Below are 57,671 nucleotides of genomic sequence, written 5' to 3'. Positions count from 1 at the left end.
AGACATCGGGCAACGTTCCGGACTGGTGCGTGATGCCCGTGTGCTATGGCGACGCCCTGTCTGGCGTATGGGCGGGTTTCAAGGAGCTGTTTGACGCCGGCAGCATTGACCGTCTCCCAAAAATGGTCGCGGCGGAGGTCCATGGTTCGCTGTCGGCCGCGCTCAGCGAAGGAACCGACTGCATTGCTGAACAGGAGCTCTCGTTTACTTCCCTTGCCGTGTCGATAGGCACGGCACGCAGCACCTACCAGGCCCTCAGGGTTCTTCGGGAATCGTCGGGTCATGCAATCACGGTAACCAATGACGGGCTGGTCGAGATGCAGTCCAGCCTCGCCAGGACCGAAGGGATTTTTGCCGAACTTGCTTCGGTCACGCCGCTCATGGCGATCAAAATCCTTTCTGAGCGGGGTCTTGTATCCGCCGGCGATACAGTGGTTGCAGTCGTCACTGCTGGTGGCCTGAAGGATCTGGATCGATCGACCGACCCCGAAACACGTTATGAGACTTATGGGACGACCGAGGATGCCTGGCAGTGGCTGTTGAGCCGGCGGTGACTGATATCTCTCGTAAGCTTGCGGGAGATGCTGCCCCTTCAGCGTTCCGTCGGCTGCAGGCGCATCACCTCATCAAGACTGCGGCGTCGCCAGTCAAAGCGTGTCCAGGCGGCCTCTGATCGAGGCTCAATCCTGGAGAGCCGCGTGGGGGCGTTTGATGCCGGCGTCCTCCAGCCGGGCAGGCTGGCAAGCCAGGTGTCACTGTAAAGCGTATCGGCGTGTCGATGCCCTTCGTCGGGCATGATGACAGCCACCCGTGCATCGGGCTTGGTTTTGGCAACCCACTGTCCGACAAGTGCGGCAGCACCACTGGTCGGGCCCATGAAAATGCCGTGCTGCCGGAACAGACGATGCGCGGCGTGGAATGCCGGAAATGCGCCTACCCAGTGAATTTCGTCTATCAGCTCGTGGCGGACATTTGCAGGCAGAACGCTGTTTCCAAGGCCCCGAAGCGTTCGTTTGCCAAGCGGTTGTCCAAACAGGATGCTGCGATGTGTGTCGACCGCGACGATCTGGAGATGAGGGAAGACCGATCGCAAAAACGTGCCGGTACCGCAAAGTGATCCGCCTGTCCCGACGCATCCGACCAGGCAGTCTATCTGCCCCATTTTTCTCACGAACAGATCGGCCAGACGCGCATAAGCGAGCCAGTTTCCATCGCTGTCGTACTGACGCGTCCAGAAGGCTTCCGGCTCCAGACGCAGGATGGCGTTGAGGCTATCGAGGCGGCCTGTCTGGTTGCCGTCGCCGCGGGCATCGTCGAGCGCAATGACGTTGGCGCCCAGGCGCTGAAGACGCGTCTGGTACTTTGGATCCATCAGACTGGATGCGGTCACAAGCGTGAGGCGATAGTCACGCGCTGCAGCGAGAAGTGCTACCGCCATGCCAAACGTTCCGGATGTCGTTTCGACGATGCGGACCCCCGTCTTGAGTTCGCCTTTCGCTTGAGCCCGGTCGAGAATGAAGCGGGCGGGCATCAGCTTCATCAGCGGAAAGGCCGCGGCGACGAGGTTATCTGCCAGCCGCGCCATGCGGGGCGTCTCGAGCGCTTCGAAATAGTCTGCATCAAATCTCAACTGTGCCTCCTCCCTGAATGGATCGGCAGCACAACCACGTCTTTGAAACCGGCTGCAGCCACCGCTACGGCAATGGCGCGCGCCGCATCTGCGATGCCGCTCGCCGTTGCGTCCAGGAGGATGCCAATGAGGGATCCGCTATGAGCGACCTGAACTCCGCAGGCGCCAAACTCGTTGGCGATGCCAAGGGCAGTCGAGAATTGGGCTTTGGCGAGATGCCGCTGGCTGATCTTTGCGCTGAGTGTCGCAGCCTGCCCCAACAGCTGTGGGTCCTGGTATCGTATTGCGCGGGCAGCCAGTCCTCTCAGCATCGCAAAAGTCTGGATTTCTTCCCCGGAATAGCGGGCGGGCGGCAAGGCGAGCGTATCGACCAACTGTCCGTCATTTGCCTTGAAGCCTACGACCCAGATAGGCGGCAGTGCATCGCCGAAGTGTTCGATCACCATTCCTTCACGCTGGGCGAACAAAACGGCCTGATCCTCGAAAGCTATTGCGTCACTGGCTAGCTCGGCTTCGACCGCCAGGCGAGAGATGACTGACGGCCGAAGCCCCATCTCGAATGCATCGGCAACGGCTCGTATGGTAGCAACGACATCGGCCGTTGAAGAGCCGTAGCCATGGCCGACGGGAATCGTGCTTTCAACGGTAAGGACACCGCCCCGGGATCGCTCCTCGATGTGTCCCAATGTTAGGAGAGCTGCTTTTGCAGCCTTTGTCTTTTCCGGAGGAATTACGCTTATCCCGTCGCTATCGACTATCCGAAACGTCGCAACGGAACTCATATGGTTGAGGGGCAGTGTAAGCAGCCCACGATGGAGCCGTTTCTTTCCATCCTGGAAGACGCCCTGGAGCAGTTCGCCATGATGGGCGCCGGCGCGCCCCGTTCCCCGGCGTTCAACCAGGCGCGCTTTGCATGGTGGAACGGATCTATGTAGAGAAACCTCAGGCTCTGTCACCGATCTTCTCCGTCCAGGTACATGCTGGACGAGGAAAGTGATAGATCAACGTGTGTCTGTCATTCGCCACATTTGGCTATTGACGATTACCCGTAAGTCGCTTGTTCTGGCTGAGAACAGCAGCCCGCTCACTCACTGACATTGCCTGCGGGGACCGCCGTCGTAGGGTTGATAAGTGTTGTCTTCGGGTCGATATGAACGATATCTGCTGAAGCAATATTGCGTGTGATCCGTGCTGACGTAGCGTTCAGTGGCCGCATAGATCAGATCGACTCGACCCTCAAAGGGTCGATATTCAGTTTCGTCGGGATCGTACGCCTGCGCGGTATCGCTCGCACCGAAATATGGCGAGACGCATTCGCGTCGTCCTCCGCTGTACGGCGTATAGCTGTTGTCAGAGGAGCGATAGGAACGGTATCGGTCTGAACACCACGCTACATGAGCTGCAATCGTTTCGGCCTGCATATCAGGCTGAATCTGGCTATCGGCCTCACCTTCGCGAGCTTTTTCTGAAATGGTGACTTCAGCTGGAGAACCGGATGCGACGGTTCGTGACGCTTGTTTTGGGGTCGGTCGCGCCGCCAGACGGTCAAACTCTTGTGCTGTCGGATTTACCTTTACGGGATGATCGGTCCAGACGCCGGTTGTATCAGTGGCCAAAGAGAGTTGCCGTTCGGGCTCGGCCTTGAAGAACGCTGTAGCCGCAATCAGGCCACTGACGAACATTATTACCGCGAAGCCAAGGCCACTCATGGCAATCAGCAGAGGTCTCATGTCGCGCTCCTAATGCTGTCTCCTGGCACAAATGCGCGACGTCGATGGTGGTTCCGAAGGAACAATGGGCGTCTGAAACGGAAAGGCTTCGCTCAATGTGGCTTGATGCACAATTGGCTGTGGCATACCGGGAGCAGAAAAAGAGACTTTGTCTTCGTGCAAACAGGGTCCCCGGCGGACGCCAGGGAGCGATGAAGCTGGCTCGGTTTCTGGCGGCGGCAACGGCCGTCGACGCTGTTGTTCGGCAAATGTTATCGTTCTGTGTCTGCGATGTGTATCATCGTTGGACAGCCTCTCGGAAAAGCCAAGCTCCACCCTCAAAGCGTCGCCAGACGGGCATTGGAAATCGTCATTCCATAGGCTTGGCGGAGCGCCAGCTTTTCTTCCAGCGCATCGATGACAGTTGCGGCAAAATCGGCCTTGTACATGGCGGCGAGCCTTGTCAGCCCGCCTGGTGTGAAAACGTTGATCTCAAGGAGCTTGTCGCCAACAATGTCGAGCCCGACAAGGAACATGCCGTCATTCGCCAGTTTCGGACGGACAATCTCGGCGAGCGCCAGCATCTTGTCCGTTACCTTGACCTTCCGGGCGGTCCCGGCCGCATGGATGTTTGATCGAACATCGCCTTTGGCTGGCACCCTGCGGAATGCCGCGTAGCTGCCATCCCGCTTCAGCGGCCGGCCGTTCAGCAAGAACAGGCGCACGTCACCTGCTTTGGCCTCGGGAATGTAGGCCTGCGCGATCAGATAGCCGTCGCCGCTTGCCGCCTCGAAAATCTGGTTCAGATTGAAATCGTCCGGCGTCGCAATATGGAAGACGTTCTTGCCGCCTGATCCCTGGAGCGGCTTGACGATGCAGCCCTTGGGCTGGTTGTCGATGAAGGCGCGGATCTCGGTGATGCTGCGCGAAATGAGTGTTTCGGGCCTGATTGTCTCGGGGAAGGCCTGGAGATAGAGCTTGTTCTGTGCCTGGGCGAGCCCGTCCGGATCATTGACCACCATCATTCCGCGCTCCGCGGCAAGCCGCCCAAACATGATGCCGGCATTGGCGGCCCATGGTCGGTCGGTAGCGTCCAGCGAGGGGTCGTTGCGCAGAAACAATAGGTCGATATCGCTTGCGGCGAAGGTTTTCTTCTGGAAATTGGCCTCCTGTAAGGCGTTGGACAGCTTTTCAGTGGTCTTGTAGGGGCCAGCCGGCAGAACCACACCGCTGACGGCAAGGCTGTCATCCGGCCGGAGGATAAAGTCGCCTGGTTCGACATAGACAACCGAATGGCCGCGCTGTGCCGCTGTCAGGGCAAGCGTGGTCGTGGTGTAGCCTGCAGTTTCTTTCTCAACGGAATTGACAAAGAGGGCAATGCGCATCGGGACTCCGTTCATGTTTCAATCATGTCGACCGGATCCATGCCGGCCATCGCCTTCTTGAGACGCGGTCGCGCCACTTCGGACGACAGGAACGCAGGTTCGAGCTGCGGGGCGCGTAGCAGGCCGCGCGCGCTCAGTTCCTGGATGATGCCGAAATGGTGCGCGGAGATCTTGCCGATCCAGAACGGTGTAAGGCTGCCGCCGTTCTTCAGATGTTCCAGCACTTGCACCACGCCGCGCAAATAGATGGCGTCCTTGGCAAATCCGCCGCCTCGGAAGACACGCAACACCACGTTGAAGGCGCTACGGCGGTCGAGACCGAAATCGATGTGCACGACGCGGAAAGTGTCCTCGAACGTCGCGCCATCAAGCATTGCCTGGCATGCAAGGACCCTTGCCGCAATCAGCCGCAACCGTGCCTCAGTCATGCCGCCGACGAGATACTCCGCCAATACCGCCAGACCTTCTTGCATTCCCTCATAGCCGGCAAGGCCACTGCGCAGGATTGTGAGCCCCTGCATGTCACCGTTGAAGTAGGTCAGCAGGTGAACACCGATCTCGTGACTGAGCAGCGCCAAAAGACGCTCCGGTGCGAGTTTGGTATCACGCGAGATGAGCAGCCGGTTTCTCGATACCAGCAGGCCGGCCGGCAAATCCGAGCGGATTTCCACAGAGGCCTCGAAGTCGGGATATGCAGCGCGATATCGAGCGATCATTTCTCTCGCCGCGGCAGCAACGGCATCCGCGCCGAGGCACTTCTGCCTGGCCTTGGGTTCAACGTCTGTTGCCTTGTCGAGAATGCCGCGTGCCCTTGAGGCGAGCTCCGGCTCGACGCCTCCATAAAGGGCACGCCCGAGTTCGGCGAAGCGAGGCGTTTCGCGCGCCGCCAGCATCGACAGCTGGAGATCAAGTTCCTGCTGCTTTTCGGAAAGCAAGCCCGCAAGGAGCGGATCTTCAAGATGATCGAGCGCGACGGAATAGAGCTTCCGCTTCTGATCAGTGACCTCGAATTCGTGCGGCCGATAGAGCAGCAGCGGCGCCCGCTCGAAGCCACCTGCCTCGAACTCCAGCCAGGCTTGCTCTGCGTTGATAGGCGTAACCGCCAGCAGGAAGTCGAAAGTCGATGCAATCTTGTCCATGTCCCGATCGGCGCGTGCGACTGCGTCAATGAAGACACGGCGCCCCAGTGAACGATGGGTTGCCGGCGATTCGAGTCGCGATGCCTTGAGGAAAGCGCTGACTGCCTGCAATGCAGAGTCGACCATGTTGGCCACGACAAGGTCGCGTAACGCGGGGTATGTGCCCTTGCCGCCAGGTATCCGATAGATCGGCGCAAAACGTACGGTCAGGCATCGGATGTCGCCGAGAATATCCGAAAGCTGTGGCTCTTCGCGTGCAGCAGGATTGAGGTCGCCGACGCGTGCAGTGCGATACTTTGCATCTCGTCTGGAGGCAGCCGTCGCAAATCGCTTGAGGGCAGCCTTTTCTTCCCTCGTGTCGCCGCTCGCCAGTGCGATCTCGAAAGGTGGCAGGAAAGGCGCATCGTCGGTCAGGAAGCGGTCTTCGGCCAGTTCGCCGATGTCGATGACCAAAAACGCGCCGCAGCGATCATGCATCGTTGTTGCCACGAGCCGGGCTATTTCGCCGGCGAGTTCGGAACCGGTTGCGATCAGGTAAGAGGCATTGGCGGAGACGGCATCGAATGCCGCGCCCTGGGCGGGACCCACGTAGATGCAGAGAAAGGGCAGCGGCCGGTCTATGTGCAATCGGCTGCCATCGGCGAAATCGTAGCGTATGGGCTTGCCCTCTTTCAGCAGCGCATCCAGTCCTGCTTCGATTGGGGCTAGCAGAGACAACGCTTCAACGAGCTTAGGCTTCATCCCATGCCTCGCAGCGCAGCCTCCAGTACGGGCACCGTGGACGCCAGCATGCTACGCAACCTGTCGATCGTGGCTCGATCGGGTTCACCGCTCCATTCGTCCATGAAAACCTTCTTGAATTCGACAGCAATAGCACACCCACTGCCGGGAAAGTTGGCATGGACGAAGCGTGTTTGTTCACCCTTTCCCTGGAAAGACACATTCTCGCGTATGTCGATCGGCTCGCCGTCGAGAGTGTGGCCGCGCAGCGTCTCAATGAAGCTGTCGACGATGGGTGCCCAGCGCTTCCGGTCCATCGAGAATGTCCCGATGTTGATGTCGGGCGCTTCCTCCTGCGCTGCTGGTACTGCCTCCGGCCCGGCGCGCCGGTGATTGTAGCTGTGGACATCAATCAGTACGAACCTGCCATGTCGGTTCTCGATTGCCGAAAGCACACGCTTCAGCTCGGCGTAGTAGGCATCATGGAAAGCGAGAGCCTCCGTCACAACGTCTTCGGAGGGGGGCTGGCCCCAGACCTTGAGGCCCCAGGACTGTTCTGGCGACAGATAGATCGCGGCTTCACGCGCGCGGTTCAGGTCAACTTGAAAACGCGAGCGATGAACGATGATCTGGGTCGGGAAATCCGCAATGAAGTGCTCGGTAAAAGGGTCTTCTTCGCGCAGGCGTTCCGGGTCGGGGAGACACATCAGCGATCGGCAGGCAGCGCTCACGTCCGTACCATTGTGGATCGCAGTGCCAACAACTGGTGAATCTCCCAGCTTGATGGTCCAGCCTGCCGGTGATCCATCCGGATCTTTCGTTGAAACTGGCTTGTTCACGTCATCGAAATGCGCGGAGGGGTTAGACGGTTCCCCGTCGTCGCGAAGCAAAGGGTGTTGTAGCGGCTGGGCCTGGCTCCAAAGAGGCGATTTCGGAAACCGGCTGTCCAAATCGGTCCTCGGCATCGCGGTGAGGTTGGGCCCTCTCCTCGTGTTCGCATGCGACCGGTACTGCCTGGTCACCGTTTGCGAGAACTTCTCGGCACCAGCAGTCGAGCTGCCAGCATTCCTGCGCCAACTGCTATCGCCATCAGTGACATGGTTAGTAGATCTATCGATTGGGCGCGGGCAGGAATGCCGTGTCCGCGTATGGACGACGATGAAGCCAAGTCTGCATCGATCACCGGCTCAAGGTCGAACCTTGTGCCATGCCTTACCGAGTAAGCCCGGGTCAGCTCCGCTCCGAAGAGAAATATCTGCGAGGAGTAGAAAACCCATAGCAGGATGACCAGAAGACCGCCTGCCGCTCCATATGAGGATGCTGTAGCGCTGGTACCAATGTACCAGCCTATGAGCGATTTTCCCGCGGTGAAGAGCGCTGCCGTCACGAGAGCGCCCGTCATCACGTCGCGCCAACCGAGCCTGCGATCCGGCAGCACCTTGTAGATAGCGGCGAACATGGCGGTGATAAGCGCGAGCGAGACAAGGGTATTGATCACTCCAAGGATCAAGGTTCCAAAGGGAAGATTTGCGTTGATGATGTCGCTCATGGCTGTGATCGCCGTGCTGGCGACAAGGGAAACGAGAAGCAGGAACCCCAGTGCTGCGACAAGGCCCAGGCTCGCGGCACGTGCCCGCACCAGTCGGGAGACCGAGCTGCCGGCGGGTTCGACTTTCCAGATCGTGTTCAGCGCCGTTTGCATTTCGCCAAACACGCCCGAGGCACCTACGACCAGGGTTACCAGTCCGATCGACGCGGCCCATGCCCCAGCTGTTCTTGCCGAGGCACTTTCGAGCGCCACCTGCAGCAGATCGGCACTTTGCGGCCCCATCAATCCGGATATCTGGGCCGACAGCGCCAGTTGTGCGGCCTCGTGGCCAAACGCAATTCCGGCAATGGCCACAACGATGAGAAGGATTGGCGCCAGCGAGGTCGCTGCATAAAATGCCATCGCCGCGCCGTGGCTGAAGGCATTGTCATTGATGAAAGCAAACGCGCTTTCCTTGATCAAAGCCCACGCATCCACAATTCGCATCAGGCACCTCCCTTGCTCATGACATAGGTCCGTGTCTACAAGGGTCGAGAAAAAGAAGGGCAGCGTGGATGGAATTGTGAAGTGATCGCCGTGTAAGGTTGGTGACGCAAGAGGCCTGCTTCAACGTACCCCTCGTCGATGATCTTCCAATAGGAATCTTTACGGATCACCTTGCCGGCGCGGGATGTGCAAAAGTCGCACCCTTGCACCTCCACGCTTTTCCCCTCGCGCGTGGTGCCCGTCAGTGTCCATTTTGAGATCCCGGTGTCGGCAGCCCAGTCCTCAAAAAAGCTCCGCATTGCCATAGGGGACGTCAGGCAGCCCCTCAAAACGTGTGCTCAGCGCTTTTCGCACATTCGGTTTGCCCTCGCACCGCGAGCCCCATTGCTCTTTTACCCTTGCATTTCCAAGACGCAGTCATCGCAAAAGAACTCCATGATGCGATCAAGATCGTGCACGTTGAAGGCATCGCACAGGCCGGTCAATGTCGACAGGATGTCCACTCGGAAAAGCGTGGCCCCCATCGCAACCGTGCAGGTCGAAACGATGATGCTCCGTTCCTGACGCCTAGCTGAGAGCAAATCGCTCAAGCATTTGCTCGAGCCGCATGTTCTGATCACGGAGGTGTTCGACCAATAGTAGCTTGAGCCGCTTGTTTTCTGCGTCGAGCGCGGCGATCTCGTCGAGACCTGGTTCAGTGTAAACCGCCGCAGGAGCCGTTTGCGCAAGGGTTCCGGGCGACGTCGAGCGCTGCCTGCGTCCGCTGCGTTTGATAGCAGCGAGCTTCGATATCGTTTGTGGCTCTGGTATGCCGAGAGGCTCTGGTGTGTCGAGAGGCGCTTGTATGTTGAGAGCCTCGGCTGCGACTACTTCAGGGTCTACGTCGGTATGTTCAGAGCTCCTGCGAGGCAGCTCATCAGTTTTCAGATCGTCGCCTGAAAGCTGCTCAATTTGAGCGGCGTCGACAAGGCCGGCTGTTTCGGCCACAGAGCCCATGTCGACCGGCGGCAGATCGACCGTATTTGTACCGAGCACAATTTCTGTCTTGGGGGAATAGGCCAAATCGGAGGCCTGCCCTTCAACTTCCCGAGCCAACGCCTTGAGGTCGGTGTCCCCCCAGATCGAGTTCGTCCGCGCCTTTTGCTGGCGGCGCGGCGATTTGAACTCAACGACGAATTTCCGCTGTGGCGTCTTCATGGTCAATTCCAGGCAATTCTTGAACGTGGCAAGCGCGTGTCAGCGTCACTTCGCCTGAGATGCGCATACAGCACGCAGCTGTCCGCGACAACGGACAGCGCAATTGTGGTCAGCATTACTACTCCGGGCAGTCAGGAGCGATGCATAAAATTGGGCTAATTCAGCCCCAGTCTCTTGCGCAGCTCGAGGTTTTCTGCCCGCAATTTTTCCGCCAGCAGGCTGCGAAGTCGATTGTTTTCCGCTTCGAGTTGAACGAGCTCTGCCAACTCATTGCCGCCAGTGGCGACCCTTTCGACCTTCCGGGCGGCCGGCGCAACATTCTTCTTGGCGGCCGGCTTTTCGTTACGCTTCCACTGATAGTAGGTCTGCACCGATATCCCAGTGCTCTTGACCACTTCCTGCAGTGGGGTCTTGCCCTCGGCAACTTTCTTGGCGATCAGCTTGAGCTTTTCGGCTTTCTCACTTTCGCTGTATGTCTTGCGTTTGGCACCAGGCATTTCTACAGGCGCAGGTTCTGACGCATTGCTAGCGGTTATCGCTGCTGCCTTCTTGCGCTTCGGCGATTTCTGCTTCTTGGCGGTAATTCCTTCACCCGATTCGCCGGTTACAACCGATGCGTTGTTTTCGTCATCCATATGTGTCGCCCTCGTTTGATAAACGCCATTACTCGAACGAGTAGCAAACAGAGTCAACACGTCAGGAAATCGCCCATTGAAGCAGTGGCCACTAATGTAACGCTGCGCCCTTGGTGCAGTGGCCAGCACCATCGATCCCGTATCTGCTTTTCAACCCATGCGGTTCAGCGCGTTGGTATGCAGCGTAGATAGCATAGGTGAATACATTCAGACGCATGTTACATTTCGTCAGATAATTCCTTTGTCTTTTGCGATCGAAACGGCCTCCACCAAATTGGTCGCGTCAAGTTTCTTGCGGGCGTTGTCCAGATAGAACTGGACGGTTCGGTACTGAAGATTTGTAATGAGCGAGATCTCACGCATGTACTTTCCCTTCGCCGCCCATTTCAAACATACGGCCTCTTGAGACGACAGTGTAAGCGAGCAATTCATGAGTTCGGAATCTGCGATAGCCCGCAGTCGATGATGTATGTAGAGGACGGCCTGTTCTGCGCGTGCCACACTGCCAAGCGTCGGATTTGTCGTCTGGGCAGATGTCAGCGACAGCATCAGTAAGCTGCCATAGCTGCCATGCACCGGAATAGAGACCCCGGAGCAGAGGCCGTATTGCTTGGCCATGGAGCGAAACCGCTTTTCTTCACTCGAGAGATGGCGGCTTGGCCAATCCTTGGCAGTCCAGGTGAACATCTGCATGAGACGCTTTGCCATCGTAATGACCGGGTCGATACGCGCAAACTGGCTTCGCAGATAGTCATGCTGCCACTCGAGTGGAAAGCTGTTGATCGTTGAAATCTCTTTCGACGTCATCTCGAAATAGGCAAAGCGTTCGAAGCCGCAGGCAAGCGAGAATGATTTCAACGCATTGCGGATCGATCGTTGGTCGTTCGATGTGTCCAGAGCATCAATGAGTGACGTTATCTGTCCGTCCAAGGTCTGCCTCCGGTCTCAGAAATTGTTGTAAAGACTTCACAATGTCTGAGGTATCGAACGGGCAATGACACGCAATCGCATAATTTGGCGATTGACAGCTCCAATCATTCATGAAGGCGCCGGACGCGGCAGGCGATGTGCATGAGCCTGCCCGGTCGCCGGCCTAAATCGCGATAGGGCTTTCTGGACGCCAGCTTTTTCGTGATCGAGACGTGCTGAAGCGCCCCTGCGAAGCAAGCTATATGATTTCCGCAATTTTCTTATAGCCAACGGGCTCGTAGCAAAAATGTTGGATGACCGCGCCTGTCGGCAATTGCGGCGAACCTTTGGAGGAGTTCGGGGCTGAACAGCGATGACCGTGTCCGCCAGTAAAGCCTGATCGCGCCATACTCCAAGGTGGCTGCGAGGCTGAGGCCAAGATGGGGACCATCTTGACCTCAGCCCATAGCCTTAACCTCGATAAGCACTCGGAAAGATAATGTCCTGGTCGACGAGAACGTTAAACTTGTAGCCGGGTCGGATTTCGAGGGTCGGTTGGACGTCGAGGTTCTTGCTGATGGTACGCTCTGCCACGCGCCCGAAGGTCTCAGCGAAGTTCCGCCGGGCAGCGTCTGACGCGCTGTCGTGGTTAGCGCGCGTGGACGATTTCGGGACGGCCATGTCGATGCCTGTCCCAATGATCGCGAGCAGGATCGCCGAGCCGAATGTCTTGAAGTAGTGGTTGTCTACCTTGTCCATGAAGCCGCCATTGCCTTGCGCGTCGGTGCCAGCCATGCCGTCGATCTGCAAAGTCGCCCCATTCGGAAAGACGATATCGGTCCAGACCACCAGTACGCGCGATTGGCCGAATGAAACCTCGGCATCGTAACGGCCAAAGAGCTTGGTGCCCTGCGGAATGAGCAGACGATGACCGGTGGCGCTGTCATAGACGTTCTGACTGACCTGGGCGGTGATGCGGCCGGGCAAGTCCGAATTGATGCCGGTGATCAGCGTCGCCGGTATTACCGAACCGCGTTTCAGTTCATAGGGCGATTGCTGCGGCACGAGCTTGTTTGGCAGGTAGCCAAGTTCCCTCATGTCGGCGTTGAAAAAGTCTGCCTTGGCGCGCTGGCCATTCGGATCGTGGTTCTGCCCCCCGATGCCTGCACTAAGTGCGGCAGCATAGAAATTGGCAGTCGAGGGAGCGGTCGCGGATGCTGCGGATGCATTTGCGGGACCGCTTGGCTGCTCTTCCTCCGTGGGTTGTTCCAGCTTGTTAAGGCTGATGGTGAGCGGCGAGTCGTAGGCGGCATCGTTGGCCTGCATGCGCGCCATCTTCTGGCGATGGCGCTCGCGAATGTACTGTTCGCGCTGCTCGCGTTCGAGACGGGCCTTCCAGACCGTCTCGGCTTCGCCCTGCTCAACAGATTGCTCTTCGCCTTGTGGTCGGTGTACGAAAGGATCGTCGGCCACTTTCTGCGTCTCCGCTGGTCCAGCCGGCACAGGTTGGAGCACGACTGCTTCTATCGGCTCACCGATGATGCCGTCCGACACGCCCCGTTTCAGCTGGTCGGCATATGTCGACGCCGAATTGCTCGAGGCTGGGTCAATGCCCTCGTTGCCCCGAAAGAACAGGCCGCGCGATGTCAGGCCAAAGATGATCAGGGCGAGGACCAGCATCACGAGCACGGCTGCGATGACGACCGGCAAGCGGTTGATGCGGCGGATACTGCTCTCCTCGTTTGGCGCACCGCCAAGCTTCAAGGATTGAACCATGCTTCCCCTCCCCTATCCGCGGCGCATGACCGAGAGCGGACTTGCAGGAGATGCACCCGACATTGTCGTTCGGTATGCACGTCCGAGTTCAACCGTGCTGGTCGACATGCGCACCAGTACCTGCCCCTCGTGGCTGTCGACGACATAGGCAAGCGCGATCTCTTTCTGGCCATCCGTTTTCTGGTCCGTGGCGACAGCATAACCCCAACTTTTCAATGATGCTTCAAGCGCCTGGCCGAAGGGCGAGCTGTCAGGTTTCATGATGATGGTGCCGTTGGCCGGGCCGATCTGCTCGGCAAGCTTGGTCACCATGTCGCCCGCAATGGCGCTGGCAGCGGATCCTGAAATCTCAGGCGGCGCTGAACTGGCCACCAAGCCGTTGCCGGTGGACGTCTGACAACCGGCAACTGCGCACGTGAGAAGCAGAACGGTAAAGGTGCGGCGCATCCTAACGCCCTCGCCTGATGGTGATCTTCTCCTGTTTCCAGCCGACGCCTGAGACAAGGACGGCGCGCTCCACATGATAGTCAACCACCATCATGTCGGCTTTCATCCGATAGTTGACGACGCGGTTCTCACCCCCTGAGACAACGAACAGTACCGGTGCATCCTGACCGGAGACTGATCGCGGAAACTGGATGTAGGTCTTGGTTCCGTCGGAATAGACCCGCGTCGGGCGCCAGCGCGCATTGCCGGAGATTGAGTAGGCAAAGTTCAACTGCTCGGCTGGAACACCGGCGCCCGGAATGAGGCTTGCCTCGAGCCGTGCGTTCATGTCGGCAAGTTTCGCACTCACATCTTCCGGATACTCAAACCCGACACGCGCCATATAATGGTGCTCATGCGACTTCAGCTGGATGTGGTAGGTTCGCCGCGAGGTCGTCACCACCATCGACGTAACAAGATCCGGTTCGGAGGGCTTGACGATCAGGTGGATCGCCTGCCCGCCGATGGCGCCGGAGGTCGCTGGCTCTACCTTCCAGCGCACCGTATCGCCGACCAATACGTCACGCACCGCTTCGCCTGCCTGAAGCTCGATGTCGCAAACCTGCAACGGCGAACAGACGACAGAGGGCTGGATCTCACCATAGAGGAAGACCACCTTGCCGTCTGCGCCCTTGGTGACGAGGCCTTTCTTTCCGCGCCATTGCGCGGAAATTCCGGTCCCCCTTTGCTCGTTGGCACTCATGCCCTCGGCATAGGCTTTCGGAAGGAAGACTGGAGCGGCGGCGGCGAGTGCGGCGACAAACGTGGTCACGAGGGGGAGAGTTGCACCGACGGGTCTGGTGGCAATGATCATGAGTTGGGCTATGCCTTTCATAGCTGCGCGGTCCAGTCGAAGTCGCGGAGGTAGAGACCGATAGGGTTGAGCCGGATGACGCCCTCATCCTGTGGTGGGGTCAGTGTGACGGTCGCGATGCCGCGGAAGCGGCGCACGGCCGTCTCTTTGCCCTTGCGGTCGCGTTCGAACTCGGTCCAGTCGAGCTGGAACGACTGCTGTGACAGAGCAACGATGTTGTTGACCTCGATGGCAACGGTTGCGGTCCTGGCCTTGTCGAAGGGCGAACTTGAGCGGAACCACGCATTGACCTTTTCGGTCGCGGGGTCTGACGTCCTCAAGAGCGCGTACGTACGGTCGATGTACTGTTTCTGCACGACCGCATCAGGGGTCACGCTACGGAAATTGGAGACGAAGCTGCCCAGGGCGGCGCGGACGACACGTGTGTCGGCATATTCGATCTGCTGCGGGTAGCCCGCATGTGCCGAGGTTCCAAGCTTGTCGACTTCAACGATGTAGGGGATCAGTTTGACTTGAGTGCTCTGGAACAGCGCATAGGCGAACCCGATCACCGCCATGAACATTCCCGTGATGCCGACGATACGCCAGCCGGCGGCCGCCTTCACATATGAGCCATAGCGCTCGTTCCATTCCTGGCGTGCTGCGAGATAGGGATTTTCGGGCGGTTTGCGCTCGGCCATGAGGGGTTCTTTCCGGGCTAGTTCTTCTCATCGAGCGGCTGTGGTGCAGGGATGGTCCTGCCGGACGGCCGGCTCTGGTCGAGTTTGGCGTTGGCGAGCCCGAGCAGAGACCCGGCATGGGCTCCCGGTGCTGCAATTGCTTTTTCCTTGGCCGCCGATGCCGCAGCCCATCCGGCACTACCGATCCCGGATGCCATGCCGCGCATGGCTGCTCCGGCCATGGAAGCGCCGCCCGCCCGGGCCGCACTTGCCGCCGTAGCGCCGCTCGCAACGGCACCTGCGCCAAGAAAGGCACCGCCGGCGGTGAAAGTCGCTGCGTGCCCACCATGACGTATCGCTTCCATGCCGCCGGAAACGGAAACTCCTTGCACAACACCCTGAAGGATGGCGGGGACGTACATGGCGATGATGAACACCACGACGGCTATTCCGGCGATGGCCAGCGTGGTGACAAACTGCTCTGACTTTGCCGTCGGTGCTTCTGCCAGGCTGATCAGCACTTCCGAGCCGATCCGGGCGATCATCACCAGCGCCATGAGCTTCATCCCGACCGAGAAGGCATAGATGAGGTAGCGGACGGCAAAATCCTTGGTGAAGGACGACCCGCCAAGGCCGAGCATGATCATGCCGGCGAGAAGGCCGACATACATCTCGACGAGCACCGCGACGAAGATCGCCGCGACCAGGCTGAAACAGACGACCACCACGACCATTGCGAAGACGGCGGCTATCGCCAGCGCATTGTCTTCGAACAGGCCGAATTTTGCCAGTTCAGACATCTTCGAGGCAACGCGGATGCCGGCGTCGAAGATATTGGCGGGTGACGCCGATCCGCCACTGGCGCCGATCTGAAACAGGCTGTCGACGACCGCTCTTGCGAAGCTCGGGCCCTGATCGAGGATGAATGCGAACAGGCCGATGAACATGATCCGGCGCACGAGCTCCGCAAACCAGCTGTCGAGCGAGGCTGTGTTGATCGCAAGCCAGACCGCTGCAATCGCAACCTCGATGCCGGCGAGGATCCAGAATAGCGAACGGGCGGCATTCATGACCGTTGTTTGCCAACCCCGCGCGGCCGTCACGACCTGGTTCTCCAGGGTCGTCAGTACAGATCCTTGTTGCGCGAGCGCAGGTGCGCAGGCAATGAGGAGTGCACCGATCACCGCGAAAGCGAGTTGATGCCTGCCGACTTGCTTGACGGTTACCATCGCGGCCTCATCTCCTGGCCGCCGCGCACGTTCCGATCGGGATCTCCGCTGAAGAACCTTTCAGCATGCTCCCTGCGTGCCCTTTCCGAGATGGGTGCGGGCGCCTCATCCACCGGTAAGGGTTGCTGCAGCATCCAGAAGGCGCTGCCTGCGCAGACGCTGATTGCGATGCCGATCGATATTCCAATGAGCATGGAAGCGTTCACCAGCGCGGCTCCATCATTTGGCCGCCCCGCACATTGGGCAGCGGCGAACTGAAAAAGTTCTCGCGCCGTGCTTGCGCGAGGTCCTTGTCCGCCTGTCTTGACTGGAACCAGGTCCCCATCATTGTGGTCTGTTGCGAGACCAGCCCGCGCAGCTTCTGGAATTGCGCCACCTGCTGGGCCGCTATCTGGTGGCCGACCTGAAGCGCTTTCATCTGGCCGTCCGATGTCTCCGACATGGCGCGGAGAGAGCTCATTGTCGCTTCCTCGGAGGTGAACTGGTCAGCCGTAAGCCCTGCCGCCTTCAGCGTACCAGCGATGGTGTCGCGGTTCGTGGTCGACCAGGTCTGGTAGTTGTCGGAAAATGTCTGGCCATCGGCGAGGCCGGTCTTGAAATCGGCAAAGCTCTGGAAGCGCTGCTTCAGCACGTCATCGATGTTTCCCATCGAGAACGCGATGCCCTGTCCTTGCCCGACGATGGATTGCAGCTTCCGAAGGTCGCCTTCGACCTGTCCCCACATATGCTTTGGCAGCCGGGCGGTGTTTTGGAGCAGGTTGTTGTAGATGTTGAGCTGGTTCTGGATCTGCTCGGCCAATTGCGTGATCTGCTTGACCTGGTTGTTGACCTGATCGGCCGACTTGCCGACGAGCGCGATCAACTCGGCATTGTTGGCGAGCTGTGTCCATTCGGTCGCCTGGCCCGTTACGCCGCCGGCATGACCTGTGACCGGTGCTGCCATGGTGACACTGAACATGACCGCGGTACCGGCCATTTGCAGACTATGTGGATGGAAAAAATGCCGCGGCATGGGCAATTCCTCTCATTTCGAGCCAATAGATCGGCCAGTCCGCGCCGTGTTCGCGCTTCAGGGCCAGAATGCGTTGGAGATCTTGCTTGCCAGTGACGCCGACGAAGGACAGGGTGAGCGGTCCCAGCGACATGTCGAACAGTCGGCGGCCTTCCGGCGAGGCGACGTAATATTCACGTTTGGGGACTGCCGTTGCGACGATTTCGATCTGGCGTTCGTTAAAGCCGATACGCTGGTAAAACTCACGCGTGCCTGCCTCGCGCGCAGCCCCATTGGGCAGGCAGATCTTCGTGGGACAGGATTCCTTCAGCACATCGATGATGCCGGAGCGCTCGGCATCGGAAATCGACTGGGTGGCGAGCACCACGGCGCAATTGGCCTTGCGCAGCACCTTCAGCCATTCCCTGATCTTGTCGCGAAATGTCGGGTGACCCAGCATCAGCCATGCCTCGTCGAGGACGATCAGGCTCGGTGCGCCAGTCAAGCGTTTCTCAATCTTGCGGAAGAGGTAGGTGAGCACGGGCACGAGATTGCGCTCGCCCATATTCATCAACTCCTCGATCTCGAAGGTCTGCAGCGAGCCGAGCGACAGGCCATCGCTTTCGGCGTCAAGCAGTTGCCCCATCGGGCCGTCGACGGTGTAGTGATGGAGAGCCTCCTTGATCTCGCGCATCTGAACGCCGGAGACGAAGTCAGAGAGTGAGCGTCCGCGGGCATCCGTCAAAAGCGCGACTTGTCTTGAGATCGCGTTGCGGTGATCGGGTGTGATCGAAATGCCTTGTAGCGCTACGAGCGTCTCGATCCATTCGGACGCAAAGGCCCTGTCGGCGTCGGTGGCGAGGTCCGAAAGCGGACAGAAGGCGAGCGCCGAAACTGAACTTGCCCCCTCCCCTGTCGAAATATCGCTGTCGGCCCCGATCTCGTAGTGGTCGCCGCCGGCGGCCAGCGTGAGCGGCAGCATCGACCGGCCCTTGTCGAAGGCGAAGATCTGGGCTCCGGGGTAGCGCCGGAACTGGGCCACAATCAGCGCCAGTAGCGTCGACTTGCCCGATCCGGTCGGCCCGAAGATGAGGGTGTGGCCGACATCGTCGACATGCAGGTTCAGCCGAAACGGTGTCGAGCCCGACGCAACCTGCATCAGTGGTGGAGAGGCCGGCGGATAAAACGGGCAAGGGGCTATAGGACTGCCGGACCAGACCGAATTCAGTGGAATGAGGTCGGAAAGGTTACGTGTGTGGATCAGCGGCTCGCGAACATTGGCGTACCAGTTGCCGGGCAGCGAACCCAGGAATGCCTCGGTCGCATTCAGCGTCTCGATTCTCGCCCCGAAGCCCTCAGCCTGGATCAGACGACGTACGGCCTCACAGTTCTCGCGAAGACGAGTGCTGCTTTCGTCAAACAGCACGATGACAGGCGTGTAGTAGCCATAGGCGACAAGCTGCGAGGAGGCTTGTGCGATCGCATCCTCCGTCTCCGCCACCATCGTCAGGGCGTCCTGGTCGATCGAGCGCGACTGCGTCTGGAACAGCTGGTCGAAAAAGGGCCGGATCTTCTGCTGCCACTTCTTGCGGGTGCGTTCGAGCTTTTGGCGGGCTTCCTGGTCATCGAGGAACATGAAGCGCGACGACCAGCGATAGGTCAGCGGCATCAGGTCAAGCGAGTTCAGGATGCCAGGCCAGCTTTCGGCCGGCAGACCGTCGATCGCAACAACGCCAAGAAAGCGGCTTTCGACGATCGGCGTCAGGCCGTGCTGGAGCTCTGCCGTCACCAGCCAGTCGAGATACATCGGGATGTCTGGCAGGCGCACAGGATGGTTTTCTCCCGTGATGCAAAAGCGGATGAACTGGAACAGTTCGTCGTAATGTGCGGTCAGAAAACCGCCGCGCTCCTCGGCCGATCGCGTTTCCATTCGCCTGATGGACAAGACGTTGGCGAGATATTGCTCGACTTCGCGGATCGCGGTCTGAAACGTTTCAAGCACCTTGTCGGCATAGGTTGCGGCACGGCTGTCCGGGTCCGAATAGAGATAGCGGGTTAACCCCGATCGTTGCCTCGTCGGAGGATGATAGGTCAGGATCAGCGCATGCCGGCTCTCATAGTGCCCCTTCTCCCGCTCGAAATGCGCACGTCGCTCAGCGTCGATGGCACGCGTGACGGGATCGGGAAAATGGCACTCCGCAGTTGCAGGATAAGCTACGGTCGGCAATCGCACGGCCTCGACCTGGACCATCCAGCCCGAGCCAAGGCGCGAAAGGATGGCGTTGATCTGACGCGAAATCTCGTTGCGCTCGGCATCGGTCGAGCTCTCCGAATCCGGGCCTGCGAAGTACCAGCCTGCCATCAGGCTCCCGTCCTTAAGCAGGATGACGCCATTGGCGATCAGTCCCGCATACGGAACAAGATCAGCAAAGGACGGGCCGGAATGTCGAAAGGGACGAAGTGCGGCCATGGTTCATCACCCTCAGTAGCGGTGCCAGGGCGTAGAGGTGGGCCGGTAGTGCGACCTATAGCAGATGTGTCTGATATAGACGCGGCGCATCATCGGGTCGGCCTTCGCCATCATTCGAAGTGCGGCAACCACCCCGATCCACACGGCGATCCCAAACACCGCCGAATGGAGCGTCAGCACCACGAAGATCAAGATCGCTGCAGCAAGACCGGTGACGAGGACCAGTTCCCGGTCCGCCCCCATCAGCAGGTTTGGACGCGACAGAGCACGATGGATGCGGTTGCGCTGGAGATTGGACCCTATGTCAGTCATGGTCCCCCTCCCCTGTCTCGGAAGAAGCAGCGGAGGCGTCGACATCGCCGATGGAGGCGCCTGTTGCACCGAATAGCGCAACGATTTGAGTGGCGCCGAGCAGAATGCCCGCAACCAGCACCACATACATGAGCCTGCGCGCGAAATCGTTGAGCTCGCCGCCAAAAATCAACATGCCGCCAGCAACAGCAACAGCGGCCAGCGCGATGAAGCCCGCGACAGGTCCGGTGATTGACTGCTGGATTCGTTGCAGCGGGCCTTCCCACGGCAAGCCACCCCCGGAACTGGCGAGGGCCGGATCGACCAGCATGAACATAAGCGCAAATGCGCTGACGATGAGAACGGTTTGACGGTCAAGCGACATGGCGCTGCTCCTCCATCTGAGCGTAGGTTTCGGTGTGGTACTGCACGCCGGCAAAGCGCTCGACATGGATGACATCGCGCACTCTTCGACCTGCGGGCGTCCGCGCGATAGACACGACGAGATCAACGGCTTCACCAATCACCTCTTTCATCGGCTGCTGGCTGACTTCGGCGGTAAGCTGTTCGAGCCGCCGCAATGCAGACATCGCCGTATTGGAGTGGATCGTCGTCACGCCGCCGGGATGGCCGGTGTTCCAGGCCTTCAGTAGGGTGAGGGCCGCACCATCACGGACCTCGCCGACAATGATGCGATCTGGTCTCAGCCGCATCGTGCTCTTGAGCAGACGGGCCATATCGATCGTGTCGCTGGTACGAAGCACCACCGCATTCTCTGCAGCGCACTGGATCTCGGCCGTGTCCTCCAGGATGAGCAACCGATCCTGCGGTGCCTTTTGGACAATCTCGGCGATGATCGCATTCGCCAAGGTCGTTTTGCCCGAACCGGTCCCACCCGAGATGACGATGTTCTGCCGTGACGTGATCGCGTTACGGATCACCGCTGCTTGCTGCTCGGTCATCATGTTGAAGGACACATAGTCGACAAGCGGGATCAGCCGCGAAGCGCGACGCCGGATGGTGAATGTCGGGGCCGAGACTACGGGTGGCAGCAAACCTTCAAAACGATGACCGCCGATCGGCAACTCGCCGGAGATGATCGGGCGTTGCTCATCAGCCTCGGAATGCAGCGCGTGCGCGACGCTTCCAATGACGATCTCGGCGGTGGTCGGCTTCATCTCCCCGGCTGGCGAGATGCCATGTCCGAGGCGCTCGATGAAAAGGCGTCCGTCGGGGTTCAGCATGATCTCGACGACGGATGTGTCTTCGAGTGCAGCGCAGAGGTCCTGGCCAAAGGCATCCCGAAGCTTGCCTATGAGACGCGGATGAGAGCGAAGTTGCGCCATGTCGGCTAGCTCATGCCGCTGGGTGAAAGACGGCCGAGAAGGGGAGATGCCTTGATACGGGCAGGACGGCCCGGCGCCGCCAGTTGCTCATTCGCTTTTGCGTGAAACAAAGTGCCTCAGTTGCCATCGCCCCTCGCAGTCCTCACTGGCTGGATTGGGGCGAAGTGATCACAGGATGCGCTTGGGGAAGAGTGTAGAATTCTACAGCCGCATGGATGGCCAGCCGAGTGCCAATCAAAAAAGCAGGAGCGCCAGTGTCGTTAACGTTTGGTTAACGAAACTCTTGCTCGTCGGGTCATTTTAGTTTTCACTAATCTCATGAGGGAGGATTAGACGGGAGAACGGGAAGATGAAATTCCAGGAAGTCCGGGAACAGTTGAGGGCCGTTGGAATTCTGATCAGCAAGCGCGGATGCGAAATTCGGGTCAATCATTTTGGGGGAAGCCCCGAAACTGCATTCTTCACATCATGCTTGGATGAGGCGCTGACAGCTGGGCTTTCGATGACGAGACCAAAGCATCTGCCGAAGCACTGGTGCTCGCAGCGCTAGGTCCTATACACAAAGTGCGGCAACCATATCTTGGTTGCGGCCAGGGCGAGGAATGCTGAGAAGGATTTTTCCGTGTCTTGGCGTATCGGGTCGCAACGCAACGGAACTGCTTGAGGCAATTGAACATCCGCTCACTGCAGTTACGGTAGTTGTAGGCCCGGTAGTCGCAGGCGGGCGGGTTCTTGCGGTTGGCCTTTTGGCGAATGACCGGACTGATCCAATGGATCAGGAGTTCTTCACGCAGGAAATCGCCGTCATAGCCATTTTCGGCAAGGAAGAGCCTCGGCTTGGCGAAGCTGCGTGTGGATCAACTGTAACCGTTCAATTGGGGTGCCTTCGGCTAGCCACCTCGAGGACTCGCCGTGAAGGCGGCTATCTGTCTACCTATGTTGACGCGTCCACAGACGTATCGTGGGGCTGCGCGGCTGAGGAACCCGCGGCCGTGGCACGGCCGTTCAGGGCTACCTACGGCAAAGTCGCCCTCAGAGGCGGCGACACCTGGACCATACGGCCATCATTTATCTGATGGATCGGATGCTTCGACAGGATTATGTACCTCGGAGTGCACGCTTTGCATAGCGAGAAGCTCCGTCATTCAATTGCCCCCTGCCCCATCCAATGTTGACGAAAGCTATCCTACCGGCGCTGCTCGTGCCCGCGGTTCCCGCTAGCCTCGCCCCGCCCCATGGTTTCGACGTCGGCGCAAGTTCCATTGGACACCCGGCGCCAGTGCAACACCGCCTCTGCAAGCAACGGTGCCGTTCAAATTGGCTAATGATGGTGTGTCCGAGGGTGCGGCTCACGGCCAGTGATGACACGCCGACAGGACATGGCTCGTCGAAGGCGTGATCGAGACGCTTCCGGTGCCGGGTCGATTTCTCGGACGGTTGTTCCACGTGATGCTAATCGGCCTGAGGCAACCGCTCAAGTAAGGTATCAGTCCCGCTACGCCTTGGATTCCGGAATGCGGGCGACGTTCAGATCGCGCTAGCGATCGAGCCCATGAGCGTCCTCCGCCTGTCCACATGCAGGTCATTGAAGAGGCCTTCCCCCTGCGCAAACCAGGAAAGCGAATGCATGACTTCCGCCTCCCTCCCCTCCGAACTGCCAGCGTCCCCTGGCACACAACCGTGGCACGAGGGCTACCGTAATGGCTTGCCAACCACGACTGCGAGCTGGAACGAGCCTGTAGAAACGCTCTTTTCGCATCGCACGGTACGCAGCTATCTGCCTGACCGGTTGTTCCGGACCTTGCCGTCTCGGCTGCGCTGTCCGCACCTTCGCGGAAGCTTCTGGAGCATTCCCACCGCCATAGCCAGGGTCATTCGAAGGCTGCATGTCGGCTGTCGAGTGCGTAAGGAGGATAGCGAGTTGTCCGCGGACAACTTTTGAAGCCGGGCCGGAATAGAGGCTTCAGCACGGAGCGCAGATGCAGCCGCCGACTGCTTGCTCGTCCGGCCGCTCATTGTTGCACAGGAATGCGAGTTGTCCGCTGACATCGTTTTGAACTGATAAGCCGACTGATGGTTCTGATCGATAGTCGCGGTGCGCGGTATAGGGCTTGATTACCCATACGCCGCGATCATTGTGCGAGCGGCAAGTTGTCAGCGGACAACTTTTGAAGGGAAGGGAAGGGAAGGTCGAGTGGGCCCTCGGCCGAACTGCGGAGATGAACAGGGCCATGGGCCGCTCGATTGACCTTCCCCGGCTTGATTATTGATCGAGACGATGAGTTGTCCGCGGACAACTTTTGAACTGAGGGTAGTTTTGAACTGAGGGTCGATTGGTGGCTTTGACCGAGGGCCGAAGTGCCCGGCGCATTCGTCGGCTGTCTACGCGCAGCGCTCATTACCTGGTTGAAGGGCAAAAAGTTGTCCGCGGACAACTTTTCAGACGCGACCGACAAGTGTGCCGACGCGTTTCATGAGTTTGGGATCGACCTTGGCATCACCGATCCTTGCGGCTTTGGTAGCTCTCTTTAGCGAACTGCGCGTGCGGGTTGTTGGCTGGTGAGCTCAGGTCAGGTCAGGCAAGCCTATCGCGACGCTACCGTTGGCTGTCGAAGACCTTCCGGATCTTGAGCGCGGTGGTGCAGTAGGGTTGGACAATACCTCGCCGTGGCTCCGCTGCCTGCGGAATGGATTGTCAGCCTGTGCTGCCGCAGTCCCTAACGTCTCTCAAAAGCGCCCCTATCTCCAAGGATGCACAGAAGCACCGTAGCGGCCACGTCGCCACCGCGGCCGGTTGCGGGCTGGCGAGCACAACGCGACCGACCCGACCGAGCTCTGGGCGTCATTGTCTGATCCTTCGTCCCTCATCTGCTCGTCAGGTCTCGTTAAGCGAGGGAAAGGGGCATCTCGTGCGCGTCTTTGTTGGCCTGCGACGGTAGCGAGGATGGGGGCGTCGGTAGGCGAGCGCAATATCTCTGCATTCATCGAAAACGCGGGGTCGAGGAATTGTCGAATTTGACAGCCGTGCAGAACGCGTATTTTTCCGATAAAAACAATGGCTTACGAAGCGTATGGGCGTGCCGCCAGCAATCCGTAGTCGCCCGATATGCCTCAATGGCGGTGTGGGAGCTGGATGTGTTGAAGCCGTGCCAAACCGAGCCTTCGATCGGGCGTTAACCTGCTGTTAACTAAAAAATTCTTGCCGGAAGGAGAGAATCAAGCATTAATCACGCTTCAAAAGCAAATCGCTTGAGAAAAGCGTTATTCTGGAAGTCGGCGACTATGAATTTGGTACCCAACCACGACGTCGAGTTCGACTTTGATGAGGAGATTCTCGAACAAGGGGAACTCATCTCAGACAAACTCAACATGCTCCGTCTGGAGCAATATCCCCCAAATGCCTTGAAAGGGCTACGGCAGTTTTCGTCGGTTGAAGTCGCGGACTTTATCGGTGTCACTCAGAACCATATCAAGAAGCTTCACCTGGAGGGGAAGGGGCCTGCGCCTGAGGTTTCCCCGTCTGGCCGCCGCTCCTATACGGCGCAGCAGATGCTCGAACTGAGGCAATACCTCGACAAGCATGGCCGCACCGACTTCAAGCGTTATGTTCCGCATCGCCGTCAGGGTGAGGCGCTGCAGGTCATCTCCGTCGTCAATTTCAAAGGTGGCAGCGGAAAGACTACGACCGCAGCACATCTAGCGCAGCATCTGGCTCTCACCGGACATCGCGTGCTTGCCGTCGATCTTGACCCCCAGGCCTCTCTGTCAGCTCTCCATGGCATACAGCCAGAACTCGACAAGAACCCGTCTCTCTATGAGGCGCTTCGCTATGACGGCGAACGGAAGTCAATCAAGGACGTGATCCGGCCGACCAACTTCCCTGGGCTCGATATCGTGCCCGCGAACCTCGAGCTGCAAGAATACGAATACGAAACACCGCTGGCTGCGACCAGCAAGAACTCCACTGAAGGCAAGCTGTTCTTCACCCGGATCTCCAATGCCCTCAAGGAGGTCGACGATCGGTATGACGTGGTGGTCATCGATTGCCCGCCGCAGCTGGGCTATCTCACGCTGACGGCACTGACGGCTTCGACGTCAGTGCTCATCACCGTCCATCCGCAGATGCTCGACATCATGTCGATGAGCCAGTTTCTGCTGATGCTAGGAGGCATCTTGCAGTCCATCAAGGGGGCAGGGGCAGGGGTCAAGCTGAAGTGGTTCCGCTACCTCGTCACGCGCTACGAACCGACCGATGGACCACAGGCTCAGATGGTCGGGTTTCTGCAGGCACTGTTTAACAAACGGATGCTCAAGAACCAGATGCTGAAATCCACCGCCATCTCGGATGCGGGCATAACCAAGCAGACATTGTACGAAGTAGAGAAGAGCCAGTTTACGCGTTCGACCTACGACCGGGCAATGGAAAGCCTCAACCTGGTGAACTCTGAAATCACCGGGCTCGTCCACCAGGCATGGGGACGCAGATGACAATTTTGACAGCCGTGCAGAACGCCGTTTTTCTGCGTGAAATCAAACTGATGAGCTGGAGTTTCGGAGGCGGCAATGGCTAGAAAGCATCTTCTGGCAAGTGTGGCTGCGTCAATGGCTGGCGACAAGAGTGAAACGGCCCATTCGGCTTCGGAAGCTCGCTCGCAGTATGCAATGCGCGGCGCCTCTCGTTCCATGATCCAGTCATTGGACGAATTGGCCGAGAACTCGCTGCGGATGATTGATGGCGAAACGGTTGTATCGCTTGATCCGGCATTGCTTGATGGGTCGTTTGTTGCTGATCGCATTGGCGACAACGATGAAGAATACCAGCAGCTGCGCGATGCAATTCGGCGTTCGGGGCAATCGACTCCAATCCTGGTCCGGCCGCATCCTGATGACACACAGCGATACATGATCGTGTTCGGGCATCGTCGCGCGAAGGTTGCCAGGGATCTTGGCACGAGCGTGCGAGCGGTAGTGAAGCCATTGGCTGATATCGAGCATGTCCTCGCCCAGGGGCAGGAGAATACGGCCCGCGCCGATTTGTCGTTCATCGAAAAGGCTCTTTTCGCGCGAAAGCTTCTCGACAGCGGCATGACAAAGGATGTCGTTAAATCCGCCCTGACCATCGACGATACGCTACTCTCTCGTATGAGTTCGGTTGCAGAAACCGTTCCCGAGGCAATCCTCGAGGCAGTGGGTGCTGCAAAGGGCGTTGGGCGCGATCGGTGGGAAGAACTCAAGAAGATCGTGCAGGTCCCGGCCAATGCCGCTAAAGCCGTTGCGTTCGTTGCTACGGAGGAGTTTGCGACAGGAAATGCGAGCGATGAGGCCTTCAACGCCCTTCTGGGTTTCCTGAAGTCTCAGAGAGCACCCAAGAAAGCCAAGGTGTCCGCAGCGCCCAATGTCTGGGCCGCCGGCGACAAATCGGTTTGCGTGTCGGTGAAGAAGACACCGAAGAAGGCGTTGATTGCTGTTGAGGCCGCGGACGGCCCGCGCTTTGCTGATTTCATCACGGACCAGCTGGACAGCCTCTACGAGGCTTTCAGGCGGTCAGAAAAGTAGAAAACGGAGACATACCGCAAAAGAAAAAGGCCCCCAAAAACGTTGCCGTCGTGGAAGCCCTTCTCATAGCGTGAAGAACTAGAGAATCGCATTTCCCCGAATCAGTGTCAAGAGTCACGGCACCTAACTGGTGAGCAGATTTCTTTTGCCTCTTTGAAAGGCAGGGAAATTATGGATCCGCATATCTCGACGACGCCCTTTGGGCGGCGGTCGCTGTCGCTTGCCATGGTGGCAGGTCAGATGGCGGCCGACAGCTGCGCGCCTGGCGCCAGCTCCAACAAATGGCAGGTGTTCCGTGCCGTCTGCGAGGCCAAGCAATTGCTTGGCGCCAGCGATCGCGCCCTTGCTGTTCTCAACGCGCTGCTGAGCTTCCATCCCGACACGGATCTCGTGGAAGGGGAGGGGCTGGTGGTGTTTCCGTCCAATGCCCAGCTGGCGCTGAGGGCGCATGGCATGGCGCCGGCGACGCTCAGGCGGCATCTCTCGGTGCTCGTCGACTGCGGCCTGGTGGTGCGCCGCGACAGCCCCAATGGCAAGCGCTATGCCCGCAAAGGCTTTGACGGTGCGATCGAGCAGGCCTTTGGCTTCGACCTGACGCCGCTTCTGGCCCGTGCCGAAGAATTCGAGCGCATGGCCGAGGCAGTGAGGGCTGAGCGGCGGTCGCTTCTGCTCGTCCGCGAGCGCATCACCATCCTGCGTCGTGACATCGCCAAGATGATCGCATTCGGCCTCGAGGAGGGCATTGCGGCTGATTGGCCACGCCTGCATCTCAGTTATCGTGACATAGTGGCGGCTATTCCACGCACGGCGAGCCGGCTCGAGCTCGAACCGATTGCCGCCGAGCTGGCTGCGCTTGCCCAGGAGGTACGCAAGGCGCTGGAAAGTCACGTAAAAACTGAAGAAACAAGCGCCAATGAGTCTCATTCCGAGCGCCACATACAGAATTCAAAAACACACCCTCATGAATTTGAACCCGGCCTCGAAAAAGGCCAAGGGACGGCCGCTGCGGTGAAACCTGAAACCAGGAGCCAGCCGCCAACGGGTTATCCGCTTGGCATGGTGCTGCGTGCCTGCCCTGACATTGCGGACTACGCACGAAACGGCATTTCGGGCTGGGCGGATCTGGTGGAAACGGCAAATCTAGTGCGCGGCGCGCTCGGCGTCAGTCCGGATGCCTGGAACCAGGCCTGCGAGGCGATGGGGGGGGTGGATGCCGCGATCATGGTGGCGGCGATGCTGCAGAAGGGCGAGGCCATTTCCAGCCCGGGCGGCTATCTGCGTAGCCTGACGGCGAAGGCACGCGCCGGTGAATTCTCGATCGGGCCGGTGCTCATGGCGCTGCTGCGCGGCAGGGGAGGGGCCCAGGCCAAAGCGGGATAGATCAGTGCAGCTTTGCGAGCTCAGCTGCGACCACGGTCAACGGCATCGCCTCGACGTCGTGGGGCAGCGGATAGGTCTCCGTGCCGGGGTAGATGAGGATGCGGCGGTCTGGCCTGATGTCTTCGGCTGCTAAATGGAAACCTTTCTCGACCTTCGGTGACAGGCTGCGTTTGATTTCGATCGCCCACACGGCTGCGCCTGGCAAGGTGAGAAGGACGTCGATTTCGGCGCCGGCCGATGTGCGGTAGAAATTTATGCCAGTGCCTTCGGGAACTGCTGCCGACAGGGTCTCGATGACGAAACCTTCCCAACTGCCGCCGGCGACAGGATGACCCAGAAGCTGTTCCTGTGTGCCGAGACCCAGCAGTGCATGAGTGAGGCCGCTGTCGCGGACGTAGATCTTGGGCGATTTGACCAAACGTTTGGAAACATTGGAGTACCAGGGCTCGAGGCGGCGGACGAGCAGCAGATCGACAAGAAGGTCGAGATATGAAGCGACCGTCTTGCCATCGATGCCCAGCGCCCGGGCAAATTCCGCGGCATTGAGCAAGCCAGATTGGTGGTGGGCGAGCATTGTCCAGAAGCGGCGCAGGGTTTCAGCCGGAATGCGAGGCCCCAGCATAGGTATGTCGCGCTCCAGATAGGAGCGGATGAAACCCTGTCGCCAGCGCAGGCTGGCTCGGTCATTAGGCGCAAGGAAGCTTTCAGGAAATCCCCCACGCACCCAAAGGGAGGAAAGGTCCCGTGGGGCAACCTCCAGGCCATCGAGCGGGTGCATTTCCAGATAGGCAATGCGGCCGGCAAGCGTCTCGCTCGATTGCTTCATCAGATCGATGGAGGCCGATCCGAGCAACAGGAAACGTCCGGTCCGCAAGCCAGCACGGCGACCGCGGTCGATTAGGCCGCGCAGATTCTGAAACAGCCCTGGGAGCCGGTGGACTTCGTCGAGGATGACGAGTTTGTCTTCATGTCTTGTGAGATAGAGTTCGGGCTCGATCAGCTTGGCGCGGTCGGCATCAGATTCGAGGTCCAGATAAATTGAAGGCCTCGTCTCGCCGATTTCCAGCGCAAGCGTGGTCTTGCCGACTTGGCGGGGTCCCAGCAGCGCAACGGCCGGCGACGTGTCGAGCATTTCGAGGACTTCAGGGGTAATTCTGCGGACAATCATCCTTGCATTTATGGAGCATGACTCCATAAATGCAAGGTAAATGTCGCTGATAGCAAGGTTATGGAGTGCTGCAGAGGGAGCTCACAGCGGCTACTTGCGGGGTGGAGCTGAACTGCAGCGCAATAGGGGAGGGGATCGCTGATCCTGTGGTCATACCAAACTGATATGGACGCTCGCGCCGCTTAAGCGGGCGAGGGGGGCCGTTCCCTCAATCAGAGTCCACTCGCCTTGGTGAGATTGACGCGGAAGCGGTCGCGGCGGCGCTGGTACGTGCGGGTCATTTCTGCACTGGCATGGCCGAGCTGCTTCTGCACGTGGCGCTCCTCGACCTCGGCCGAAGAGGCAAGGCCAGCACGCAGCGAATGGCCCGCAAAAAGCCCGGTCCGTTCGGACTCGGTCAGATCGCCGCGGATGCCGGCGGCAAGGGCGGTACGTTTGACCAGACGGGCGATTTCCTGGTCGTTGAGCCGTTCGGTGCCGACCTTTTTGCCTTGACCGGTCACGCGGCGAAACAGTGGGCCATGGGAAATGCGGGCAAGGTTCAGCCAGGTCTCCAGGGCCACGACAGGGCAGGTGATGTCGGCCGATCCACGGCCGATCTCGACCTCGCGCCAGCCGGTTTTTCCGCGCAACGTCACCAGCAGGCCTTTGGGAAAAAAGGCGATCCAGCCCGAAGAATCCTGGGTCTGATCGCGGCCGCAATCGAGGCCGACGATCTCCGAGCGGCGCAGCGCACCGGCAAAGCCGAGCAGCAGCATCGCCCGATCTCTCAGGCCGCGCAGGGTCCCCCTGTCGAGCGTCTCCAGCATGGCGATCAGATCTTCGGGCAGGATCGCTTCCTTCTGCCGGGGAGGGCGGGCATGGGCATTGCGGATGCCGGCCATGACGGTCGCGATGGCACGGTGTTTCCGGTCGAGCTTTTCTGTCCCGCGCTGGGCATAGTTCCAGCTCAGGGACGCGAGCCGTCGTTCGATGGTCGACACGGATTTCTTGTCGCCGCTGCCGGCGCCGGAAGCGAGCGCGGTGATGTAGAGCCCGACGGTCTCGGGATCCGGCGGCATGGTGGCAAAACCCTGGCGCCGGGCCCAGTCGGAAAAGTGCTTCCAGTCGGCGGCGTAGGCGCGCCGGGTGTTGGCGGAACTGGCCGCCTTGACATAACCGCGTGCCCGTTCGGCCAGATCGCCGAGCTGCCCAGGAAGGCGGCCTGCAGGCATGACTTCGGCAGGCAGGGCAGGGGGTGAGGAGCGGTCGGCATCGCCGGCGGAAAGCCAACGATTTGGCTTTTCGAGTGACGAACGGTGAGTGTCCGGTGCGCCTTCCGGCGTATCGGAAGGTCCGGTGGACCTTTCGAAGGACTGCGAACGCCCGAAGGGCTGAGAGCCATAGCGGAGGGTCAGGCCGCCGTCGGCACCGACGACAGCGCCGGGCTCGATGGCCGCCTCCGCCTGCCGGCCCATGGCCATCACGACATCGACAATGTCGGGCAGGTCATCGACGGAGACATCGTCATGACGGCGATTTTGACCCGGAACAGCGTTTTCAGAGCTGCTCTCTCGTCGAGGCGAACGCCGTTTGCTATGGTTTTCCGGATTTTGCGCGACGTGAGAGGCCATTTCGGCAGTAGGCCATCAAATGAATGATAAGGCAAGATTATCGTTCATTTGACGTGATCGACAGGCTGTGCGCTTTAGATGCCGAAAGGATGCAAGAACCGCACAGATCTGATTGGCTGGAATTGTCAGCTTGTTTGCGCTGCTGGCCAACGATTTCATCGGCCGCCCGTCGGGAGCGCGATCTAGAGCCTGGCAGCCACAGACCGTAACCACGCGGCGCATAGGGTAGCCATTCCGTGGGAACATCATCACTTGGGCCTTGCGGCTGGTAGTACCGTCGAAATGTGTGTCAGGCGCTCTGTTCGACATCCGTGATTGCCAAGCGTGGCCTTGTCCTCAAAGTCAGCGCCTCCTAGGGGTCGGAACAAGAACTGCTCAAAATCGTACGCTAAGACCGGACTGAGCAGGAACTTTATGCGGCACGTCGTAGTGCAACCGGGAGGCGGAGCGACCTGAAGCCTTCCGGAAGATGTTGCTCGCTGTCCCAAGTGTAGATGCCCGTCAGGTTGATATGTTGAGATGGACGGCTCCTGCTCCAACCGCTGTGCCATAGTGGCGTGCGGGTAGAAAACTGGAGGAGCAGTTGATGAAAACGATCGCGACGATTGGCCTTGATCTGGCGAAGAATGTTTTTCAGGTGCATGGTGTCGATGATGCCGGAAACGTTTTGGTTCGGCGGCAACTTCGGCGAGCTGAGGTGCTACGGTTTTTCAGCAGCATCCAGCCTTGCCTTGTTGGCATCGAAGCGTGCGGCAGCTCACATTACTGGGCGCGGGAAATCGAAAACTCGGCCATACTGTCAGGCTTATGCCGGCTGGCTACGTGAAGCCGTATGTCAAAGGGCAAAACCGATGCCGCCGATGCAGAGGCGATCTGCGAGGCCGTGACACGACCAACAATGCGTTTTGTTGCTGCCAAGTCTGCCGAGCAACAGTCTGTACTGATGATGCACAAGGTTCGCGAGCTTCTTGTCCGCCAGAGGACGATGCTGATCAATTCATTGCGTGGGCACTTAAGCGAATTCGGCATTATCGGAGCTGGCGGAGCAAAGAACGTGCCCAAGCTTGTCGAACATTTCCACGAGATGCAGAGCACATTGCCTGAAGTGGCTCGGACAATCCTATGGGCGATAATCGATCAGCTGCGGCGCTTAGGCGCCGAAGTCGTAAAGATCGAAAAGAAGATCGTCGACGCTGTGAGATCTGACGCCGCAGCAAGGCGCCTTCTCTCAATACCGGGCGTAGGGCCCATAACGGCGAGTGCGATCACCGCGGCCGTGGCGGACATCAAGAACTTTCTTCCGGACGGCGCTTCGCTTCCTGGTTGGGATTGACACCAAGACCGCACAGCTCCGGCGGAAAGGAACGCACAAGCGGCATCAGTAAGCAGGGTGACGGATACATTCGAAAGCTATTGGTTGTCGGTGCAACCGCAATAATTCGTTTCGCCAAAATGGGAGCAGCGCCAGTCACGATTGGGCTGTGAGCCTGATGGATCGAAAGCCGGCACGCGTCGTAACGGTCGCACTTGCAAACAAAACAGCGAGGATCATCTGGGCGCTGTTGATACGAGAACAGCGGTATATGAAAGCCGTCACGGCTTAAGTGAGATTTCGGGCGTATCATTACGTCCGAGATGGCGGAGAGGTGCTGAAATGTGATGATCGAGCCGGTCGAACCGGAGACGAGGAAAGCCCTGGGAGCATTGAGCTTCAAAGCTCGATGATGTGTTTGGGACCTTGTCTGCGGACTTCATCATGGCCAGCGACCAGTGCGGTCGCGCGAGTAGGCCGGACACATGATTGCAATCGACCGCGAGATATCACATGAATCACCCTGTGCCGCAGGAGCCGTCCACACATGCTCCCAACTCAGCGGCGAGATATGCTTGAGCAGATGGTCCGGAATCTCACGACGCGCGTTGCGTAAATGGGTGACGGCCCGTTCGAGATAGACAGTGTTCCAGTGTACGATTGCACTGACGACGAGGTTGAGGCCGGAGGCGCGGAACGCTTGGCTTTCGAACGATCGGTCCCGGATTTCGCCACGCTCGTGGAAGAAGACGGCGCGCTTGAGCTTGTGCGCAGCCTCACCCTTGTTGAGGCCGGCCTGACAACGCCGGCGTAGCGCTGGGCTCGAGTACCATTCGATCATGAAGAGGGATCGCTCGATCCGGCCAGTTCCCGTAGCGCCCTGGCGAGCTGGCTTTCCTTCGGGGATGCTGACAGCTTCTTCAGGATCGTGGACGGCACCACGGCGCGCGTCGTGATCGACGCCGCCAGATGGAGCAGATCGTCCCAATGGTCGAGAATCAGAGTGGCGTTGATCGGTGCCCCGATGTGGTTCGACAGCGCCGGGTATGTATCGCCTTTCTCGAATGTGTGGAATTTCCGGTCCTTGAGGTTGCGCAGCCGAGGCGCAAAGCGTTTGCCGATCAGGGTGAACAGTCCGAAGACATGGTCGCTTGCACCGCCCGTATCGGTGAAGTGTTCCTGGATGTCGAGGATCGTGTCCTGATCGAACAGCCCATCGAGCACATAGGCGGCCTCGCTTTCGGTCGGGCTGATCGGCAGGATGCTGAAATAGCCGTACTGATCTGACAGATGGCTGTAGAACTTCGAGCCCGGCTCGCTGCCGTAGTGCAGATTGACGTCGCCGCGCTTCGCGGCTCGGTCGCTCGCGCGGAAGAATTGGCCATCAGATGATGCCGTCGTGCCATTGCCCCAAAGGCGAGAATGCGGATGGCGGCTGTGTGCGTCCGTCACGCAGGCCTGCGCCGCGCGGTAGGTCTCGGATCGCGCATGGAATGTGCGCATCCAGCCGATCTGGTGAGCGCTGATCCCCTTCGATGCGCTCGCCATCCGCTTCGGACCGAGGTTGGTCGCATCGGCCAGCACGCCGGCCAGCATTGCCGAGACATTTCTTGGGATATCACCGGTGCGGACGTGCGTGAAGTGGTCGGCAAAGCCGGTCCAATCGTGAACTTCCCTCAACAGGTCTGGCACCTCCACCATTGGATACATATCGCTGATTTCGGCATTGAGTTCCTCGGCTGCAGCGGGAACCTCGCCGGCGATTGGCGTGACGATCAACGTGCCGGCCTCAAGACGAACACCTTCGAGCTTTCCGGACCGTGCTCTGTGGGCGAGGCGCTTCAAGTTGAAGTCGAGTATCTGGCGCGCTTCGGCAAGCCACTGCGCGCCATCAGCTTGGACGCCCAGTCCAAGGCGATCCCCTCTTTCATCGTGGTGAATGTCGACCGCGGCATAAGATGCTCGTCGATCGGTCGGAAGGATCGACTGCCGTTGACCCAAACCTCCGCGGATCTAAGCCGGTCCCGCAAAGCCGCGAGCGTCGCAATCTCGTAGAGACGGCGATTAGGCTTTCCCTGTTCGAGGATGAGCCGACGATCAGCTTGCCTCAAGTGGGTGACCGGGACGCGATCCGGGAGTGTCCGACGGCTCTCGGCATACAGGCGTTTCAGCAGCGAAACTGCCGCAAGAAGCGGATCGTGTCGCCGCGCCGATTGGAACGTGAACGCCTGCAGGAACGCACCGGCATACTTGTGGACGGTCGCATATTGCTCGGTCGCCAAGGTCAACGGCGACGCCTCGTTGTCCTCGATCATCGATTCGAGCTCTGGCTTCATGCGGAGCAGCCGATGCCAGCCGACCTTCTGGTCGAGAACCTCCAAAGCATTCCTTCCATAGTCGTTGGCGGACTGCAGGGCAGTGATCGTATCGAGGAACATGCGCAGAGCCTTGGCGGTATCCGGCCTGCAATCCATGTGCCGCTGCTTCTTCCGGTTATTGGCCTGAGAAAACAACCGACCCATCAGCTTGATGAACATCGAGACTGCATCGTCGGTGAGCTTCTGGCCGAGCTTGATAATCTGCGCCACGATCAAGGCGTGCCGGCGACTGGCGTTGAAGTCATTGGCCAGCCAGGCCGGCGTGGCGTTGCCCTCACGGATCATCTGGTCCCACCGTCCCGACGGGACACGAAGCTGCAAACTCGGGTCGATCTCCAGCGTCCGCAGGAATGCAACCCGTTCAATCAGCCCGACTAGGTTGGATGCACCCGGCGCTTCCGGTGCGGATCGCAGCCAATGAAAGCGCGTCTGGGCGATGGCCGGGTCAACCTCCAACAGCCTATCCAATAATGGAAGCTTATCGAGCGGAATTTCTTCGATCAGCACGCTCTCTGCCCGACGACGAGCAATCGAGCGGCCCGCGAGCCCTATTCGCTCGATCGTCTCGGTCACCGGAAGCAAGGAACCGCGTTCCCGAAAAGACGTGGCGATGGCTTTCGCAATCCCGACGCTGTCGTCGGATATCGTTGCCGTCTGAATCGCAGCCAGCAGCGCCGCTCGACGATCTTGTGCCGTCGCGCTTCTCCTATCGAGATACGCCATGAGGCGCGCCGCATGGTCGCGACGGGTCTCTTGACGGCGCGCATAGAGCGCGAACGTTCCGAGGTCGGCGCCGACCTGATCGGCAACATACTTTAGCATTGCGCGAGGCGGGGTCTCTCCAGCCGCGAGCACTCTACCCGGGTGGCGCATCAGGCAAAGCTGAACAGCAAAGCCGAGCCGATTGTGTTCTCGCCTGCGGAGGTCAATCTCAAGCCTGTCAGCCGACGACAGCGAATAGTGTCGGATCAGGCTGTCCTCGTCGGTCGGCACACTGAAAAGCTTTTGCCGATCTTGATCTTTGAGAAGCTTCCGTCTGCGCATCGCCCGACTCCATCACAACACTCGATGGAACGATGTCAAAATGGGCGGCGCATACGTCTTGCCTTGGCTACCTATCCACAGACATCAATTGCACTACCGCCAATATCTCACTCGGGTTCTCGCTCCGTTCGCCTTAGCGTACGATTTTAGGCAGTTCTTGTTCCGACCCCTTCCTGCGATGCCGAAAGCCGCTTGCGAAATCGGTCACGACGATCGCTGAGGCCAATTCGTACCCGGACAACCAATATCTGAACAACCGAATCGAACAGGATCATCGACGCATCAAGCGCCGGATACGTTCAATGCTGGGATTCAAAATCAAGCTCCAGCGCCGCGACGATCCTGTCTGGAATCGAGATGGTTCACATGATGCGCAAACGACAGGCGAGATACGCCTGCAATCCAGCACCATCGCTCGCCGAGCAGTTCGAAATCCTGGCCGCATGAAAACTGAGCAGAAGCCTTTCCGCGCCTCAAGTTCGAGTTTGCGACAGAACCATCGAGATACCACTTGTCGCCAAGGCGGCCAGCAGATCGGCGTCGTATCTCATTGGCGAAATGCCGTCCAAATTTCTCCGCCCAGTCCCGGATCGTCTGGTGGGTAACGATGATGCCGCGGGCCGCCAGCATGTCCTCGACCATGCGCAGGCTAAGCGGGAAGCGGAAGTAGAGCCAAACCGCATGCGAGATGATCTCGGCCGGAAAGCGGTGGCGGCGATAAAGCGGATCACGGGCAATCTTCGACATGCTGCCTGATTGCAGATTTCCGTCAGCCTTCAGTTAACTTTTCGGTACCCTTCGGCCTTTGCTTGCGGCGCGATTTTGACCGCTGGCCCTGATGTTGTCCGCTTGAACCGATCCCAATCACGTTAGAGCGCTGCAATTGCGCCAGACAACGCCACGGGTTCTTCGGATTGAGCGGTCCATTCCGCTTTGCTTGTCACATCACATCATTGTCACACCGCCACCTGTTGTGCCCGATGGGCGAATTAAGATTTTGCTTATGCGCTTGCCGCTACCGTTGACGTTTTTGGCTCATAGGCCGTGCCTCTGGCCATGACTGCCCAGGCGATGCGGGCGATCTTGTTGGCGAGAGCAACAGCAACGAGCTTGAACGGCTTGCTGGCCAAAAGTGACCGAGCCCAATCTGCCAGTGCGGTTCTGGTTTTGCCGTTCTTCATGCTGTAGAGCGCCACATGGGCTCCCACGACCAGCAGCTTTCGTAGCTGGCGATTACCCATCTTCGAAATGTGACCAAGCCTTGGTTTGCCGCCGGTGGAATGCTGTCTGGGCACAAGTCCTATCCATGCCGCAAACTCTCGGTCGCACCGAAACACACCCGCGTCGGGAACACTGGCTGAGAGGCAAGAAGCCACGATTGGACCGATGCCAGGGATGGTGGCGAGTTGGTGCTGACCAGATCCCTGCGATGAGTGCTCAGGATGATCTTGTCGAGTTTTGCTATATCTGCCTCGATATCGACCAGCATTGTTGACAGAGACTTCAGGGCAAGACGTGCGGCGCAGGTAGCGCCGTATCGCTTTCGTCATCGATCCTGGCGAGCAGTTGCCGGACATTGCGGGCACCTTGCGCGACAACAGCCCCAAGCTCGGCAAAGTGCCCCCGCAAGGCATTGATCAGGGCTGTGCGTTGCGAAATCAGGAGATCGCGGGCGCGATGCTGCATCAATGTCCCCTGCCGATCTTCGCTCTTGGCCGGTACGAAGCGCATCGATGGACGCGTAACCGCTTCACAGATGGCAGCTTGATCGTGTCCCACCGCGTGGTGTAGCTGGCGGCATTAGCCGCCCGTGCTGTCCGGCATAGCCGGGTTGATCAGCGCGCCACGGCGGGCAGGCTGATGAGGGGATCATCGCTCAACTGTCCGACGCTTTCCAGCGTCATGTAGCGGGCGCGCTGGACGGCCCATTCGTCGTTCTGCTCAAGCAGCAGCGCGCCGACGAGGCGGACGATGGCGTCGTCGTTCGGAAAGATGCCGACGACGTCGGTGCGCCGCTTGATCTCGCCGTTGAGACGCTCGATCGGGTTCGTCGAGTGGAGCTTGGCCCGGTGCTCCTTCGGGAAGGTCATGTAGGCGAGCACGTCGGGCTCGGCGTCGTCGAGGATGGCGGCGAGCTTCGGCACCTTCGGCCGGATCTGGTCGGCGACGGCCCGTCACTGGGCGCTGGCGGCTTCCGGTGTCTCTTGCGCGAAGGCGGTGGCGATGAAGGCCTAGACGACGCGACGACCGCTCTTGCCGGCATGCGCCAGCACGTTCCTCATGAAGTGGACCCGGCAGCGCTGCCAGGTGGCCGTGAGTACCTTTATGACGGCCGCCTTCAGGCCCTCATGCGCATCGGAGACGACGAGCTTTCACGCCGCGCGGCCGCGGCGCATCAGCTTGCGCAGGAACTCCGTCCAGATCGGCTCGGCCTCCGAGGTGCCGATCTCCATGCCCAGCACCTCGCGCCGGCCGTCGCTGTTGACGCCGACCGCGATGATGACGGCGACGGAGACGATGCGGCCGCCGCGCCGGACCTTCAGGTAGGTCGCGTCGATCCACAGATACGGCCAGTCGCCTTCGATCGGCCGCTCAAGGAAGGCTTTCACCTTGCCGTCGATCACTTCGCACAGCCGCGAGACCTGGCTCTTCGAGATGCCGCTCATCCCCATCGTCTTGACGAGATCGTCAACCAGGCGCGTCGAGATGCCCTGGACATAGGCCTCTTGGATCACCGCCGTCAGCGCCTTCTCGGCCATCCGGCGCGGCTCCAGGAAGCCCGGGAAGTAGGAACCCTTCCGGAGCCTCGGGATGCGCAGCTCGACCGTGCCGGCGCGCGTCTCCCAGTCCCGGTCGCGGTAGCCATTGCGCTGGGCCGTCCTGAGCGGCGACTTCTCGCCCCAGGCGGCGCCGGTCGCGGCACCAACTCCATCTCCATCAGCTTCTCGGCGGCGAAGCCGATCATCTCGCGCAGAAGATCGGCATCAGGCGTCTTCTCCACAAGCGTGCGCAGGTTCATCATGTCGTCGGTCATCGCTGTTCCTTCCAGAAAGGTTGGCTTCGACAACCAGACCCTACCGGAAAGCGCCGATGACCACCGCGTTACCAGCTACACCACGTCTCGGGACGTCACCGGCAGCCGCGTCAGCAGCGTCATTCTTCTGCCGCCGCAGATAGGGTTTGAACTAGGCAGGTGGGATCAGACGAACCTCATGACCGATCGCCGTTAGAGCCCGCGCCCAATGATGCGCTGTCGCGCAAGTTTCCATCCCGATCAGGCATGGTGGCACGGCGCCGAAGAATGTCAGCATCTGGCCGCGTCGAAGTGATCTGCGCAGCACAACCTGGCCGCCCTCATCGACGCAATGAAGCTGGAAAACGTTCTTTGCGATATCGAGACCGATGGTGGTAATCTTGTTCATGGTGGATGGCTCCTCTCTCAGGTTTTGCAATAAACCTAGTTTGGCACACTGACGCCACCGGAGGGCGCCATCCACTACATCACGTTAATCGCGGAGCAATTCCGGCCAGATACGGCGATGTCACGATCACGTCCCCAACAGTTAAAAGCGCCAGCGCCACCCGCCGAGATCATTGCGCACGCAGCATAGCCCTCCTACCGCTTTTTCTTCAGCCTAAGATTGCCGAGGAAATGCTGTTGGGGCGCTACATTGTGGTGCCTTACGAGATAAACTGTTGTTGGGCCAAAAATTTCGCTTCTGAATACGTCCGTCGCTCGCACCGCAAGCAGCCGAGCCACCAATCCGGTCGTCTGCGCCTTGCTTATTGCCTCAGGCGATGGTCCGGAAGGACGTCGGCGTCATGCCGCGCCGCGCCCGGAAGGCGCGAATGAAATGCGATGAATCGCAGAAGCCGGTCGAGGTCGCTATCTCGGTCACCGAATTGTCGGTGTGGCGCAGCAGGAACTCGGCATATTCGAGGCGCATGATCTTGTAGGCGAGGCTCGGCGCCATGCTCACCGCGTGCTGGAAATGGCGTTCCAGCCGACGCCTACTGGCGCCGAGGCGACGCGCGACCTCGGCGGCGGACAATGGCGCGTCGATGTGCTGCTGCATCAAGAGCAGCGCCTTCTGCACAAGCGCGTCGTCGGTGGTGAGGTCAAGCGGTATGCCGGGCTGCGCCTTCTCTGCGCGCAGCGCGTCGTCGATGATCATGATGTGCAGGCTCTTGCGCGCCTGCGCCCGGCCGACATGCTTTTCGACGAGATGGGCGGCGAGATGTGCGGAGCTCGCGCCGCCGGAACAGGTCAGGCGGTCGCGGTCGACGATGAAGATCTGGTCGGACACCGGCTTCAGCCCGTCGAACTGCTCGAGGAAGTCGGCATGGTGAAACCAGCTGACGCAGCACCGATAGCCGTCCATCAGTCCGGCCCGGTGCAGGATGAATGCGCCTGTGCAGACGCCGACGAGCGGCACCCTGGACGCGGCTGCCCGCTGCAGATAGCGGGCATATTCGGGGCTGAGGTTGGGGATCTCGTCGATCAGTCCGCCGACCACAACGATGTAGTCGTACCTCTTTGGGTCGCCGAGCCGCTCCGTCGGCTGGACCAGCACGCCACAGCTCGACGCCACCGGGCTCATCGTGTCCGAAAGCACGGTCCATTCGCACAGGATCGGCCGGCTGCGATCGCCTTCGTCCGCCGCGAGCCTCAGTACGTCCACGAAATTGGCGAAGGCGCAAAGCGTGAAGCGGCGAGCCAATATGAACCCGACCGACAGGCGGGGCGCCGTCGTTCCCCGCCTTGGGAACCGGCTGGATCTGGGGCTGACTTGCATGCGGCCTCCACGATGACGTCGTCGCACTGGTAACACTACGCTGTCGCAAACGTTCTGTCCAACCGAGGCCCGGTCCAGCATACTCCCCCTACCTTGAACTTCGGGGTGTGCCATGAGCCGCTTTTCTTTTTCGTCACTGCTGACCAACGCCCTGACCGGCAACAAGAATTGGCAGCCGCAATGGCCGGATGCCGAGCCCAAGGCCGAGTATGACGTCGTCATCGTCGGAGCGGGCGGCCACGGCCTCGGCGCTGCTTACTACCTCGCCAAGGAACACGGCATCACCAATGTCGCCATCATCGAGAAGGGTTGGCTCGGCGGCGGCAATACGGGGCGCAACACCACCATCATCCGCTCCAACTATCTCTATGACGAAAGCGCCATGCTCTACGAGCATGCGATGAAGCTGTGGGAGGGGCTGTCCCAGGAGCTTAACTACAACATCATGTTCTCGCAGCGCGGCGTGATGATGCTGGCGCACAATGTGCATGACATACAGAGCTTCAAGCGCCACATTTATTCCAACCGGCTGAACGGCATCGACAACGACTGGCTGACGCCGGAACAGGCGAAGGAATACTGCCCGCCGCTCAACATCGAGAAGGGTGCCCGCTATCCGGTGATGGGCGCCGCACTGCAGCGCCGCGGCGGCGTGGCGCGGCACGATGCGGTCGCCTGGGGTTATGCACGCGGCGCCGCGTCGCGCGGCGTCGACATCATCCAAAACTGCCCGGTGACGGCGATCCGCCGCGACGCTTCCGGCCGGGTGACCGGCATCGAGACGGCGCGCGGCTTCATCAAGGCGAAGAAGGTGGCGGTTTCGGCAGCCGGCAACACCTCGGTGGTGATGGACACGGCCGGCGTGCGGCTGCCGCTGGAGAGCTTCCCGCTGCAGGCGCTGGTGTCGGAGCCGGTCAAGCCAATCTTCCCCTGCGTCGTCATGTCGAACACCGTGCACGCCTATGTCAGCCAGTCCGACAAGGGCGAGCTGGTCATCGGCTCGGGCACTGACCAGTACGTCTCCTACAGCCAGCGCGGCGGCCTGCCGCTGATCGAGCACACGGTGGCGGCGATCTGCGAGGTGTTCCCCATCTTCACGCGCATGCGCATGCTGCGCAAATGGGGCGGCATCGTCGACGTCACGCCCGACCGCTCGCCGATCCTCGGCAAGACGCCGGTGCCGGGGCTCTACGTCAACTGCGGCTGGGGAACGGGCGGCTTCAAGGCGACGCCGGGATCGGCCCACGTCTTCGCCCACACCATCGCCCGCGACGAGCCGCATCCGATCAACGCGCCGTTCACGCTCGAACGCTTCACCACGGGGCGGCTGATCGACGAAGCCGCCGCCGCCGCCGTCGCGCACTGATTTCTTGTGCGGGCATGACCTCGTCCGGAAATGGGTTTCCGCTTGTCGTGGTCATGCCCTGAGGAGGACCCAAAGATGCTGCTCATCCGCTGCCCCTACTGCGAGGCCGAGCGCCCGGAGCTCGAATTCTCCTATGCTGGCGAGGCCCATATCGCGCGTCCCGCCGACCCCTCTAAGCTGAGCGACGAGGAATGGAAGAACCACCTGTTCATCCGCTCCAACCCGCGCGGGACCCACTTTGAGCGCTGGCGCCACCAGCATGGCTGCGGCCGGTTCTTCAACGCCGTCCGCGACACCGTCAGCGACAAGTTCGTGATGACATACCAGGCGGGACTGCCCCGTCCGACTGAGGCCGAACTCAAGGAAGCACGGTCATGACCATCTATCGCATTTCCGCAAAGGGCCGCATCGACCGGCACAAGCCGGTGCGTTTCACGTTCAACGGCACAAGCTATGCAGGCTTTGCCGGCGACACGCTCGCCTCGGCGCTGCTGGCCAACGGTGTCCACCTCGTCGGCCGGTCGTTCAAGTACCATCGCCCGCGCGGCATCCTCTCGGCCGGCTCCGAAGAGCCGAACGCGCTGGTCGGCGCCGATCGCGGCCCCGGCCGCTTCGAGCCAAACAACAGGGCGACAGTGCTCGAGGTCTTTGACGGGCTGAACACCACCAGCCAGAACCATTGGCCGTCCCTCCAGCGCGACATCGGAGCGGTCAACGACGCGTTCTACATGCTGTTCTCGGCCGGCTTCTACTACAAGACGTTCATGTGGCCGAAGTCGTTCTGGAACAAGGTCTACGAGCCGTTAATCCGCGGCGCGGCGGGCCTCGGAAACTCGCCCACTGCGCCGGATCCGGACACCTACGCCAGCCGCTTCGCCCATTGCGACGTCTTGGTCGTCGGCGCGGGCCCTGCGGGCCTGGCCGCGGCTCTCGAGGCCGGCAAGGGCGGCGCCAAGGTCATGCTGGTCGACGAGCAGGCCGAACTCGGCGGCTCGCTGCTTTCTGAAACCGACGCCGGCATCAACGGCCTGTCTGGTTGGCAATGGCTGGAGGAGACGCGTGCCGCGCTAGCCGCGATGAACAACGTGACCGTGCTGCCGCGTACCACAGCGATCGGATACTACCACCAGAACCTGGTCGGCCTGTGCCAGCGGCTCACCGACCATCTTGCCAACCCGCCAGAAAGCGCCCCGCGCGAACGCATGTGGAAGGTGCGCGCCAAGCAGGTCGTGCTTGCCCAGGGCTCGATCGAAAAGCCGCTCGTCTTCGACGGCAACGACCGGCCCGGAGTGATGCTGGCTGGCGCAGCCCGCAGCTACCTGAACCGCTACGGCGTGAAGGTCGGCGACCGGCCCGCCGTCGTCACGTCGCACGATTCAGCCTGGCTGGCGGCATTCGACCTCGCCCAGGCCGGCGTCAAGATAGCCGCGATCGTCGATCTGCGCGCATCAGTCGCCGACCACCTCCTGGCTCGCGCCAAGGCGCTGGGCATCGAGGTGCTGGCGGGCTGGACGGTCACCGGAACCAGCGGCCGCTTGCGGGTCAGCTCGGTGCGCGCCAATCCGGTGAGCCGCAACGGCGTCGTCGGGCCGGCCCGGACCATCGTCTGCGACGCTCTCCTGATGAGCGGCGGCTGGACGCCGAGCGTCCACCTGTTCTCCCATACCAAGGGCAAGCTCGACTGGAACGAGGACAGGCAGATGTTCCTTCCCGGCGAGTGCCCCGAGCAGAGCCGCTGCGCCGGCGCCGGCAACGGCAGTTTCGGCCTCGCAGCCGCGCTGGCGGAAGGGGCCGCATCCGGTGCAGGTGCGGCCGCGGATGCGGGGTATGCAGCAGCGGCGGCAGCGTACCGGGTCGATGGCGAGGTGACGCTGACCGGCGTCAGCAACCGCGAACTGCCGACCGACAAGAACGCCGCGGGCGCCAAGGCTTTCGTCGACTTCCAGAACGACGTGACGGCCAAGGACATCCGGCTCGCCGTGCGCGAAGGCTTCAGGTCGATCGAGCACATCAAGCGCTACACCACCACCGGCATGGCGACCGACCAGGGCAAGACGTCCAACATCAACGGCCTCGCCATCGCTTCGGACGCGGTGAAGCGTCCCGCCCCAGCAGTAGGGCTGACGACGTTCCGTCCGCCCTATACGCCAACCACTTTCGGCGCCTTCGCCGGCTACGCCAGGGGCAGCCTGTTCGAGGTGACGCGCAAGACGCCGATCGACGCCTGGGCCGAGGAGAACGGCGCCGTGTTCGAGCCGGTCTCGCTGTGGCGCCGCGCCTGGTACTTTCCGAAGCCCGGCGAAGATATGCACAAGGCGGTGGCGCGCGAGTGCGCGGCGGTGCGCGAATCCCTAGGCATGTTCGACGCCTCGACCCTCGGCAAAATCGAGATCGTCGGGCCGGATGCAGCCGAGTTCCTGAACCGTATGTACACCAACCCATGGAGCAAACTCGCGCCGGGCCGGTGCCGTTACGGCGTGCTGCTCGGCGAGGACGGCTTCATCCGCGACGACGGAGTCATCGGGCGCATGACCAGCGATCGCTTCCACGTCACCACGACAACCGGCGGGGCCGCACGCGTGCTGTCCTTGATGGAGGACTACCTTCAGACCGAGTGGCCGGAACTGAAGGTGTGGCTCACTTCCACCACCGAGCAATGGGCCGTGATCGCCCTCAACGGGCCGAATGCACGCAAGCTGCTGGAGCCGCTGGTCGAGGGCATCGACCTCTCGGAAGAAGCGTTTCCGCACATGTCGGTGGCCGAAGGACGCATCTGCGGGGTGCCGACACGCCTGTTCCGCATGAGCTTCACCGGCGAGCGCGGCTATGAGATCAATGTGCCAGCACGCTACGGCCGTGCGATCTGGGAGCAGCTCTACCAGGCCGGCCAGCAATACGGCATCATACCCTACGGCACGGAGACGATGCACGTGCTGCGCGCCGAGAAGGGCTACATTGTCGTCGGCCAGGACACCGACGGCACCTTGACCCCGGACGATGCCGCCCTCGGCTGGGCGATCGGCAAGGCCAAGCCCGACTTCGTCGGAAAGCGCTCGCTCACGCGTCCGGACATGCTGAAGGCGCACCGCAAGCAACTCGTCGGGTTGCTGACCTCCGACCCCAACACGGTGCTGGAGGAGGGCGCCCAGATCGTCCTCGATCCGAACCAGGCCCTGCCGATGAAGATGGTGGGCCATGTCACGTCGTCCTACTGGAGCGCCACGCTCGGACGGTCTATCGCCTTGGCGGTGATCGAAGGCGGCAGGGCGCGCGAAGGCGAGACGATCCATGTGCCGACGCCGGGCACCACCCACACCGCGAAGGTCGTGGGCACGGTGTTCTTCGATCCCGAAAACAAGCGACTGAGCGCGTAGGAGGCGGTCATGCTCCATGAACATCATCCGCTGATCGGCAAGGAAATCGCGGTTCGCAAGATCTCGCCGCTGAGCATCCGGGCGGCCGCCGACGAGGCGCGGTTCAGCCTGAGGATCGACCCTGCTCGCGCCGCGCTCGCGGCCGGCGCCCTCGGCTGTGCGCTGCCCGGCAAGATCGGCGGGGTCGCATCGTCGAACGGCGTCACCGCGCTTCGGCTCGGCCCGGACGAATGGTACGTGGTCGCGTCGCCTGCGCAGCGCGCTGCCATAGAGGCCGGGTTCGCCGAACTCTATGCAACGACGCCGCACAGCCTCGTGGACATCAGCGACCGCGAGGTAGGCATCGAGGTCGAGGGGACGGCGGCACTACTCGCGCTGACCTCGGCAATCGCCTTCGACATCGAGGTCATGCCGGTCGGCAGCGGCTGCCGCACGCTCTTCGACAAGGCGCAGATCGTGCTCATCCGCGAGGCCGAGGACCGCTTCCGCATCGAAGTATGGCGTTCATTCGCCTATCACGTCTGGGGCATCCTCCAGGCGGCCAGCCGCGAAGTCGCACTCGACATCTGACCCCATCCCCAAGGAGGAAACCATGCTGAATACCAACGCGTCCGCGCCGCTCGGCGACGCGGCGATCGCCGCCGCCATCGACCGCGAGCTCGACAGGCAGAAGAACCAGATCGAACTGATCGCCTCGGAAAACATCGTCTCGGCCGACGTGCTGGCCGCGCAGGGCTCAGTGCTGACGAACAAGTATGCCGAGGGCTATCCGGGCCGCCGCTACTATGGCGGCTGCGAGTTCGTCGACGAGGTCGAGACCATCGCCATCGAGCGCGCCAAGCAGCTTTTCGGCGCCGGCTTCGCCAACGTCCAGCCGCACTCCGGCGCGCAGGCCAACCAGGCGGTGTTCCTGGCGCTCCTCAATCCCGGCGACAGGGTGATGGGCATGTCGCTCGCCCATGGCGGACATCTGACGCATGGCTCGCCGGTGACCATGTCGGGCAAGTGGTTCGACATCGTCAGCTACGAAGTGCGCCAGTCCGACCAGCAGATCGACTACGACGACCTGCGCGCGCGCGCGCTGGATACGAAGCCGAAGCTGATCGTCGCCGGCGCCTCGGCCTATCCGCGCGCCATCGACTTTGCCGCCTTCCGCAGGATCGCCGACGAGGTAGGCGCCCTGCTGATGGTCGACATGGCGCACTATGCCGGCCTCATTGCCGCCGGCGTCTATCCTGACCCGCTGCCGCATGCCCATGTCGTGACGACGACCACGCACAAAACGCTGCGCGGCCCGCGCGGCGGCATGATCCTGACGAACGACGAAGCGCTCGCCAAGAAGATCAACTCGGCGGTGTTCCCGGGCAATCAGGGCGGTCCGCTGATGCATGTCATCGCGGCGAAGGCGGTGGCTTTCGGCGAGGCGCTGCGGCCAGAGTTCAAAGCCTATGCACGGCAGGTGGTCGCCAACGCCAAGGGCTTGAGCGAAACGCTGATCGAAGGCGGGCTCGACATCGTGTCGGGCGGAACGGACTGCCACATGGTGCTAGTCGACCTGAGGCCAAAGGGGGCGAAAGGCCGCGACGCTGAGCATGCACTCGAGCGCGCGGGGCTCACCTGCAACAAGAACTCGATTCCCTTCGACCCGGAGAAGCCAGCGGTCACCTCCGGGGTGCGCCTCGGCACTTCGGCAGGCACCACGCGCGGGTTTGGAGAGGCGGAGTTCCGGCGCATCGGCGAGCTGATCCTGAAGGTGATCGATGCGCTTGCCGCCGCCGGTCCGGAAGGCGACCGTGCGGTCGAGCAGGCGGTGCTGGCCGAAGTCCGAGACCTCTGCCGCCGTTTCCCCATCTACGGATAGTCACCCCCAAGCAGTCTGCCAGCAGTACGTCCGGCGTGCGTCTGCGCGCCGGGCGCTCCCTTGCGACCCTCACGAGGCCGGGCATGTTTCTCAGCGTCTTCGATGTCTTCAAGATCGGCATAGGCCCGTCATCGTCGCACACTATGGGACCGATGACGGCAGCCGCGCGCTTTGTCGACCTGCTTCGGCAGTCAAGGGCGGGGCAGGGCACCACGCGGCTGAGGGCGACGCTCTATGGCTCGCTTGCCTTCACCGGCAAGGGTCACGCCACCGACCGCGCCGTGGCTCTCGGCCTGCTGGGGTATCTTCCGGCCGACCTGGATCCCGACGAAGCGGAGCGATGGCTCGCCGGATTGAAGGAGACAAAGATCCTTCGCATCGAGGGCATGCCGGCGCTTTCCTTCGACACGGATCGCGACATCGTCTTCGACTATGGCCCGGCGCTGTCCGGCCATGCGAACGGCATGATCCTGGAAGCGCTCGATCCGCGCGGCGATGTGCTGCTTGCCGAAACCTACTACTCGATCGGCGGCGGTTTCGTCGTGACTGCGGCCGAGCGGGAGGCACCCGAGGCGTCGCAGGCGGAGCAGACGGCGGCGTGGCCCTATCCGTTCGACAGCGCGGCGTCGATGCTGCGCATGGCGCGCGAGAGCGGCCTTTCGATCGCGGCGATGAAGCGCGCCAACGAGGCCGCATCGCTGTCGGCACCCGAGGTGGAGGCCGGCGTCGGCCGCATATGGGCGGTCATGGACGGCTGCATCGAACGCGGGCTGGCGCAGGAGGGCGAACTGCCGGGCGGGCTGCGCGTGCGCCGCAGGGCCAAGAAGATCCGCGACCAGCTGGTCGGCGAGCGCGGCACCAATTCGAGCCAGCCTCACGTCGCCTCCGACTGGCTGAGCGTCTACGCCATGGCGGTCAACGAGGAGAACGCCGCGGGCGGAAAGGTGGTGACCGCCCCGACCAACGGCGCCGCCGGGGTCGTGCCCGCCGTCCTGCGCTACTATCTCGACCATTGCACTGGCGCCGACCGCGGCAGGGTGGCGGATTTCCTGCTCACGGCCGCCGCGATCGGCGGCCTGATCAAGCACAATGCGTCAATCTCCGGGGCCGAGGCCGGTTGTCAGGGCGAGGTCGGCTCTGCCGCCGCCATGGCCGCAGCGGGCCTCTGCGCGGTGCTCGGCGGATCACCGGAGCAGGTCGAGAATGCCGCCGAGATTGCGCTCGAACACCATCTCGGCATGACCTGCGACCCGGTGGCGGGGCTGGTGCAGGTGCCCTGCATCGAACGCAACGGCATCGCGGCCACCAAGGCGGTCGCGGCTGCTTCGCTGGCGCTGCGCGGCGACGGAACGCATTTCATGCCGCTCGACAATTGCATCGCGGCGATGCGCCAGACCGGCGAGGAAATGAGCGCCAAGTTTAAGGAAACCAGCCTTGGCGGCCTCGCCGTCAACCTGCCGGAGTGTTGAGGCAAGGGCTCACGGTTGCCATGGCCATCATCCGCGGACCGGTAGGTTCTTCGCGACTTCGACGAAGTCGCCGGCGGAGGCGATCCTCCTCCACGTTTGTAAACGTCGACCGCGGGATCAGATACCTTCCAATCAGCTTGTCTAGCTACGATCAGGACTCATTGATCAGAGCCAGAAGATGACGATGGCTGCGATGCAGATGGCGGACATGAAGGTATGGGCGCATCGATCGTAGCGTGTGTGAACGCGGCGCCAATCCTTGATCCTGCCGAACATATTTTCGATTTTGTGGCGCCGGCGGTAGAGGACGGTGTCGTGTGGGATCTGGATCTTGCGGCTTACCTTCGAGGGGATGCAGACGGTGATATTACGTTCGGCCAGGGCGTCACGGAACCATTTCGCGTCATATCCTCTGTCGCCGAGCAGGACTTTGGCCTTCGGGAAGGCGTTGATCATCAGCGCCGCGTCCTTGTAGTCGCTCATCTGCCCCTCGCTTAGCAGCATGATCAACGGTCGTCCGTGTCCGTCGCAGACCGCATGTAGCTTCGAGTTCAGGTCGCCTTTGGTGCGTCCGCTACGTCGGGGAACATTCCCTTTTTGAGCAGGCAGGCTGCCGTCCGATGCGCTTTGAGGTGTGTGGCATCGATCATCAATTGATCCGGTTTCCCGCCCTTGGCTGACAGTGCGGCGAAGATCCGGTTGAATACACCAAGCCGGCTCCAGCGAATGAAGCGGTTGTAGATCGTCTTGGGCGGGCCGTACGCGGCGGGGGCATCGCGCTACCGCAGGCCGTTCCTGATCACGAAGATGATGCCGCTCACAATCCGCCGATCGTCGACCCGCGGTAAACCGTGCGACAGCGGGAAATACGGCTCAATCCGGCGCATCTGCGCCTCCGACAACCAAATCAGATCGCTCACGGCAACGCCTCCTCGCGTCACCACTGAATCAGCGGATCACCGTACCCGCAAGCTCTTTAATGGGTCCTGACCATAGTCCTTGTCTGCGTCAATCCACTGTGATCGGCTTTCGAACATCCGGGTTCCCGTACGGGTGACGCTCGGTTCGCAATTGGCGTACGTACGATTTCGCAAGGCAACACCGCCTCAATACACTTCTGCGAAAGCTCGTTTGTCGCCTTGCTCTTGTTGGCTTGGGGCCTTCCGTCAACTGTCTAGCGCGGAATACAATTGCTTGCTTCCGCTAGTGTGAGGCGCCCACCAACGGAGACGCAGCGAGATGGTCAAGCAGCGCACTGACAGCCGGATTGGCATGGGCTTTGTTCCAGGCGCAGATCGTCTGCATTTTTTTGTGTTCCATGACGAAAGGGCGCAGAGCGAAACGATCGGTCAGGTACCGGCTGGGCCCCCGTGGGTATATGGTTACGCCCATTCCCGCACCCACCAAGGCGAAGACAGCGGATTGGGTGGGAGCCTCCTGCGCGATCTGGGGTGAAACGCCGAGCCGGTCAAACTCGGCGAAAATAATCCGCCTGTAGACCGACCACATGCTTTCCGATCCCATCACGAGTTTTTCTCCTTGCAGGTCGAGTGGGGTGATGGCCTCAAGGTGGGTAAGTGGATGATCGTCAGGCATCGCCACGACCAGATCCTCGTCGCGTATTGTACATGTGGCGACACCTGCAATCGAAAACGGGCCAAGCATGAAGCCGACGTCGATAGCGCGATCAACAAGGGCTGCGCGCTGCTGCTCTGTACCCATGTTGAACAGCTCAATCCGGATATCGGGCCTGTCCAGGCTATATCGTCTCAACAGTGGCGCGAGGAAATCCTGCGCGATGAATGTCATATAGCCAATTTTCACTTGCCCCAGCTGACCGCGTGCCATCTCGTGTCCGATCCGCTCGGTACGTGCGAGTTGATCTAATGCCGCTCGCGCTTGCTCCAGGAAGGCGTGGCCGATTTCTGTCAGGCGGACATTGCGGGTATCGCGGGCCAACAGCCGCGCATTGATATGGACCTCGAGCTGCTTGATGGAGCGGGTAAGCGCAGGCTGCGCCATATGGAGGCGCGCCGCCGCCGCTGTGAAACTCAGCTCATCGGCAACAGCCACGAAACAGCGCAAAAGCCTAACGTTCAGCATTTATAACTCCAACGGTATTAATATGATGCACATTACTATTGGCGCTCAAAAGCGGTCAAGGCTAATTGTGGGCATCAGTCGTCTTGGGGCACTCATGAGGCTGGTATTGAATGCGGATGATTTCGTGGGACCATTGAAGGTCCAGCTTTTTCGTTGCTTTTGAACCGGGAGGAAGATGTATGAATAGGATGTGCCGGACACTTGTTGCCCTTAGCACAACGATGCTGATTGGGCTGTCGACTTATACCGCTACGGCGGAAGAGCCAAAGCCAGAAAAGATTGTCGTGACTGCCTATGGCGGACTATGGGCCGAATCGGTCAAGAAAAACTACGCTCCGTGTTTCGAGAAAAAAACGGGCGTCAGGGTCGAGGTAATGACCGGAGAATCCCCTGACTGGCTGAACAAGGTCAAGGCTAATCCTGGTCACTCGCCGATCGACGTAATTGCGCTCAGCGAACTTGATAGTTTGCGCGCGGCTCGGGACGGTCTACTTGAGCAGATGAGTGTCGAAAAGGTCCCAAATCTCGCCATGATCCCGGACGAGTTCCACAAGCCTTGGAATGACTACGGTGTGTCCGGCAACTACGGCGCTATGGGCGTCATGTATAATAGCGAAGCCGTGACTGCCGCGCCGGCTTCCTGGAAGCAGCTAATCGAAGACATTGCTGCTGGCAAATACGGCAAGAGGGTCTCTTGGCCATCTGGAACCTACACCTGGGGTCCGTCGCAGATTTGGTGGGTCGCTCAGCAATATGGTGGCGATATCGACGTGGCTTTTCAAAAGATGAAGGAAATCAGCCCCTACGTGGTGAAGTTCTGGACGACGCCGGTCGAGGCTCTTAACCTTTTCGCCACCGGGGAAGTTGATGTGCTCGTCTACTGGGACGGCCGTGCTTTCTCGTTCATCAACAAGGGCAATGACTGGGCGAAATTCAGCGTTCCCGAACCGGGCGGAGTCGTCAGTCTAGTTATGCAGTCGGTCGTCAAGGGTGCACATCCCATCGCCTGGGAATACATCAACTGCGTGCTGTCCGTTGAGGGTCAACTCGGCAACTCCGACACGATGCGCTATCCCGGAACGAACAGGACTGTAAGCTACCCAGAGAATCTAGCTGCCGAGTTCACCCCGCTCGACAAGATCCAGGTCCCGCCATACCACGAGATCATTGATCGTATCCCGGCGATGATCGAGCGCTGGAATAAGGAGATGCAGTAGTTACTGCTGCGTATTGGTCGCGGGAAGGGAGCTTGTTGGCTCGAAGTGTGTAAGAATCCAGAGTGCGTCGAGGACGTCGTACTTGCCGGCTTCTGCCCTACACCTTCCCGTGAGCAAGACATAGACAGACACTTGCGCATATCGCTTTCTCCGGCCATCGATGAAGTGAACGACCATGACACAATATCAGAATAGCGAAGCGCACAGTGCTTTCGCTAGAGCCCCCACAACTGGCATATTGCGTGCTCGGTCGATCTTTGCGCCGGCGCCGCTACTCGTCTTCCTGCTCCTCTTCTTTCTAGGACCGCTCCTTCTGGTGTTTGGTGAAAGTCTTCACCTGTCCGAAATGAGGATCGATTTCTCCGCGTATGTGAAGATCTTCACGGACGCCTATTATCTGCGAGTTATCGCCGACACCATCGTGCTTGGTGTGGTGGTCACGGTCATTTGCGCAATTGTCGGCTATCCACTCGCCTATGCCATCGCGCGGTCCTCGGGCACTCGCAAGAGTTTGCTGATCTTCGCGATCGTCATCCCGCTTTTAGTGAACGTCGTGGTGCGTTCATTTGGCTGGATGGTGCTCTTGAGCGGGAAGGGCTTGGTCAATTGGGTGCTGAACTCCCTTGGTATTCCACCCATCAGCTTAATGTACCAGTGGAGTGGTGTGGTAATCGCCCTTGTCCATGTCCTGCTTCCGTTCATGGTCCTGTCCCTTGCCAGTACGCTGGAGACCCTGGATCCAGCTCTAGAGGAGGCTGCCGCCGTGCTGGGTGCAAGTCGGGCCACAATCTTCCGACGGATCATCCTGCCGCTGAGCTTTGAGGGGCTCTTCACCGGATCGATCCTTGTGTTCACGCTCTGTGCGGGCAGCTTCGTCACAGTGATGCTCTTGGGAAGCACTTCGACCATGGTGATGCCGCTCCTCATCTATCAACAACTCAACATCGTTTCGGATTGGCCGTTCGCGGCGGCGATGGGCATCACCCTTTTGACGATCATCATGGGTATGATGTGGCTGCAGTCTCGCGCCCGCCACCGCGCCTGGAGGTCACTATGAATACCCTCGGCCTCTGGCACAAAGTAGGGGTGGCACTGACGATCGCGTTCCTAGCAGCCCCTGTCCTTGTTATCGTTTCAGTCGCTTTCACTTCAGCCGAATTCGTCAGCTTCCCGCCGAGTGGATTTTCCTTGAGGTGGTTCGGGAAGGTGCTCACCGATACACAGTTCGTTTTCCCTCTCTGGAACTCGTTCGTGCTCGCTATTGCCGCGACCTCGGTGAGCGTGATCTTGGCGGTTCCGGCTGCCATCGCCCTCGTGCGAAGCGATCTGCCCTTCAAAAGTGGACTGCTGGCGTTCATGCTGTCGCCGCTCAGCCTTCCTACTATCATCCTGGCTGCCGCGCTTCTCTTTTTTCTAGCGCGTTTTGGGCTCGGCACTTCTGCGGTGGGGCTTCTTATAGGACATGTTGTGATTACGGTGCCCTATGTGCTGCGTACGGTGGTGGGCGTCTATGCCGGCATAGGGACAGAGGTCGAGGAAGCGGCACGCACACTTGGGGCTCGGCGCTGGCAGGTCTTCTGGTACGTAACCCTACCGATGATCCGGCCTGGCCTGTTGGCTGGCGGTATCCTCGCATTTCTACTGTCATTCGATGAAGTTGCGGTCGCGCTTCTCCTGTCAACAGCCGATACGACGACGCTACCGGTCGCTGTCCTGAGCTACCTTGTCTACAACTACGACCCTGCAGTGGCTGCAATATCGACCATCCAGATCGGAATCGTCGTCGTCTTACTCTTGGTGCTTGAGCGCTTTCTGGGCGTGAAGCATCTGATCGCGGCATCTAAATAGGCTGGACCCATGCAAAAAACAGTCAATGGTCAATCGACACAGCGCTATCTGGCGTTCCGCAACATCCGCAAGAAATACGGCTCATTCACCGCTGTAGACGATGTCAGTCTTGACATCGCGCGGGGAGAGTTCGTCGCCCTGCTCGGACCGTCCGGTTGTGGCAAGACCACCTTGCTGCGAGCGATCGCAGGTCTGGTCACACCCACATCCGGGGACATCGAGTTGTGCGGCAAATCCTTGCTTACGGTCCCGGTCGAACGCCGTGACATCGGAATGGTCTTTCAAAGCTATGCCCTTTTCCCGCATATGACGGTCGCGGAGAATGTAGCGTTCGGGCTGCAGATGCGGCGTGCGCCAAAGGCAAACATTCCCGGGCAGGTCGAAGATGCGTTGGCTCTGGTACGCATGAATGGCCTCAAGGATCGGTATCCCGGTCAGATGTCCGGCGGGCAGCAGCAACGGATTGCACTCGCCAGAGCGTTAGTTACAAAACCGCGGGTGCTTCTGCTGGACGAGCCGCTTGCGGCTCTGGATGCAAAGCTGCGCGAAGCTATGCAGTTTGAGCTTAGGCAACTGCAGCAGAATCTTGGGATCACGACCATCTTTGTCACCCATGACCAGCAGGAGGCGCTTGCGATGGCTGATCGCGTGGCGGTGATGAACGCGGGGCGGGTAGAGCAGTTCGATACGCCGCGCGTCATGTATGACGGGCCGGCGACACCGTTCGTGGCCGAATTCATCGGACAGATGAACCAATGGCCGGCAAGACTTTTGGACCGGCGCGACGCGGGGGGACGGGTAAGATGCGAGTGTGGGGATCTCGAGGTAGCTACCATTGACGCTAAGGTGCCGGTCGGCGGCGGTGTCACGCTAATGGTTCGCCCGGAGAAGATGAAAATTGGTGCAAAGGCCTTGCCGGATGGATCGAAGAATGTCCTGCATGGCCGCCTCAAAGGACTGATGTTCAGCGGCGAAAAGACGTTCTGCTACGTCGAGACATGTTTAGGGCTGATCACCACGGTCGTGCAAAACCAGACAACCGGGGTCGACGTCGGCTTGGCTTCGGGGAACGACGTTGTGCTCACCTGGCGAGCCGAAGACACGATCGCGTTTTCGTCATCGTGAGGCGGGCGTGATGAGTACCTGACTCTCCGGCTTTCGGAGAACCCTTACCAATATCCAGATTGAAGAATTTTTACTGGGCGTTCCGCGCCACAGACGCTTTTTGTCGGGAAACGACAGGTTTTGGTGGCAAATCGGGCGGAAGTTGAAGGAGTAAGTTAGATGCCCCGTTTCATTCATGTCGCGGCCGCTCAGATGGGGCCGGTAGCCAAAGCGGAAACCCGAACCCAGGTGGTGCGGCGGCTTATAGAACTGATGCGCGAGGCCAAGTCGCGTGGCGCCGAACTCGTCGTTTTCCCCGAGATGGCCCTTACGACCTTCTTTCCACGCTGGCTCATTGAGGACCAGACGGAATTAGACGCGTACTATGAGTGTGAAATGCCCAGCCATGAAACAGCGCCGCTCTTCGAAGAATCGCGGCGTCTCGGGATAGGGTTCTATCTTGGCTATGCCGAACTGGTTCGTGAGGGCGGCACCAAGCGCCGGTTCAATACTTCGATCCTGGTCGATCGCAATGGCGTGATCGTCGGCAAGTATCGCAAGGTGCACCTGCCCGGACATGCCGATCCGCAACCAGGACGCGAACACCAGCACCTTGAGAAGCGATATTTCGAATCTGGCGACACCGGCTTTCCGGTTTGGCGCTGCTTCGGAGGGGTTCTTGGTATGTGCCTGTGCAACGATCGGCGCTGGCCCGAGACCTATCGGGTCATGGGGCTGCAGGCGGTTGAAATGGTGCTGCTCGGCTACAATACGCCTTTCACGCACACCGGCCATGCTGACATCGATGGCCTGACCAGCTTCCACAACCATCTCTCTATGCAAGCGGGTGCCTATCAGAATGCGACCTGGGTCGTTGGTGCAGCAAAATGCGGCGTGGAGGAGGGATCCAGCATGCTGGGTCAAAGCGTGATCGTCGCGCCCTCTGGCGAGATAGCCGCGATGGCATTGACGCTAGGTGATGAGGTCATCACTGCACGCGCAGACCTGGCGATGGGGCAACGTTATCGCGAAACTATCTTCGACTTCGCCCGGCATCGTGAGCCTGGTTCGTACCGTTTGATAATCGATCGCAAAGGTGCCGTTCCTCCCCCGGAGAAAGATGAAACGGTGTTCGAATGACCAAAGTTGGCGCCCAAGCGTGTCACATCCTGGATGAGCAGGCCCGACAAAGCACAAGAACAGCCATGAACTCCGAGATAAAAAAATTAAGTATCGACGCCGACCGCCTTTGGTCGGACTTGGCGGCCATGGCCGAGATCGGCCCCGGTGTTGGCAGCGGAAACAATCGACAGTCGCTGACCGACGCTGACCGCGATGGACGACTTCTATTTCAGTCCTGGTGCGAGGCAGCGAATTGCAGCGTGAGCGTCGACCCCATGGGCAACATGTTCGCCCGTCGTGCCGGTACCGATCCGGACGCCATGGCGGTGATGGTCGGAAGTCATCTCGACACGCAGCCGACGGGTGGCCGCTACGACGGCGTACTCGGCGTTCTGGCTGGGTTAGAGGTGGTGCGGACCCTCAACGATCTGGGAATCAAGACAGAGCGCCCGATTGAAATTGTAAATTGGAGCAACGAAGAAGGGGCGCGTTTCGCGCCTCCAATGCTCGCCTCTGGCGTCTTTGCTGGAGTTTATGAGCGGGACTGGGCTTACGCACGAACAGATGCTGATGGGCTTCGTTTCGGCGACGAACTGGAACGGATCGGCTTCAAGGGCTGCGAGCGCGGCGATGACATCGCGCCCCACGCCTATCTAGAGCTTCATATCGAACAAGGGCCGATCCTTGAGGACGAGGGTATCGACATCGGCGTGGTAACCCACGGTCAGGGGCTGAAATGGCTGCGGGTGACGTTGACCGGCAGAGAGGCACATGCGGGATCAACCCCGATGCCCAGACGCGCCAACGCTGGCCTTGGCGCAGCGCGGATCACGGAACTGGTCGAACAGATCGCCTTGGAGCACGCTCCCCATGCGGTCGGGACAGTGGGGCAGGTAAATGTATATCCCAACTCGCCCAATATCGTCCCCGGAAGAGTCGACCTGACGATCGACTTTCGACATCCGCAAACGGACACACTCATCGACATCGAGACACGCTTCCGGGCCGGTGTTGCGACCATGGCTGACGAGATCGGTCTTGGGTTCACGATAGAAGACGTCGGCGGGTTCGATCCGGTCGCTTTCGATGCAGCGCTCTTGGCACAAGTCCGGCAGGCATCGACCGCGCTTGGCCTATCGCATCGCGATATCGTCTCGGGCGCAGGTCATGACGCTTGTTGGGTGAATCGTATCGCGCCAACCGCGATGATCTTCTGCCCCTGTATCGACGGTCTCAGCCACAACGAGAATGAGGCGATTACGCGCGAATGGGCCGCAGCCGGGGCTGACGTGCTCCTTCACGTCGCACTCGAAGCGGCAGGCATCGCCTGCTGAAACGGGCCTGCCAATAATCCCCACACGAAGGAGAAGACGATGTCGACAGTCATCAAGGGCGGAACCATCATTGCCGCCGACCGTAGCTACGAGTCCGACATACTGATTGAGGGCGAGATCATAACTGCGATCGGGCCAAACCTGTCCGGCGACAAGATCGTGGACGCTGCAGATGCCTATGTTATCCCAGGCGGTATTGATCCAC

General features: G+C 60.2%; 43 protein-coding genes and 8 pseudogenes (2 of these 51 cut by a window edge). 19 read left to right on the top strand and 32 right to left on the bottom strand.

Features of this window, described 5'->3' with window-relative positions:
- Positions 1-554, top strand: partial view of a threonine synthase gene (locus IG197_RS34360; RefSeq protein ID WP_192321380.1) — the 3' end only. It extends 697 nt beyond the left edge of the window; 554 of the gene's 1,251 nt are visible here — the last part of the coding sequence; the start codon falls outside the window, past its left edge; it ends in the stop codon at positions 552-554.
- A 38-nt stretch (positions 555-592) separates the two neighbouring features.
- On the opposite strand, the gene IG197_RS34355 is transcribed toward IG197_RS34360, so the two are convergent.
- The 21 genes from IG197_RS34355 to trbB form a co-directional block, all read right to left on the bottom strand.
- Entirely contained in the window at positions 593-1,630 is a 1,038-nt protein-coding gene (locus IG197_RS34355) for a PLP-dependent cysteine synthase family protein (RefSeq protein WP_192321378.1), read from the bottom strand.
- On the bottom strand, positions 1,627-2,586 hold the full coding sequence (locus IG197_RS34350) for a kinase (RefSeq protein ID WP_192321376.1): 960 nt from the start codon (positions 2,584-2,586) through the stop codon (positions 1,627-1,629). The genes IG197_RS34355 and IG197_RS34350 overlap by 4 nt, the downstream gene beginning before the upstream one ends.
- A 132-nt stretch (positions 2,587-2,718) precedes the next feature.
- A complete protein-coding gene (locus tag IG197_RS34345; protein ID WP_246765527.1) occupies positions 2,719-3,360 on the bottom strand; it encodes a BA14K family protein in 642 nt (213 codons plus the stop codon).
- A 317-nt stretch (positions 3,361-3,677) separates the two neighbouring features.
- Positions 3,678-4,724: a glutathione synthetase gene (locus tag IG197_RS34340; protein ID WP_192321374.1), complete on the bottom strand. Its 1,047-nt coding sequence runs from the start codon at positions 4,722-4,724 to the stop codon at positions 3,678-3,680.
- Positions 4,725-4,735: 11 nt separating this feature from the next.
- Positions 4,736-6,604 (bottom strand): flavohemoglobin expression-modulating QEGLA motif protein, encoded by a 1,869-nt coding sequence (locus tag IG197_RS34335; RefSeq protein ID WP_192321372.1) that lies wholly within the window; start codon positions 6,602-6,604, stop codon positions 4,736-4,738.
- The gene (locus IG197_RS34330; RefSeq protein ID WP_246765526.1) at positions 6,601-7,422 is read right to left on the bottom strand and encodes an N-formylglutamate amidohydrolase; all 822 of its coding nucleotides are present in this window, start codon (positions 7,420-7,422) and stop codon (positions 6,601-6,603) included. Before IG197_RS34330 ends, IG197_RS34335 begins: the two co-directional genes overlap by 4 nt.
- A 179-nt stretch (positions 7,423-7,601) precedes the next feature.
- Complete coding sequence (locus IG197_RS34325; protein WP_192321368.1) at positions 7,602-8,618, bottom strand: YihY/virulence factor BrkB family protein; 1,017 nt, start codon at positions 8,616-8,618, stop codon at positions 7,602-7,604.
- Between the two features lie 567 nt (positions 8,619-9,185).
- On the bottom strand, positions 9,186-9,815 hold the full coding sequence (locus IG197_RS34320) for a hypothetical protein (protein WP_192321366.1): 630 nt from the start codon (positions 9,813-9,815) through the stop codon (positions 9,186-9,188).
- A gap of 155 nt (positions 9,816-9,970) precedes the next feature.
- Positions 9,971-10,450: a transposase gene (locus IG197_RS34315; protein WP_192321364.1), complete on the bottom strand. Its 480-nt coding sequence runs from the start codon at positions 10,448-10,450 to the stop codon at positions 9,971-9,973.
- 228 nt (positions 10,451-10,678) lie between these two features.
- Positions 10,679-11,380 (bottom strand): autoinducer binding domain-containing protein, encoded by a 702-nt coding sequence (locus IG197_RS34310; RefSeq protein ID WP_192321362.1) that lies wholly within the window; start codon positions 11,378-11,380, stop codon positions 10,679-10,681.
- Between the two features lie 450 nt (positions 11,381-11,830).
- A complete protein-coding gene (gene trbI, locus IG197_RS34305; RefSeq protein WP_192321360.1) occupies positions 11,831-13,135 on the bottom strand; it encodes an IncP-type conjugal transfer protein TrbI in 1,305 nt (434 codons plus the stop codon).
- Positions 13,136-13,147: 12 nt separating this feature from the next.
- On the bottom strand, positions 13,148-13,582 hold the full coding sequence (gene trbH / locus IG197_RS34300) for a conjugal transfer protein TrbH (protein ID WP_192321358.1): 435 nt from the start codon (positions 13,580-13,582) through the stop codon (positions 13,148-13,150).
- Between the two features lies 1 nt (position 13,583).
- Entirely contained in the window at positions 13,584-14,435 is an 852-nt protein-coding gene (gene trbG / locus IG197_RS34295; RefSeq protein WP_192321356.1) for a P-type conjugative transfer protein TrbG, read from the bottom strand.
- 17 nt (positions 14,436-14,452) lie between these two features.
- Positions 14,453-15,115, bottom strand: coding sequence for a conjugal transfer protein TrbF (locus IG197_RS34290; RefSeq protein WP_192321354.1), 663 nt, complete (start codon positions 15,113-15,115; stop codon positions 14,453-14,455).
- Positions 15,116-15,132: 17 nt separating this feature from the next.
- Positions 15,133-16,323: a P-type conjugative transfer protein TrbL gene (gene trbL, locus IG197_RS34285; RefSeq protein WP_192321352.1), complete on the bottom strand. Its 1,191-nt coding sequence runs from the start codon at positions 16,321-16,323 to the stop codon at positions 15,133-15,135.
- Complete coding sequence (gene trbK, locus IG197_RS34280) at positions 16,317-16,517, bottom strand: entry exclusion protein TrbK (RefSeq protein WP_246765553.1); 201 nt, start codon at positions 16,515-16,517, stop codon at positions 16,317-16,319. Before trbK ends, trbL begins: the two co-directional genes overlap by 7 nt.
- An 8-nt stretch (positions 16,518-16,525) precedes the next feature.
- A complete protein-coding gene (trbJ, locus tag IG197_RS34275; RefSeq protein ID WP_246765525.1) occupies positions 16,526-17,281 on the bottom strand; it encodes a P-type conjugative transfer protein TrbJ in 756 nt (251 codons plus the stop codon).
- 25 nt (positions 17,282-17,306) lie between these two features.
- Complete coding sequence (locus IG197_RS34270; RefSeq protein WP_192321346.1) at positions 17,307-19,784, bottom strand: conjugal transfer protein TrbE; 2,478 nt, start codon at positions 19,782-19,784, stop codon at positions 17,307-17,309.
- 12 nt (positions 19,785-19,796) lie between these two features.
- The gene (locus IG197_RS34265; RefSeq protein ID WP_067969590.1) at positions 19,797-20,096 is read right to left on the bottom strand and encodes a conjugal transfer protein TrbD; all 300 of its coding nucleotides are present in this window, start codon (positions 20,094-20,096) and stop codon (positions 19,797-19,799) included.
- Positions 20,089-20,460, bottom strand: coding sequence for a TrbC/VirB2 family protein (locus IG197_RS34260; RefSeq protein ID WP_067969593.1), 372 nt, complete (start codon positions 20,458-20,460; stop codon positions 20,089-20,091). Before IG197_RS34260 ends, IG197_RS34265 begins: the two co-directional genes overlap by 8 nt.
- A complete protein-coding gene (trbB, locus tag IG197_RS34255) occupies positions 20,450-21,421 on the bottom strand; it encodes a P-type conjugative transfer ATPase TrbB (protein WP_192321344.1) in 972 nt (323 codons plus the stop codon). Before trbB ends, IG197_RS34260 begins: the two co-directional genes overlap by 11 nt.
- Positions 21,422-24,703: 3,282 nt before the next feature.
- Here trbB and repA point away from each other — a divergent pair.
- The 3 genes from repA (at position 24,704) to repC (ending at position 28,357) form a co-directional block, all read left to right on the top strand.
- Positions 24,704-25,909 (top strand): plasmid partitioning protein RepA, encoded by a 1,206-nt coding sequence (gene repA, locus IG197_RS34245; RefSeq protein ID WP_067969602.1) that lies wholly within the window; start codon positions 24,704-24,706, stop codon positions 25,907-25,909.
- A 75-nt stretch (positions 25,910-25,984) separates the two neighbouring features.
- Positions 25,985-26,977, top strand: a complete 993-nt coding sequence (repB, locus tag IG197_RS34240; RefSeq protein WP_067968566.1) for a plasmid partitioning protein RepB — start codon at positions 25,985-25,987, stop codon at positions 26,975-26,977.
- Positions 26,978-27,148: 171 nt separating this feature from the next.
- A complete protein-coding gene (gene repC, locus IG197_RS34235) occupies positions 27,149-28,357 on the top strand; it encodes a plasmid replication protein RepC (RefSeq protein ID WP_192321342.1) in 1,209 nt (402 codons plus the stop codon).
- 1 nt (position 28,358) lies between these two features.
- On the opposite strand, the gene IG197_RS34230 is transcribed toward repC, so the two are convergent.
- Both IG197_RS34230 and IG197_RS34225 read right to left on the bottom strand, forming a co-directional pair.
- The gene (locus tag IG197_RS34230) at positions 28,359-29,525 is read right to left on the bottom strand and encodes an ATP-binding protein (RefSeq protein ID WP_192321340.1); all 1,167 of its coding nucleotides are present in this window, start codon (positions 29,523-29,525) and stop codon (positions 28,359-28,361) included.
- A 212-nt stretch (positions 29,526-29,737) separates the two neighbouring features.
- The gene (locus IG197_RS34225) at positions 29,738-30,988 is read right to left on the bottom strand and encodes a site-specific integrase (RefSeq protein ID WP_371746620.1); all 1,251 of its coding nucleotides are present in this window, start codon (positions 30,986-30,988) and stop codon (positions 29,738-29,740) included.
- Between the two features lie 736 nt (positions 30,989-31,724).
- Between IG197_RS34225 and IG197_RS34220 the strand changes: the two are divergent.
- Positions 31,725-32,742 (top strand): annotated as a pseudogene (locus tag IG197_RS34220) (IS110 family transposase).
- A gap of 150 nt (positions 32,743-32,892) precedes the next feature.
- On the opposite strand, the pseudogene IG197_RS36515 reads toward IG197_RS34220, so the two are convergent.
- Both IG197_RS36515 and IG197_RS36510 read right to left on the bottom strand, forming a co-directional pair.
- A pseudogene (locus tag IG197_RS36515) lies at positions 32,893-34,151 on the bottom strand (Tn3 family transposase).
- A gap of 140 nt (positions 34,152-34,291) precedes the next feature.
- A complete protein-coding gene (locus IG197_RS36510) occupies positions 34,292-35,872 on the bottom strand; it encodes a DUF4158 domain-containing protein (protein ID WP_246765523.1) in 1,581 nt (526 codons plus the stop codon).
- Positions 35,873-36,114: 242 nt separating this feature from the next.
- Here IG197_RS36510 and IG197_RS34210 point away from each other — a divergent pair.
- Positions 36,115-36,319 (top strand): annotated as a pseudogene (locus IG197_RS34210) (DDE-type integrase/transposase/recombinase); the annotation flags it as partial.
- A 51-nt stretch (positions 36,320-36,370) separates the two neighbouring features.
- Here the strand turns inward: IG197_RS34210 and IG197_RS34205 are convergent.
- The 5 genes and pseudogenes from IG197_RS34205 to IG197_RS34185 all read right to left on the bottom strand — a co-directional run.
- Positions 36,371-36,619 (bottom strand): annotated as a pseudogene (locus IG197_RS34205) (IS6 family transposase); the annotation flags it as partial.
- Between the two features lie 254 nt (positions 36,620-36,873).
- Positions 36,874-37,642 (bottom strand): annotated as a pseudogene (locus IG197_RS34200) (IS110 family transposase); the annotation flags it as partial.
- Between the two features lie 65 nt (positions 37,643-37,707).
- A pseudogene (locus IG197_RS34195) lies at positions 37,708-38,906 on the bottom strand (IS256 family transposase).
- Positions 38,907-39,060: 154 nt separating this feature from the next.
- Positions 39,061-39,294, bottom strand: a pseudogene (locus IG197_RS34190) (IS110 family transposase); the annotation flags it as partial.
- Between the two features lie 369 nt (positions 39,295-39,663).
- Positions 39,664-40,668 carry a GlxA family transcriptional regulator gene (locus tag IG197_RS34185; RefSeq protein ID WP_192321338.1) on the bottom strand — a complete coding sequence of 335 codons (1,005 nt, stop codon included), beginning with the start codon at positions 40,666-40,668 and terminating at the stop codon, positions 39,664-39,666.
- 112 nt (positions 40,669-40,780) lie between these two features.
- Here IG197_RS34185 and IG197_RS34180 point away from each other — a divergent pair, with 112 nt between their 5' ends.
- The 6 genes from IG197_RS34180 (at position 40,781) to IG197_RS34155 (ending at position 48,738) form a co-directional block, all read left to right on the top strand.
- On the top strand, positions 40,781-42,034 hold the full coding sequence (locus IG197_RS34180) for a sarcosine oxidase subunit beta family protein (RefSeq protein ID WP_192321336.1): 1,254 nt from the start codon (positions 40,781-40,783) through the stop codon (positions 42,032-42,034).
- A 75-nt stretch (positions 42,035-42,109) separates the two neighbouring features.
- Positions 42,110-42,412 carry a sarcosine oxidase subunit delta gene (locus IG197_RS34175; protein ID WP_192321334.1) on the top strand — a complete coding sequence of 101 codons (303 nt, stop codon included), beginning with the start codon at positions 42,110-42,112 and terminating at the stop codon, positions 42,410-42,412.
- A complete protein-coding gene (locus IG197_RS34170) occupies positions 42,409-45,408 on the top strand; it encodes a sarcosine oxidase subunit alpha (RefSeq protein WP_192321332.1) in 3,000 nt (999 codons plus the stop codon). Before IG197_RS34175 ends, IG197_RS34170 begins: the two co-directional genes overlap by 4 nt.
- Positions 45,409-45,417: 9 nt before the next feature.
- Positions 45,418-45,978: a sarcosine oxidase subunit gamma gene (locus tag IG197_RS34165; protein ID WP_192321330.1), complete on the top strand. Its 561-nt coding sequence runs from the start codon at positions 45,418-45,420 to the stop codon at positions 45,976-45,978.
- 22 nt (positions 45,979-46,000) lie between these two features.
- Positions 46,001-47,269 carry a serine hydroxymethyltransferase gene (gene glyA, locus IG197_RS34160; RefSeq protein ID WP_192321329.1) on the top strand — a complete coding sequence of 423 codons (1,269 nt, stop codon included), beginning with the start codon at positions 46,001-46,003 and terminating at the stop codon, positions 47,267-47,269.
- 83 nt (positions 47,270-47,352) lie between these two features.
- Positions 47,353-48,738: an L-serine ammonia-lyase gene (locus IG197_RS34155; protein ID WP_192321327.1), complete on the top strand. Its 1,386-nt coding sequence runs from the start codon at positions 47,353-47,355 to the stop codon at positions 48,736-48,738.
- Between the two features lie 165 nt (positions 48,739-48,903).
- On the opposite strand, the pseudogene IG197_RS34150 reads toward IG197_RS34155, so the two are convergent.
- Positions 48,904-49,658 (bottom strand): annotated as a pseudogene (locus tag IG197_RS34150) (IS5 family transposase).
- A 283-nt stretch (positions 49,659-49,941) separates the two neighbouring features.
- On the bottom strand, positions 49,942-50,841 hold the full coding sequence (locus tag IG197_RS34145) for a LysR substrate-binding domain-containing protein (protein WP_192321838.1): 900 nt from the start codon (positions 50,839-50,841) through the stop codon (positions 49,942-49,944).
- 221 nt (positions 50,842-51,062) lie between these two features.
- Here IG197_RS34145 and IG197_RS34140 point away from each other — a divergent pair, with 221 nt between their 5' ends.
- The 7 genes from IG197_RS34140 to hydA form a co-directional block, all read left to right on the top strand.
- Positions 51,063-52,058: an extracellular solute-binding protein gene (locus tag IG197_RS34140; RefSeq protein ID WP_192321837.1), complete on the top strand. Its 996-nt coding sequence runs from the start codon at positions 51,063-51,065 to the stop codon at positions 52,056-52,058.
- A 175-nt stretch (positions 52,059-52,233) separates the two neighbouring features.
- On the top strand, positions 52,234-53,115 hold the full coding sequence (locus tag IG197_RS34135; protein WP_192321835.1) for an ABC transporter permease: 882 nt from the start codon (positions 52,234-52,236) through the stop codon (positions 53,113-53,115).
- The gene (locus IG197_RS34130) at positions 53,112-53,906 is read left to right on the top strand and encodes an ABC transporter permease (protein WP_192321833.1); all 795 of its coding nucleotides are present in this window, start codon (positions 53,112-53,114) and stop codon (positions 53,904-53,906) included. The genes IG197_RS34135 and IG197_RS34130 overlap by 4 nt, the downstream gene beginning before the upstream one ends.
- 9 nt (positions 53,907-53,915) lie before the next feature.
- Positions 53,916-55,031 carry an ABC transporter ATP-binding protein gene (locus tag IG197_RS34125; RefSeq protein WP_192321831.1) on the top strand — a complete coding sequence of 372 codons (1,116 nt, stop codon included), beginning with the start codon at positions 53,916-53,918 and terminating at the stop codon, positions 55,029-55,031.
- Between the two features lie 159 nt (positions 55,032-55,190).
- A complete protein-coding gene (locus IG197_RS34120; RefSeq protein ID WP_192321829.1) occupies positions 55,191-56,150 on the top strand; it encodes an N-carbamoyl-D-amino-acid hydrolase in 960 nt (319 codons plus the stop codon).
- Positions 56,151-56,215: 65 nt separating this feature from the next.
- Positions 56,216-57,466 (top strand): Zn-dependent hydrolase, encoded by a 1,251-nt coding sequence (locus IG197_RS34115; RefSeq protein WP_192321867.1) that lies wholly within the window; start codon positions 56,216-56,218, stop codon positions 57,464-57,466.
- 39 nt (positions 57,467-57,505) lie between these two features.
- A protein-coding gene (gene hydA, locus IG197_RS34110; RefSeq protein WP_192321827.1) for a dihydropyrimidinase crosses the window boundary here: on the top strand, positions 57,506-57,671 show its 5' end (the start). Its footprint extends 1,292 nt past the window's final position; 166 of the gene's 1,458 nt are visible here — the first part of the coding sequence; it begins with the start codon at positions 57,506-57,508; the stop codon falls past the right edge of the window.

This window comes from Aminobacter sp. SR38 (genome assembly GCF_014843375.1).
In the GTDB taxonomy this organism is placed as follows: Bacteria; Pseudomonadota; Alphaproteobacteria; order Rhizobiales; family Rhizobiaceae; genus Aminobacter; species Aminobacter ciceronei.
The sequence above is the reverse complement of the archived record's forward strand: the minus strand, read 5'-3'. Positions and strand labels throughout refer to the sequence as shown.

Coding starts and splice junctions, on each gene's coding strand:
- IG197_RS34165 (WP_192321330.1), top strand. CDS start 45,418: ATGCTCCATGAACATCATCCGCTGATCGGCAAGGAAATCGCGGTTCGC.
- IG197_RS34120 (WP_192321829.1), top strand. CDS start 55,191: ATGCCCCGTTTCATTCATGTCGCGGCCGCTCAGATGGGGCCGGTAGCC.
- IG197_RS34155 (WP_192321327.1), top strand. CDS start 47,353: ATGTTTCTCAGCGTCTTCGATGTCTTCAAGATCGGCATAGGCCCGTCA.
- IG197_RS34335 (WP_192321372.1), bottom strand. CDS start 6,604: ATGAAGCCTAAGCTCGTTGAAGCGTTGTCTCTGCTAGCCCCAATCGAA.
- IG197_RS34140 (WP_192321837.1), top strand. CDS start 51,063: ATGCTGATTGGGCTGTCGACTTATACCGCTACGGCGGAAGAGCCAAAG.
- IG197_RS34135 (WP_192321835.1), top strand. CDS start 52,234: ATGACACAATATCAGAATAGCGAAGCGCACAGTGCTTTCGCTAGAGCC.
- IG197_RS34180 (WP_192321336.1), top strand. CDS start 40,781: ATGAGCCGCTTTTCTTTTTCGTCACTGCTGACCAACGCCCTGACCGGC.
- IG197_RS34185 (WP_192321338.1), bottom strand. CDS start 40,668: ATGCAAGTCAGCCCCAGATCCAGCCGGTTCCCAAGGCGGGGAACGACG.
- IG197_RS34325 (WP_192321368.1), bottom strand. CDS start 8,618: ATGCGAATTGTGGATGCGTGGGCTTTGATCAAGGAAAGCGCGTTTGCT.
- IG197_RS34315 (WP_192321364.1), bottom strand. CDS start 10,450: ATGGATGACGAAAACAACGCATCGGTTGTAACCGGCGAATCGGGTGAA.
- IG197_RS34320 (WP_192321366.1), bottom strand. CDS start 9,815: ATGAAGACGCCACAGCGGAAATTCGTCGTTGAGTTCAAATCGCCGCGC.
- repA (WP_067969602.1), top strand. CDS start 24,704: ATGAATTTGGTACCCAACCACGACGTCGAGTTCGACTTTGATGAGGAG.
- trbG (WP_192321356.1), bottom strand. CDS start 14,435: ATGATCATTGCCACCAGACCCGTCGGTGCAACTCTCCCCCTCGTGACC.
- trbL (WP_192321352.1), bottom strand. CDS start 16,323: ATGGTAACCGTCAAGCAAGTCGGCAGGCATCAACTCGCTTTCGCGGTG.
- IG197_RS34175 (WP_192321334.1), top strand. CDS start 42,110: ATGCTGCTCATCCGCTGCCCCTACTGCGAGGCCGAGCGCCCGGAGCTC.
- IG197_RS34145 (WP_192321838.1), bottom strand. CDS start 50,841: ATGCTGAACGTTAGGCTTTTGCGCTGTTTCGTGGCTGTTGCCGATGAG.
- trbK (WP_246765553.1), bottom strand. CDS start 16,517: ATGCTCATTGGAATATCGATCGGCATCGCAATCAGCGTCTGCGCAGGC.
- IG197_RS34130 (WP_192321833.1), top strand. CDS start 53,112: ATGAATACCCTCGGCCTCTGGCACAAAGTAGGGGTGGCACTGACGATC.
- trbH (WP_192321358.1), bottom strand. CDS start 13,582: ATGCGCCGCACCTTTACCGTTCTGCTTCTCACGTGCGCAGTTGCCGGT.
- IG197_RS34290 (WP_192321354.1), bottom strand. CDS start 15,115: ATGGCCGAGCGCAAACCGCCCGAAAATCCCTATCTCGCAGCACGCCAG.
- trbI (WP_192321360.1), bottom strand. CDS start 13,135: ATGGTTCAATCCTTGAAGCTTGGCGGTGCGCCAAACGAGGAGAGCAGT.
- IG197_RS34225 (WP_371746620.1), bottom strand. CDS start 30,988: ATGGCCATGGGCCGGCAGGCGGAGGCGGCCATCGAGCCCGGCGCTGTC.
- IG197_RS34125 (WP_192321831.1), top strand. CDS start 53,916: ATGCAAAAAACAGTCAATGGTCAATCGACACAGCGCTATCTGGCGTTC.
- IG197_RS34170 (WP_192321332.1), top strand. CDS start 42,409: ATGACCATCTATCGCATTTCCGCAAAGGGCCGCATCGACCGGCACAAG.
- IG197_RS34265 (WP_067969590.1), bottom strand. CDS start 20,096: ATGACTGACATAGGGTCCAATCTCCAGCGCAACCGCATCCATCGTGCT.
- IG197_RS34115 (WP_192321867.1), top strand. CDS start 56,216: ATGAACTCCGAGATAAAAAAATTAAGTATCGACGCCGACCGCCTTTGG.
- trbB (WP_192321344.1), bottom strand. CDS start 21,421: ATGGCGCAACTTCGCTCTCATCCGCGTCTCATAGGCAAGCTTCGGGAT.
- IG197_RS34230 (WP_192321340.1), bottom strand. CDS start 29,525: ATGATTGTCCGCAGAATTACCCCTGAAGTCCTCGAAATGCTCGACACG.
- repB (WP_067968566.1), top strand. CDS start 25,985: ATGGCTAGAAAGCATCTTCTGGCAAGTGTGGCTGCGTCAATGGCTGGC.
- IG197_RS36510 (WP_246765523.1), bottom strand. CDS start 35,872: ATGCGCAGACGGAAGCTTCTCAAAGATCAAGATCGGCAAAAGCTTTTC.
- repC (WP_192321342.1), top strand. CDS start 27,149: ATGGATCCGCATATCTCGACGACGCCCTTTGGGCGGCGGTCGCTGTCG.
- glyA (WP_192321329.1), top strand. CDS start 46,001: ATGCTGAATACCAACGCGTCCGCGCCGCTCGGCGACGCGGCGATCGCC.
- IG197_RS34270 (WP_192321346.1), bottom strand. CDS start 19,784: ATGGCCGCACTTCGTCCCTTTCGACATTCCGGCCCGTCCTTTGCTGAT.
- IG197_RS34340 (WP_192321374.1), bottom strand. CDS start 4,724: ATGCGCATTGCCCTCTTTGTCAATTCCGTTGAGAAAGAAACTGCAGGC.
- trbJ (WP_246765525.1), bottom strand. CDS start 17,281: ATGTTCAGTGTCACCATGGCAGCACCGGTCACAGGTCATGCCGGCGGC.
- IG197_RS34260 (WP_067969593.1), bottom strand. CDS start 20,460: ATGTCGCTTGACCGTCAAACCGTTCTCATCGTCAGCGCATTTGCGCTT.
- IG197_RS34345 (WP_246765527.1), bottom strand. CDS start 3,360: ATGAGACCTCTGCTGATTGCCATGAGTGGCCTTGGCTTCGCGGTAATA.